Genomic DNA, 47,250 nt, shown 5'->3' with positions numbered 1-47,250 from the left:
GAGGGGGGTGAGGGGGTGTGGGGGGGGGGGGGGGGGGTGGGGCGGTGGGGGGAGGGGGGGGGGGGGGGGGGGGGGGGGGGGGGGGGGCGCCCCCCCCCCCCCCCCCCCCCGGGGCACGGTCCGGGGTCAGCCGTGTAGCAGGCGGCCGGCCAGTTCCCGGTAGTCGCGCAGGGCCAGCCGCAGCTGCTCGGTGTCCGTCTGGGCGCCGGGCCCGCGGTCCTCGGCGCCCTCCCACGCCGTGCGCAGGGTGCGGCGCCGCCGGGTCACGGCCTCGCTGAACCGCGCGGCGATCTCCTCCAGCGCCCGGTCGGCCTCCTCGACCGCGGCCCGGGGCTCGTCCACGAACCCGGCCGTCACCTGCCGCATCCGCTGCTCCCAGCGGTCCGTCTCGTCGTGGGAGAGCAGGGGGGCGCCGGCACCGGAGGAGCCGGCCGCGGCCGGGCCGCCCGCCGCGCGTGGTTCGGCCGGTCCGGCACCGCGTTCGGTGACGCCGCCGGCGGGCGCGGCGCCGCGCCCGCCGTCCGGCGTCCCGCGCCGGTCGGTCGGCGGCGCCTCACGGCCCGTGCCGGACGTGTCCGCGCCCAGGTCCTCCGTGCCGGGACGCAGGCCCTCGGAGCCGTGCGGCAGGCTGTGCGCCGCGGTGCCCGCTCCCGCGGCGGCCTCGCCGGAGACGGGAGTCCCCGCGGGGCCCGGCGGGGGCTGTGGCGGGGTGCGCGGAACGCGGTCGTCGGCCGTGGCCGTCCCGCCTCCCCGGCCCGCCCCGACCGCCTCGGGGATCCGGCCCGCGCTCTCACCCGGCCTGCCCGCGGCGGGCGCCGGATCGCCGGCCAGCCCCTCCTCGGGCGGAGCCTCGCCCATCCGGCGGCCCGGTGCCGCGTCCTCCGATGCCCATGTCTCGTCCGGTGTGGGTGAGGGGCGCCCGGTGGGGTACCGCTCTTCGCCGGAGCCTGTCCTCTGGTCCGTCATGACGCTCAGCTCTCCTTCGGTCGGCTCCTGTGGAGGGCCCATGGCGCATGGGAGCGGGCGTGGGAGCGGGTACCGGAAGCGGCCGGGGGCCCGGCCGTGCCGGAGGGTGCGCGATGCCGGCCGGTGTCCGTGCCGGGGCTGGTCAGGTCGTCGAAGAGGGCGCGGGCCCCGACGAGGGCGGTCCGCATCTCCTCGGTCCCGGCACGGGTGCCGGTCCCGGCCGCGGCGCTCGCCGCCCGGTGCACCTGCCGGTAGCCGTCGACGTGGTCGGCGTGGTGCACGGACAGCGCCGCGAACTGCTCCTCGTAGTGCCCGCCGTCGGGGTAGCCGCGGACGGCGGCCAGCTCCGCGAGCAGCCGGTCGGCCTCGGTCACCGCCTCCCGGGGCGAGTCGACGAAGCGTTCCTGGACGGCCGTCCAGCGGGCCGCGTACCGCTCCCGCCCGTCGTGGTCCAGCGGACGCTCCCGCAGGTCACCGTGGTGTTCGACGCGCTCGGTCAGCTCCCGCTCGGCGGCCTTGGTGTCCCCGTCGTGCAGGGCCACGGTCCGCTCGTACTCGGGTCCGAAGCGGCGCCTGAGGCTCGGCCCGCCGCGCCGGGCGCGGCCCAGTGCAAGGGCGGCGGCGCCGACGACCACGACCGCCGCGATCACGATCAACAGAATGATCAGGCCTGTGGACATGGTTGCCTTCCCATCGGACCGGCCCCGCTGGCCGGTTCTTCCTTCGGGTGACCCGGAAGACAGGCGACAAACGGGCGCCCCTTACGCGAAGCCCCGCGGTCGGCCGGCGAAGGGGCCGCGCACAACCGGTTGCGGGGGGTGCGTGCCGGCGCTCGAGAATGGCCGGCATGACGTGGACCATCGCCCCCGAACCGTACGACTCCCCGGCCGCCGCCGCGCTGTGGCGGGCGTACTACACGGAGGTCAGCGACCGCTGGTACCTGCTGCACGAGGGGCACCGCACCGACCCCGACGAGCTGGAGCGGGAGATCACGGCCGGGGTGGGGTCCGAACTCGTGCCGCCGGGCGGGCAGTTGGTCATAGGCCGGTACGACGGCAAGCCGGCCGGTTCGGCGGGGGTACGGCTGCTGGCGCCGGACACGGCCGAACTCACCCGGGTCTTCGTGGCGGAGGGGATGCGCGGCAAGGGCGGGGCCGCGCTCCTCGTGGCCGCCGCCGAGGAGGCCGCCCGCGCCCTCGGCGCCCGGCGGATCGTCCTCGACACCCGCTCCGACCTGGTCGAGGCCCGCGCCCTGCATGCCCGCCTCGGCGACACCGAGACGGCCCCGCACAACGACGACAGCTACGCCGAACACTGGTTCCGCAAGGAGCTGGTGGTGACGGAGCCCGTCAACCCGTCTTCATGACCGTGCCGTTGTGCGGCCGCTCGCTCTCGGCGCCGCACAGTTCGCCGGTGAGTTCCCTGACCAGGTGGGCCAGGTCGGTCGAGCGGCCCGGCTGCCACCAGTCGCCGAGCAGCTCGGCCAGGGACTCCTCACGGGCCGTGGCGAGCCGTTCGGCGACCTCGCGGCCGGAGTCGGTCAGCATCAGGTCCAGGCCCTGGCGCTCGGCGAGGTGCCGTTCCTCGACCTGGCGGGCCGCGGCCATGACCGCCTGGAGTGGCACGGGGGTGCGCTCGGCGAGGACACCCGGCTCGACGGAGCCGTACCGGCGGATGCGCAGCAGCAGCCAGCTGGCCGCGGGCAGCAGGTCGTAGCCGGCCCGTTCGGTGATCTCCCGGTAGATCTCGCGGCGGCCCTCCCGGGTGCCCAGCACGGACAGGGCGCGGCACACCTCGTCGTAGGAGGAGCGCTCCACCGGGTTGGGCGGGATGGTCTCGGAGACGTCGGGCGCGGTGACCGAGCCGCGCAGCCGGTCCTCCTTGAGGAACCAGGCCAGCAGGAAGCCGAGCAGGGCGACCGGGGCGGCGTAGAGGAAGACGTCGGTGATGGCGGTCGCGAAGGCGTGCAGGGCCGCCGGGCGCAGCGCGGACGGCAGCGCGGCGATGCCCCGCGGGTCGGACTCCAGCGCGTCGGTGCTCACGCCGGGCGGGAGGCTCACCCCGCGGAAGGCGTCGGTGAGTTTGTCGCCGAGGCGGCCGGCGAAGACCGTGCCGAAGAGGGCGACGCCGAAGGAGGCGCCGATGGACCGGAAGAAGGTCGCGCCGGAGGTGGCGACGCCCAGGTCCTCGTAGGAGACCGCGTTCTGCACGATGAGCACGAGGACCTGCATCACCAGGCCGAGTCCGAGGCCGAAGACGAAGAAGTAGACGCTCATCTCGGCGGTGGAGCTGTGCTCGTCGAGCCGGTGCAGCAGGAGCAGGCCGATGGCGGTGACGGCCGTTCCGGTCAGCGGGAACACCTTCCAGCGGCCGGTACGGCTGACGATCTGCCCGGACACCGTGGACGACAGCAGCAGTCCGACCACCATGGGCAGCATGTGCACGCCCGACAGGGTCGGGGAGATCCCGTGCACGACCTGGAGGAAGGTCGGCAGGTAGGTCATCGCGCCGAACATGGCGAAGCCGACGATGAAGCTGATGACGGCGGAGAGGGTGAAGGTGCGGATGCCGAACAGCTTGAGCGGCAGGACCGGTTCGGCGGCCCGGCGTTCCACGGCGACGAACGCCACGGCGAGCAGGACGCCCAGCACGGCGAGAGAGACGATCTGTGCCGAGCCCCAGGCCCAGGTCGTGCCGCCGAGGGAGGCGACGAGGACCAGACAGGTGGCGACCGCGGCGATCAGGAAGGTGCCGAGGTAGTCGATGACATGGGGGGAGGTGCGGCGCGGGATGTGCAGGGCGGCGGCGATCACGGCGAGGGCCACGACACCCACCGGCAGGTTGATGTAGAACACCCAGCGCCAGCTCAGATGCTCGGTGAACAGCCCGCCGAGCAGCGGCCCGAGCACGCTGGTCGCGCCGAAGACGGCGCCGAACAGTCCCTGGTAGCGGCCGCGTTCACGGGGCGGCACGATGTCGCCGACGATCGCCATGGACAGCACCATCAGCCCGCCGCCGCCCAGGCCCTGCAGTGCCCGGAAGCCGATCAGCTGGGGCATGTTCTGCGCCATGCCGCACAGGGCGGAGCCGATGAGGAAGATGACGATCGCGGTCTGGAACAGCCTCTTGCGGCCGTACTGGTCGCCGAGCTTGCCCCACAGCGGGGTCGCGGCGGTCGAGGCCAGCAGATAGGCGGTGACCACCCAGGACAGGTGCTCCAGGCCGCCGAGGTCGCTGACGATGGTGGGCAGCGCGGTCGCCACGACGGTCTGGTCGAGCGCGGCGAGCAGCAGCCCGAGCAGCAGGGCGCCGATCGGGACGAACACGCTGCCCGGAACGTGCTCGCCGCCGCTCAGGTCCTTCGCCGTGCCGTGCGTGTCCAGGGCCATGGAGACCTCCTGGGGCTCGGGTGCACCTCTTCCATCGTGATCGGTGTCACCGTTTATGGCCTCTTGAGTCCTGCGGATGTGAAGGAAGTCCGCATAGTCTCTGAAGTTCGTGAGGGGAGGGGACGAACACGTGAGTGAATCCGAGCGCCGCACCTGCCCGGAGTGCGGGGCGCCGCGGGGAGCGGACCACACCCCGTCGTGCGACTGCACCGAGCGGGCGTCGGAGGCCTTGCGCGAGGCGCGGACGGCCGAGGCGGCTGCGGCGGAGGACTTCGATCCCCTGCGGATACGGCCGTACGTGGGCGTGCCGGAACCCGGTACCCCACCGCCGACACCACCCGACGCGCAGACCCGCCCGGCACCGGCCGCCGAGGCCACCCCACCGCCCCGCACAACGACCGATCCGAGCACAGCCACACCAGGGATGCCCGGTGCCGACGGGACGGGCGGGCCGGGGGCGGGGGACGGACCGGGGGCGGCGCACGAGCCTGCGGCGGCGAACCGGCCGGAGGTGGCATACGGACCGGGGGCGGCGCACGAGCCTGCGGCGGCATACAGACCGGGTACGACGGCCGAGCCCAGTGCGGCGGACGAGCCGGGCACGGCGGACGGGCCCGGTACGGCATACGGACCGGGTACGGCATACGGGCCGACCACGACAGCCGAGCCCGGTGCGGCATACGAGCCGGGTGCGTACGGGTCCGGTGCGGCGGATTCGGCGGGTGGGGGGCCGCGTCGCCGGGTGCGGCGCACGGTCCTGGTGTCCGTCGCGGGAGCGGGCGTGGCGGTCGTGGCGGTGGCCGGCTTCGCCGGCGGGCTGTTCTCGTACCACACGCCGTCCCGGGACCGGGCGGCCGAGGAGGTCAGGCAGAGCGTCCCGGACGTGACCACACCGGCGCCGGCGTCGCCGACGCCACCGGCTGCGCCGGCACCGTCCCGGTCGCCCGAGCGGTCCCCCGCCACGTCGGCCGCCTCGAGCCCCTCGTCCTCGCCGTCCTCCTCACCGAGCCCCTCGGTGTCCGGCGGCCCTTCCGCTTCCGCTTCCTCCTCCGTCACCCCGTCGCCCGTGACGGTCTCCGCGACCCCGGGAACCACTCCCGGCCTCGCACCGGTGCTGCGGCGCGGCGACTTCGGCCCGGAGGTCGTCGAACTCCAGCAACGGCTGCACCAGTTGAACCTCTACGGCGACCAGCTCAACGGAGTGTTCACCCGCTCCGTCGAGGACGCCGTCCGCAACTACCAGCTGGCCCGGGGTGTCCAGGGCGACGAGCCGGGGGTGTACGGCCCGGCGACGCGGACGAGCCTGGAGGCGGAGACGGCGGAGCCGTAGCGGCCCCGCCGGCGCACAGCCGGATCGTCCGACCGGCCGGGGACGACCCGCACCCGGCCCACCGGCATGCGGCCGGGCCCCGGCGTCGGGCGACGTACGGTCAGGCCCGCCGTCAGCCGATGTGCAGCCGTATCGTCCCGTCGGCCGAGGCCTCGACGGTCACCCGCGTCAGGTCGCGTACGACGACGTCGGGTCCGTGGGCACCGGCGCGCGGCCCGACGCCGACGACCCGCATCCCCGCGGCGCGCCCCGCCGCGATGCCCGCGCCGGAGTCCTCGAAGACGACGCAGTCGGCCGGGTCGACGCCCAGCTCGGCGGCGCCCTTGAGGAAGCCCTCGGGGTCGGGCTTGCTCGCGCCCACCGACTCGGCGGTGACGCGGATCTCGGGCAGCGGCAGCCCGGCGGCGTTCATACGGGCGGTGGACAGGGGGACGTCGGCGGAGGTCACCAGGGCGTGCGGGAGCCCGCGCAGGGAGGCGAGGAAGGCGCTCGCGCCGGGGATCTCGACCACGCCGTCGGTGTCGGCGGTCTCCTCGGCGAGCATGCGGGCGTTGTCGGCGAGGTTCTGCTCCACGGGCCGGTCGGGCAGCAGGACGGCCATGGAGGCGTGCCCCTGCCGGCCGTGCACGACCTTCATCACCTCGTCGCCGTCCAGCCCGTGCCGGTCGGCCCAGCCGCGCCAGATGCGCTCGACCACGGCGTCCGAGTTGACGAGGGTGCCGTCCATGTCGAGCAGGAGGGCACGGGCGGTGAGGACGGTGGCCGGCATCGGCAGACTCCAAGAGGGAAGAGCAGGGACAAGGCGGCCCCGCCCGCCGGTCAGGGAAAACGAGCGGGAGCCACTTTGTTCCTCCACGGTACAAAACCCGGAGCGGATTACGCCAGTGCCCCCCGGCAGGGTTCACCGGCCGTTCAGCTCGGCCGGGCTCAGCCCGCCACGGCTTCGTACAGGCTCCACACACCGAGGCCCAGCATCAGCAGCGCCGCGATCCGCGTGATCAGCCGCAGCGGCACCCGCTTCATCAGGGCCTTTCCGCCCACGATCCCGAGCCCGGCCACGGCCCACAGCCCCAGCACCGCGCCGAGGCCGACGGAGAGCGGGTCGTCGTAGCGGGCGGCGAGGTTGGCGGTCATGATCTGGGTGAGATCGCCGAACTCGGCGACCAGGATGAGCATGAAGCCCGTACCGGCGACCTTCCAGAAGGACTGGTCGGCGGGCTTCTTGATCTCCTCCTCGCCCTCGTCCTTCTTCAGCAGCAGCATCGCGGCCCCGCCGAGGAAGAGGACACCGGTGAGGGCGTGCACGAGCTGCTGCGGCAGCAGGGTCAGCACGCTGCCCGCGGCGACGGCGAGCACGACGTGCAGCAGGAAGGCGGCGGCGACACCCGCGAAGACGTACGAGGCGCGGTAGCGGGTGCCGAGGACGAGGCCCGCGAGCGCGGTCTTGTCCGGCAGTTCGGCCAGGAAGACCACGCCGAAGACGAGTGCCGTCACGGTGATGCTGATCAATGTTCCTCAATCGGTCGGGCTGCCCCACCGAGAGTGCGGTACGTCACGCGATGACACCTCGGCACGGCAGCGCACTCGGCGCCCGTGCCGGGAACACGGGCGTGCACTGCTTGCCGAAGGTCTCGCTGGCGGGCCTCGACGGGTCCGCCTCCGGGCGCCGGCTCAGGCTGACTGAGCAGTATGTCGACGGTCCGGCGAAGAGCTACTCCCCTTCTGCGCTCCCCATCGTACGGGATGTGAAAGTTCGGCCGTGAACCTTGTCGTGTCATGAACACGTCACTAGCTTCTTACCGAGCGCTCATCCGCCGGTCACACGGCGGCGCGAGCATTCCCTCGCTCGCGCCCAACACCCCCACCCCACAAGGGAGTTCCCATGCCGAAATTCTACGCGCGTCGACGGCTGAGCATACTCGCGACCCTCACCGGCCTCATAGCCTCCGCCGCCCTGTTCAACTCCCCGAGCGCCTCCGCCGCCCTGCCCACGCCGGTCAGCGGCGCCACCGCCCGCAGCTACCTCTCCCAGCTCACCGTGGCCACCGAGAACCGCACCGGCTACGACCGCGACCTCTTCCCGCACTGGATCACCATCAGCGGTGCCTGCAACACCCGCGAGACGGTCCTGAAGCGGGACGGCACGAACGTCGTCACCGACTCCGCCTGCGCCGCCACCAGCGGCAGCTGGTACTCCCCCTACGACGGCGCCACCTGGACCGCCGCCTCCGACCTGGACATCGACCACCTGGTCCCGCTGGCCGAGGCCTGGGACTCCGGGGCGAGCAAGTGGACCACCGCCCAGCGCCAGGCCTTCGCCAACGACCTCACCCGGCCCCAGCTCATCGCCGTCACCGACAACGTCAACCAGGCCAAGGGCGACCAGGACCCGGCCACCTGGGTCCCGTCCCGCTCCGCGTACCTGTGCACGTACGTCCGCGCCTGGGTGCAGGTGAAGTACTACTACAACCTCTCGGTCGACTCCGCCGAGAAGAGCGCGCTCACGAACTACCTGGCCGCCTGCTGAGCCTTCGGGTCAGCGCCGTCGGGCTTGCGGCCGTACGCCGGCCGCGGGCCCGTCGTGGCCGGTCGCGCATGTCCCGCACTCCAGGGAGCTGCGGCGGCCGGCGCCCGCACGCACCGCGGGCTTCGTCAGGAGGCCGGCCGACGGCGCACCAGGAAGCCCGCCGCCGCGCCGGCACCGAACAGCGCGGCCACCGAGACGCCCGTGGCCAGCCAGGTCGCGCCCAGCCACTGGGCGCCGTAGTAGCCGAGGGCGACGCTGTAGGCGGCCCAGGACAGTCCCGCCAGGGCCGACCAGGGCAGGAAGTCGCGGGCGCGGCGGTGGGCGGCACCCGCGCAGAAGGAGACGACCGAGCGGCCGGCCGGAGCGAACCGGGCCAGCACGACCAGCGCGCCGCCACCCCGGGCGAGCGCCTCGCCGAGACGTTCCTGCGCGGTGGTCAGCCGCCGGGAGCGGGCTATCGCCCGGTCCAGGCGCTCCCCGCCCCGCCAGGCCAGCCGGTAGGCGACCAGGTCACCGAGGACCGAGGCGGTCGCCGCGGAGAGGATCAGGGCCAGGATGTCCGGCACGTCGTGCGGCACCCCGCCCGCCGCCGCGCCCGTGCCCGCGGCCGCTGCCGTACCGGCCGTGATGACGAGCACTCCGCTCGGCAGCACCGGCACGAACACGTCGAGGAGCACCGACAGGGCCACCACGGCATAGATCCACGGTCCGGCCGCAAGCGACCCCACGCTCTCGAACACGACGACTCCCCACTGCTCCCCCGTTGACAGCCATACAGCGTACGCCGGGGGTGTGACAGAGGGGTCTCCGGGGGCGCTTGTGACCGGCAGGCGTCCCGGGCGGCACCCTCCCCCGCGCGGCAGGGAACGGGCGCCGTCACTCGCGCACCGGTGCGGGTCAGGCGGCCACCGGGGTCCGGTCCACCGCGGACTCGGCGTCCGCCGCCGTACGCCGGCCGAAGAGCCGGTCGAGGCCGAAGGCGCCGGAGCCGGTGAAGACCAGCAGGAAGAACGCCCAGCAGAACAGGACGGGCAGCTCGCCGCCGTTCTGGATCGGCCACAACGCCGCCTGCTGGTGGACGTCGAAGTAGGCGTACGCCATCGAGCCCGAGGCGATCAGCGCGGCCCCGCGGGTGCCGAGACCGAGGAGCACCAGGCCGCCGGCGACCAGCTGGATCACGGCCGCGTACCAGCCGGGCCAGGTGCCGGCCGCGATCGTGCCGCCCTGGGTGCCCGCGGCGCCGCCGAGGACACCGAAGAGCGAAGCGGCTCCGTGCACCGCGAAGAGCAGGCCGGCGACGGCGCGGAAGAGCCCGATGACGTAGGGCTGAGCGGTGTTGAGGCGTGCGGACATGAGGGAGGTTCTCCTCTTCGGTGTCGGTCGGACCGGCTGGGGACATGGATGGCCGGCCGTGGGGGCGTCGGTACCGAACGAGGGGCCCAGGTTAGGGGCACCTAATCAGTGCTTGCAACTTCAACATCTTTCCGCGCCGACGGCTCCACCTGCGGCTCCACCTGCGGTTCCACCGCGAAACCGGCCACCCGCAGCAGGGCCCGCGCCCTCGCGTCGGCGCCCGAGAGCGCCACCGAGCCCACCCCCGAACGGGCCCCGGCGACGGTCACCCGGTACACCCCTGCGTCGACGCCCCGCACACGAACCCCCGGGCGAGAAACGCATCTTGACGGTTGATCAGGCGACAGGCGGCAGGCCGCCGCCGCGTCCAGCCCTCCGGTCCCGCAACCGTCCACGGCGTACGGCCCGCAGCCCCCGCCCACGAGCCGCCCCGCGGGCAACTCGCCGTCCGCGCACCGCACATCGCGCGTGGAAAGACGCGCCTCTATGAGAGTCGTCACACGCACGGCCGACCCCGGCACCCCCCGCCGGGACGAGCGGAGGGCGCGCCTGGCCATGCCCGGCGCGCCCCAACCCCCTTGCTCACAGCCCGAGTCACCGGGCATGCCGGACCCTATGCGGTGCCGCGCGCCGAACCGCCCCGCACCTCCAGCCCCCCGAGCAGCTCCGCCGTGGCCCGGGCCACGGCGTCCACCGCGCGATCGAAGACCTCACGGTTGTGGGCGGCGGGGGCCCGGAAGCCCGAGACCTTCCGCACGTACTGCAGCGCGGCGGCGTGGATGTCCTCGTCCGTGGCCTCGTCGGGCAGCACGGGCGGACGCAGCGTCTTGATACTCCGGCACATGCCCCCAGTCTCACGCACTCCGTCCGCCCCTGCGATGATCGCGCCGAAGGCGGCCACCGACTCCCGGGGCCGACCGTCGAAAGGAACAGCCTCATGGCGACTCAGCACACCGTGGCCGTCCTCGGCCCCGGCGGCACGGGCGGACTCCTCGCCGCCCTCCTGTCCCGCTCCGGCCACCGCGTCATCTGCCTGGCCCAGGACGGCACGGCGGACACCCTGCGCCGGACCGGGATCACGGTCCGCAGCCCGCAGTTCGGCGAGTTCACCGCCCCCGTCGAGGCGGACACCGAACTGCGCGAACCGGTGGACGCCTGCCTGATCACCGTCAAGCACACCGCGCTCGACGCCGCGCTCACCCGCATCCCGCCCGCCGCCGTGGGCGACGCCCTCCTCGTGCCGCTCCTGAACGGCGTCGAGCACCCCGCCACGCTGCGCGCCCGCTACCGCCCCGACCGTGTCGCCCCGGCCGTGATCCGCGTGGAGTCCACCCGCCGCGCGCCGGGCGTGATCGAACACGGCAGCCCGTTCACCGAGATCGACCTCGCCGGGGACGGCGTCCCCCGCGCGCGTCTCGACGCCCTCGCCGCTGTCCTCACCACCGCCGGCCCGACCGCCCGCGTGGTCGGGGACGAGCCGGCGGCCCTGTGGGCCAAGATGGCGTTCCTCGCCCCGTTCGCCCTGCTCACCACGCGCTACGGCCTGCCGCTCGGCGAGGCCCGCACCCGCCACCGGGACGAACTGCGGGCACTGGTCGACGAGACCACCACCGTCAGCCGTGCCTGCGGCGCCCCCGCGGACCCCGCCCAGGCACTCGCCCGTTACGACGCCTTCCCGCCCGGCGCCAAGTCGTCCATGCAGCGCGACGCCGAGGCGGGCCGCCCGCTCGAGCTGGACGCCATCGGCGGGGCGTTGCTGCGGGCGGCCGAGCGGCACGGCGTACCCGTACCGGTGACGGCACGGCTCGTACGGGAGCTGCGGGACGCCGGTCACTGACCCGGCCCGCTCGCGCCCGCCACCCGTTCGGCTGAACCTCCTCCGAACCCCACGAACGAACTCGCCACCCAAATTCGAACAGGCGTACCATTGCCGTGTGGCTACGACCTATGAATTCCCCAGTGACCTCCTCGCCGGCCAGGAGGAGCTGCATCAGGTCCGGGCCGAGTTGTCGGCCCTGCTCAAGCGGCTGCCCTGGTCGGTCGAGCCGAGGGACGGCTTCAGCGACGACACCGGCTGGCGCAAGACGGAGCGGCCCGCTTCCCCCGGCTGGACGGCGGACGAGCAGGCCGAGGTGGAGAAGCTGCGGCGCCGCGAGCACGAACTCGCGGTGTTCGTCAGCACGCACCGCTTCTGGGCCGAGATCGCGGCGGCGGACCGCATGGACGCTCGCTCCCGACTCAAGCACGCCCACGAAGAGTCGGCGCACGAGTAGCGACGGCACACGAACACGAGAACGGCCCCTCGGAGACTTCTCCGAGGGGCCGACCGGTGGGCGCGGACGGTTTCGAACCGCCGACATCCTGCTTGTAAGGCAGGCGCTCTACCCCTGAGCTACGCACCCTGAACACCCGGGCCGCGAGCCCAGGTCGAGTGGACAGACTACCTTGCCGGAGCGGGTACCCCGCAAACGCGCGACGACCACGTCCAGGGGCCTCGAGCGGCGCCTACGGGGGTTGCCCCCACCCCCGGTCCGGGAGGTCGCCGGATCTTCGGGGGAGGGGATCGACAACGGCAGCGGCAGCGTGCGGGCGCACGGGTTCACGGATCCGCTCAGCATCACCATCGACGGGGCGGTGGCGGTCGCGCTGCCCAGGGGTGCGTACCGGGTGTCGGCGGGGTCGGACGACGGGGCGGTGCCGGTGGCCGTGCCCCGCGACGACAGCAGTCCGCACCGGGTGTCGGCACACTCCTCCGACGGCGAAGTCACGGTGCGTACCGCGAACTGACCGGCCCGTGTGTTCGTCCTCAACGGGTGGGAGAATGACTCCACCCAGGGCGAACCACAGCACGGGAGAGGGATGTGACGGCGACACCGGGCACGCCATCGACGCGGCCGTACCCGCCGCCGTCCACCGCACGGGTCCGGCCCGGGTCCACGGCCCTGCGGGACACCCTCACCCTGATGACCCTGCCCGTGCTGGCGGCGCTCGGAGTGTCCGCCGCGTTCGCCGGCGGGGGCACCCGGCGCTGGTTCGGGGGACGGGCGGAGAGCCAGCGGGCGGAGGCGCAGTCCGCGAAGGACGCCGCGGCGGCCGCGTTCTACGAACTGGACACCGCCCAACGGGACATGCGGATCTCCATCGAGACCATCACGGCCGTGGACGACTCCCCCGCCGCCCGGCGCGCCGTATCCGACTTCGAGGCGCTCGGCCGGCGCATAGACGAGGTCAGCCGGCAGTACATCCAGGCCGTGGACGCCCATGATCTCGACCGGGACGATCTGGAGGCCGCGGCGGCCGCCCGGGCGCGTTCGGAGCTGACGGCCGCCAAGGACGAGCTGGTGCGGGTCAAGCAGGAGCTGGACCGGTTCGACAGCTCGCTCGGGCCGCTGCTCGGCAAGGCCGAGACCCAGCTCGCCCGGCTCGCGCCCGCCGTGGAGCGGGCCCGGCAGTCGCTGCTGGCCGCGAGCAACGCCCTGGACGCCGCCCGGGGGAAGGGCCTCAGGGCCGATGATCTCGCGGCGCGGCTGGCCGCCCTCTCTCCCGAGCTGACCAGGCTGAACCAGGGCGCCGGGCAGCATGGGATCGCCCCGACGCTGGAGCGGGCGGAGCGGGTGCAGCGGGAGGCCGGGGCGCTTAGGGCCGAGGCCGAGCGGCTGCCGGAGACGGCGGCCGAGATCGACCACCGGCTGGTGTCCCTGCGGACGCGGGCGCAGGCGCTGACCACCCGCGCCGGGCAGGTGGAGCCGGTGCTGAGCGAGCTGCGGCGCCGGTTCGTCGCCGCCTGCTGGCAGGATCTCCAGCAGGTGCCCGAGCAGGCGGCGCAGAACGTGGGGCAGGCCGAGCTGAAGCTGCGCGAGGCACAGGCGGCGCGGGAGGCTCAGCGGTGGCCGGACGCGACCGCCCTGCTGTCGACCGTGCGGGCCCTGCTGAACGCCACGGACGAGGCCGTCTCGGCCACCGGGGAGCGGCTGCGGCGGCTGAACGCCGTGCAGAAGGATCCGCACGCGGAGATCGAGCGCACCCGGTTCGCGATCCGGGACGCCCAGCGGCTGGCCATGACGGGCCGTACGACCCCGGATCCGCGGCACGCCGGGCCGCTGGACGAGGCGGTGGCCCGGCTGGAGCGGTTGATCGGCACGCTGGAGGGCCGGCACCCCGACTACTGGCACTTCCTGACCGAGACGGACGCGGTGCGGGCGTCGGTCGCGCGGGTGGTGGCGCAGATCCGCGAGGAGCGTGGCGGCGGGCACTGACGCCAGCGGCGCTGAGCTGTGCGTGTTGCCGGGGTGGGGCGGACGGGCGGATATTGAAGGAACGGACGGATGGCCTCCGCTAGCGCCCCGAGGGAGGCGGACATGGCCACACACGCAGTGCACACGGAGGAAGCCGAGGAACAGCCGCGGTTCCGGCTGGACGACCACCTGCCCGTCGACCACCGGCTGAACACGGTCTACCGGGTCGGCGCGGGCCTGATCGGCGCGTTCCTGGTCATCTTCGGCATCCTCGGCCTGATCGACCACATCGGCTTCTTCGACACCGGCGGCAACACGGTCACCGGGCTGAACACCAACGGCACGCTGAGTGTGCTGTCGATCTGCATCGGGCTGCTGCTGCTGGTCGGCATGGTGATCGGCGGGAACTTCGCGTCGACCCTGAACATGATTCTCGGCGTGCTGTTCCTGCTGAACGGCTTCCTGTTCCTGGGCCTGCTGGACACCACCAACAACTTCCTGGCGTTCAAGATCCAGAACGTCCTCTTCAGCTTCGTCGTGGGTCTGCTGCTGATGACCTTCGGCATGTACGGGCGGGTGGGCTCGGCCCTGCCGCACGACAACCCGTACTGGCGGGCCCGTCACCCCGACGCGGTCACGTACGAGCAGCGTGAGCACACGGCGGGCATGCCGCCGGCCAACCGGGCGCTGGGCGGCACGCGGGACGTGCACCGGCCGGACAGGGAGTGAGGGCGCGACCGGTCGTGGGCCCTGGGGACGGGGCCCGCGGCCGGTTAGTCTGTGCCCATGCCTCGCTACGAGTACCGCTGCCGGACCTGCGGCGACACCTTCGAACTGAGCCGTCCCATGGCGGAGTCCTCCGCTCCCGCCGCCTGCCCGGCGGGCCATGACGACACCGTGAAGCTGCTGTCGGCGGTGGCCGTGGGCGGCAGGGGTGCCGCCCCGGCCCCGCAGGCGGGCGGAGGCGGCGGCTGCTGCGGTGGGGGTTGCTGCGGCTGACCTCCCGGGGGGGTGTCGCCTACGGGCTTCGGCCCGTCGCCGTCACTCCCGTGTCGCCCGCAAGAACTCCCGTACGATGCGCTCCCCGGCCAGCACCCCTCGCTCCGGCAGGGCGCTGATCTGCGGGGCGGTCCAGTCGGTGTCGGCCAGTTCGCCGTGACCGGGGCGCCAGCCGCGGTCTGCGGCGAGGAGCAGGTCGGCGTCCAGGAGCGAGTCACCGGCCGCCAGCGTCAGCTCCGCGCCGGTGCGGCGGGCCACTTCGCGGACGGCGGCGCTCTTGGTGAGCGGCTGCGGGACGGCGTAGATCTTGCGGCCCTGCAGGGAGACCGTCCAGCCGCGGTTCTCGGCCCACACCGCCAGCTCCTTCACCCAGTCCTCGGGCAGCAGCTCGCGCTCTACGACGAGGTAGGCGAAGAGGTCCTCGGCCACCCGGTGCTTGCGCACCCAGACCGGATCGGCGGTCCGGAGCAGATGCTCGCGGACCTCGTCCAGGGGCGCGCACTCGTCGGCGAGCCTGGCCTGTACGCCCGCGTGCCAGCCGGCGTCGGTGACCCCGTCGACCAGCAGGTGGCCGCCGTTGGCGCAGATCGCGTACTTCGGGGGCGGGCCGGGCAGGTTGATGCGCTGGTACTGCTTGCGCGTCCGGGTCGTGGTGGGCACGAAGACGGCCCTGTCGCCGAGGTCGGTGAGCAGCTGGGCCGCGGTCTCCGTCATGTAGGAGAGCGGCTTGGCCTCGTGCACCTCCACGCACAGCAGCCGGGGTGCCCGGGCGTCGGGCATGGTCAGCGCGAGGGCCGCAGCGGAGTAGATCAGCGTACGGTCGAGGTCGCTCGCCACCATCACCGGCATCAGAGGTTCACCGCCTTGCCGTCGGCGCCGGTGGCGCCCCGTGTGTACTGGGGGTGGATCAACCCGACGCAGGTGTACGGCAGTTCGCCGACCTCCTCCACCGGTACCCCGCGCTGTCCGGCGAGCAGCCGCACGTGGTCCAGGTCGGCGCCGGCCCCTTCGCGGGCGAGGATCTTCCACGGCACGCGGCGCAGCAGTACCCGGGTGGTCTCGCCGACGCCGGGCTTGACGAGGTTCACGTCGTGGATGCCGTACTCCTCGCTGATCCGCTCGACCGCCCGCCAGCCCGCCCAGGTCGGGGTGCGGTCCTCGGCCATCAGCTCCTTGACCGCCGCGTCGACGGTGTCGGCGACCTCGGGGTAGCGGGCGCTGACGGCGTCGAGGAAGGCCACGGAGACGTCGGCGCCGGCGAGTTCGCGGTAGAACTTGGCGCCGTGGAAGTCGTCCGGGCCGACCAGGTCGGCGCGCAGGACTGTACGCGATATCAGGCCGGAGACGGTCGAGTTGAGGCAGGCGGAGGGGATGAGGAAGTCCTCGCGAGTGCCGTAGGTGCGTACGCAGGAGCCCGGGTCGGCCAGGACGGCGATCTCCGGGTCGAAGCCGGTGATGCCCTCGTCGGCCTCGAACTCCCCGATGGCCTGGGCGAGTTCGCGGGTGATGGCGCCCTTGCCGGTCCAGCCGTCGACGAAGACGACGTCGCGGGGGTCGTGGTGGGCGGCGAGCCAGCGCAGCGCGTTGGCGTCGATGCCCCGGCCGCGCACGATCGAGACGGCGTAGTGCGGGAGGTCGAGGCCGTGCCGGAACCGGGCCCAGCGGCGCATGAGGATGCCGACCGGGGTGCCGGCGCGGGCCAGGGAGACCAGCACCGGGCGCGGCGAGCGCTCGGTGATCACGGTCTCGGTGACCACGCCGACCGCCCGGGCGATCCGCGTGGCCGAGGTGCCGAGGGCCGCGTGGAACAGCTCCTGGTACTGCTCGCTGGGCTGGTACTCCACCGGCAGCGACTCGGCGTAGTGGGCGCCGCCGCTCTGGATGGCCTCCTCGCGCTCCTCGGTCGGCGCCTCCAGGGTGACGTCGGAGAGGTCCTGCAGCAGCCAGCCGACCTCCTCGGGCGGGTACGAGGAGAATGCGGGGCCGCGGAGGGGCTCGGGCAGCATGGCCTGCCTTTCGGGAGCGTGCGAGGGCTCGGGCACGTAGGACGGGACGACCGCGAGCAGGACGTGCGGGACGTGCGCCGCGAGCCGGGCCAGCAGGCCGTCGGGGGCGTGCAGCGCGGGGGTGTCGGCGGCGGAGTCCACGACGGCGACCACCGTGTCGAAGCCGGCGCCCGCGACGTTGTAGGCGTAGCGCTCACCGGGACCGTCGGCCGGGTCGTCGTGGGCGGGGAAGACCAGGCGGCTGCGTATCGCGTAGCCGGGGTCGTCGAGGGCGAGCACGGGCGAGCGGGTGGTCGTGGAGAAGCGCACTTCGGCGTCGGTGACCCGCTCCAGCTCGTGGGCGAGGCGCAGCGGGGCGTACATCAGCTCCTCGAAGCCGAGGACGAGGACGCGGCGGGCGCCGGCGGGCAGGGCCTCGGCCGTCCGGCCGGCCATCTCGGGGAGGGCGGTCTCCAGGCGGGTCCGGTGGGCGGGCGTGAAGCCGTGCCGGCCGCCGTCGGGGAGGCCGGGGGGCCAGTGCAGGTCGACGCGGGCGATGTCTGCGCTGTGCGGGAGCGGGGGCACGGCGGCGTCGGCGGACGCGTACCGCTCGACCAGCTCCTGCCCCTTCTCCAGCACCCCCTCCGGCAACCGCACCGTCCCCGACGCCGCGGCGATCACATCCACCCGCGCACCGATGCCGGCGGCGAACCGCCGCAGGCGCTCCGTGTCCTCGGGCGAGCGCATGTCGACCAGCGCGACCACCACGTACCGGCTGCGTGGATACCGTGCGTGCAGGTCACGGATGGTGTTGAGGATCGTGTTGCCGGTGGAGAACTCGTCGTCCACCAGCACCAGCGGGCCGTCGCCGGACAGCAGCGCGGGATCCTCGGGAAGCAGCAGGTGCGACGTGGCGTGGGAGTGGGACTCCTCGAAGCCGCCCGCGCGGGCGACTCCGGGGACCGGCCGACGGGTGGAGTGCAGATACGGCGCCGTGCCGAGGCCGTCGGCGACGGCGTGTCCCAGCCCTGTGGCGGTCTCCGCGTAGCCGAGGACGACAGCGGTGGCCCTCTCCGCCTCGCCGAGCAGCGTGGCGACGCGGCGGCCCAGGCGGACGCCGTGGCCGTAGACCACGGACGGTGTCTGCGGGACGTGCTTGCCGAGCACGTTCGAGACCAGCAGGTGGGCACGCTTGGGGTTGCGGCGCAGCGCGAGCCCGAGCAGGGCCGGCAGCCCGTCGTCGCCCACGAGTTCGACCCCGAGTCGCTCGGCGACCCAGCTGCCGGACCAGACCCCGTCGTTCACTGCGTTCTTCATGCGTTCCTTGGGTTGAAAAGGGTCAGCCGGGTATTCCGGCGGCGAGCAGCTCCACGAAGCCGACGTCCTCGTTGGCGACGCCGAAGACCTCGGCGCGCAGCAGGGTCCGCTCGGCCCAGGCGCGGTGCGGTTTCACCTCGTTCATCTTGTTCGTATAGGCCGACCGGAGTACACCCCCGCCGCCGCGTTCCGGCCGCAGGATGTCCTGGGCGTCGCTGAACTCCTCGTGGCTGACCACGGACAGCGCGTGCACGGGCAGGACGTGGGACGGGTGGATGCAGGTCTTGCCGAGCAGGCCGTTGGCCTGGTCGAGGGAGATCTCCCTCAGCAGTCCGTCCATGGCGTGCTCGATGAGCTTCTCGCGCAGCTCGACGGCCTGCACCTCGAGGAAGGGGCTCTGCCTCAGCTGCGGCTTGAACATGCGCTCGGGGACGCGGAAGTACTCCCACACGGGCCCGGTGACGGTGAATCCGGTGCCGTCGGCCCGGCCCAGCATGTTCACGACGTCGGCGATCACGGAGGCGACGATCTGGACGTCGTAGGCGGTCATGTCGGGGGCGCGGCGCAGACCGTAGGAGGAGCAGAAGTCGGTGACGCCGAGGCGGAGCGCGAGGACCCGGTCGCGGTACTTGTCGACCGCGCGGGAGATGCCCTCCAGGGTGTCCACGCGGCTCTCGCGGTAGAGCAGTTCCGGGGATTCGAGCACCGGCATGGCGAAGAGCCGCCGGCCGCTCGCGCTCTCGGCGGCGGTCAGGGCCTCCAGGAAGGGGATGCCGCGTTCCTCGGTGAACTTCGGCAGCACGAACCCGGACAGCAGCCGTACGCTCGTCCCCAGGCGTCGTACGAGGTCGGGGATCTGCTCGGGGGTGCGGACCCGGATGAACAGCAGGGGCGGTTCGGCATCGGGTCGGGCGTCGAGGTCGGCGAACTGCCGGACGAGGTTCTCCTCGCCCGCCACGACGTCCGCGTCGTCGATGGAGTCCTCCAGGCACAGCACCATCGAGACCACGCCGTGGTCGGCCTGCTTGACGATGTCGTCGGCGAGCCGGGGCCGGGTGGCCGGGCTGTACAGCGTGGCGCCCAGGGCCGCGGAGAGCAGCCGGGCCGGGGAGTCGGCGGTGAACGCGCACGGCTCCTGGTGGAAGAGGCGCTGCCGCACCTCGGGGGCGATGTGCCCGAAATGACGCATAGGACTCCCTCAGGGGTGCGAGCCGAGCCTGTGGATTCGGTAAAGGGTGGCCGGTAATAGTACGTAGAGACCCATGTCGGGGGTTCCCCGCGGGCATGAATTTCCGGTAACTCGCCCGTGTCGGCCCCGGCACCCCCCGCATTGTCGTGACCAGGACCGAGAGGGCAGGATGACCGCATGACGCACGCGATGCTGAAGGGGTCGAACGTCCCGCTGGAAGTCACCACGGTACGCGCCGTACTGCGCTGGACGCCCGGGCAGGGGGTTCCGGACGTGGACGCCTCGGCGCTGCTGCTGGGCTCCGACGGCCGTGTGCGCTCCGACGAGGACTTCGTCTTCTACAACCAGCCCCGGCACCCCTCCGGGAAGGTGTGGCGGCTCGGCAAGAAGCGTGTCGCCGAAGGTCTGACCGACACGATCCAGTCAGATCTCGCCGGTGTCGAGCCGGGCGTCGGCCGCATCCTGCTGGTCGCCTCGGCGGACGGCGTCTCCTTCGACCGGGTACCGGCGCTGGGGATCCTGCTGTACGACGCGGCGGTGGCCGACGGGGAGCCGCTGGCCCGCTTCGACATCAAGCCGGAGACCGGCGCGGAGACGGCGCTGATCTGCGGCGAGCTGTACCGGCGTGGGGAGGGATGGAAGTTCCGCGCGCTGGGTGAGGGCTACTCGAACGGGCTGGAGGGCCTCGCCACGGACTTCGGCATCTCGGTGGACGAGTCGGAGGCGGAGGAGGAGATGCGCGTGCCCGTGCCGGAGACGGCGTCCCAGCCGCTGCCGCCGGAGCAGCCGACGTCGGCGGTGCCGCAGCAGCCCCCCGCCTACGGCTACCCTCAGCCGGCCTCGCCCCAGGCGGACTACGGGTACCCGCAGCCGAGCAGTCAGCCCTCCTACGGATACCCCCAGCCTCAGCCGGTGCCGGTGCCGGTGGCTCTGGACCCGAATTTCCGGCTGCCGCCGCAGGGGCCGCAGTTCGTGGGGCGGTAGGCCGGGGCGTTCACCGGTCCGCCTTGGCCTTGTAGCCCCGGCCCCACTGCAGGCCCCAGCCGTACAGCCGGTCCAGTTCGCCCTGGAAGCCGTAGACGAACTTGACCTCGCGGCGGACGATCAGCTCGCCCTTGATGTTCTCGATCATGACCACCGCGCAGGAACGGGCCTGGGGGTGGCGTTCGTCGAGGCCTATCTCGATGCGCGGTCCGTTGCTCGGGTACAGCGTGACGACCGCGTGGGTGCGGTCGAAGGCCGGCGTCTGGTCGTAGATGTAGACGAAGACCAGCAGCCGCTTGAGGGCCTCTCGGTGGTCGAGGTTGACGTACATGGTCTCGCCGGACGCGGAGCCGAACCGGTCGTCGCCGCTGAGCTTGATGTACGGCGGTGCGTTGACGTCGCCGAGGTAGCCACCGAGCGGCTGGACCACGCCTTTCGTGCCGTCGGCCAGTTCGTACAGGCAGCCCAGGTCGAGGTCGACGTTGACCATGCTCTGCCCGTGTCCGAGCACTTCCGGCGGCTTCAGGGCCTTGAAGGGGTGGCGCAGCAGGCTGGTGCGCTGGGCTCCGTCGAAGTCGGAGGTCCGCATCCGCCAGTTGAGGTTGACGCGCAGATGGCCGGTGGCCGCGTCCTGCTTGGTGAGGGACACCGTCTGGTGCCGCCTGGTGAGTTCGATGGCGTTGCTCGAGGCGCTGCCCGAGTCGAAGTCGGCAGCGCGCCCGCCCAGCAGCCCGTCGAAGAATCCCATTCCCGCCCCCAGGTACTCGTTCATCACGCCGTCGGGGCGGCCGACCACGTCGGCCGCCCCGAACAGAGCGTTCCTCACCCGAAGGGGTACCACACCCCGGCACGGCCCGGATCTGTCCCGTAGGGGATCCGGGAGGGTCCCGGGTCAGACTCCCGAGGAGACCTCGGCCTTCTCGTCGCTGCCCTCGCCCGCTGCCGCGAGGGCGCGGTTGCGGCGGACGGAGGACCAGAAGGACCAGGCGATCAGGACGACACCGACGAGGCCGGTGATGACCTCGTGGATCTCGTACTGGATCGTGACCATGAGGATCACGGCGAGGGCGCCGATGGCGTAGTGGGCGCCGTGCTCCAGGTAGACGTAGTCGTCCAGCGTGCCCTGGCGGACCAGGTAGACCGTCAGCGAACGGACGTACATCGCGCCGATGCCGAGGCCCAGCGCCATCAGGACGATGTCGTTGGTGACGGCGAAGGCGCCGATCACGCCGTCGAAGGAGAAGGACGCGTCCAGGACCTCCAGGTAGAGGAACATGAAGAACGCGGCCTGGCCGGCCAGCACGACGGCCGGGCGTTGCTTGCCGCTGCGGGCGGCCTCTTCCTCCTCCTCGTGCTCGCGTTCCTCCTCTTCCTCCAGCTTGTCCTCGAAGTAGCCGGACAGACCGCCGACGATCATGTAGGTGATCAGGCCGGCGACACCGGCGATCAGGACCGTCTGCGCCTTGTCGACGTGGGCACCGCCGTGCTGGTGGGCGTGGGTGGCGAAGGTGAAGGAGGTGATGAGCAGGACGATCAGGGCGATGCAGACCGACAGCATGTCGACCTTGCCGAGCTTGGCCAGGGGCCGCTCGATCCAGCGCAGCCACTGGATGTCCCGGTCCTCGAAGATGAAGTCGAGGAAGATCATCAGCAGGAACATGCCACCGAAGGCGGCGATCGCCGGGTGGGCGTCGGTGACCAGCTCCTGGTAGTGGTCCTTGTTGTTCAGAGCGAGGTCGACGGCCTCGATGGGGCCCATCTTGGCGCTGATCGCGACGATGACGACGGGGAAGACCAGCCGCATGCCGAAGACCGCGATGAGGACGCCGACCGTGAGGAAGATCTTCTGCCAGAAGGCGTTCATCTTCTTCAGGATTCCGGCGTTGACCACCGCGTTGTCGAACGACAGCGAGATCTCGAGGATGGCCAGGATCGCCACGATGCCGAAGGCGGTCCACCCCCCGTAGAACGCCGCCGCGACCAGACCGAGCGCGGTGACCGCGAACGACCAGCCGAAGGTTTTCAGAAGCACTGGCTACCCAATCGTGTGTTGGGGGTGCCCCCAGACGAAGTCTGAGGGAGGGTCTCCCCCGCGCCGTACTCGGCTTTGCTAAATGTTGACCACGAGTCTAGAGGGGCACCCTACCGGCGGTACCCGCCAGGGCAACCCTCACGGAAAAGCCACGGCACGAACCCTTGCGGGGGGACTCGGCTAGGAGACGTTCACCCCGAAGTCGAGGGCGATGCCCCGCAGCCCCGACGCGTACCCCTGTCCGACGGCACGGAACTTCCACTCGCCCTGGTAGCGGTACAGCTCGCCGAAGATCATGGCGGTCTCGGTGGAGGCGTCCTCACTGAGGTCGTAGCGGGCCAGTTCCTGGCCGTCGGCCTGGTTGACCACGCGGATGAAGGCGTTGGAGACCTGGCCGAAGGTCTGGCCGCGCTCGTCCGCCATGTGGATCGAGACGGGGAAGATGATCTTCTCGCACTGCGGCGGCACCTTGGCGAGGTCCACCAGGATGGACTCGTCGTCGCCCTCACCCTCACCGGTGAGGTTGTCACCGGTGTGCTCCACGGATCCGTCGGGGCTCTTGAGCTGGTTGTAGAACACGAACCACTCGTCGCCCATCACCCGGTTGCCGCCGTCGCACAGCAGCGCACTGGCGTCCAGGTCGAAGGGGGCGCCGGTGGTGGACCGGGCGTCCCAGCCGAGCCCGATCAGGACGTTGGTGAGGTTCGGTGCGGCCTTGGAGAGGGAGACGTTGCCTCCCTTGGCGAGCGTGACGCCCATGATGCTGGTCCTCCCCTTGTGGTGCTTCCCTGGTTGTCCTGCACGTCCGGCGCCGCCCGTAAACGGTGCGGCGCCGGACAGTGGGGGCGTCGGAACCCTGCCGGGATCAGACGTTGACGCCGAAGTCCTGCGCGATGCCGCGCAGGCCGGAGGCGTAGCCCTGGCCGATGGCGCGGAACTTCCACTCCGCGCCGTGCCGGTACAGCTCACCGAAGACCATGGCGGTCTCGGTGGAGGCGTCCTCGCTCAGGTCGTACCGGGCGATCTCCTGTTCGCCGGCCTGGTTCACGACGCGGATGAACGCGTTGCGGACCTGTCCGAAGGACTGCTGGCGGTTCTCGGCGTCGTAGATCGACACCGGGAAGACGATCTTCTCGACGTCGGCCGGGACGCCGGCCAGGTTGACCTTGATCTGCTCGTCGTCGCCCTCGCCCTCACCGGTGATGTTGTCACCGGTGTGCTCGACCGAGCCGTCGGGGCTCTTGAGGTTGTTGAAGAAGATGAAGTGCTGGTCGCTCGCGACCTTGCCGGAGTTGTTCAGCAGCAGCGCGCTCGCGTCGAGGTCGAAGTCCGTGCCGGTCGTGGTGCGCACGTCCCAGCCCAGACCGACGATGACGGCGGTCAGGCCCGGGGCCTCCTTCGTCAGCGATACGTTGCCGCCCTTGCTGAGGCTGACTCCCACGGGTCCTCCATGTGGTGTCCAGGGGCCGGAAGCCCCGTGTGCTTCGGATATGGGATCAACGTGCCGATCCTAGTGACGGGTTCCCGCCTCCCGCAGACCCTGGAGCCGAAGAATCACAGGTGTCGACCACGGTCGGCTCACAGGGTGTCGAGCGCCTTCACATAGTCGTCCAGGTCCCGGGCGTCCGGAAGGCCGTTGACCACGGTCCACCGCACGACGCCCTCCTTGTCGACGATGAAGGTGCCACGGACGGCGCAGCCCTTGTCCTCGTCGAAGACGCCGTACGCGCGCGAGACGTTGCCGTGCGGCCAGAAGTCGCTGAGCAGCGGGTACTCCAGGCCCTCCTGCTCGGCGAAGACGCGCAGGGTGTGGATGGAGTCGTTGGAGACGGCGAGCAGCTGGGTGTCGCGGTCCGCCAGACGGGGCAGGTTGTCGCGCAGCTCGCACAGCTCGCCGGTGCACACGCCGGTGAAGGCGAAGGGATAGAAGAGCACCACCACGTTCTTCTCGCCGCGGAAGTCCGAGAGCTTCACGGTGCGGCCGTGGTTGTCCTTGAGTTCGAAGTCGGGCGCCTTGTCTCCGACCTGGATCGCCATCGTCGTGCATCCCTTCGGTGGGCTGTTCGGGTGAGAGCGCACCAAAGCGCTCGCCTCCACCCTACGCAGCGATCACCGCAGACCTCCGGACGGACCGAGCGATCTCGGCCCGTCCGGTGCTGGGGACGAGACGGCCTACCTCTTGCCGGACTTCGCGGCCTTCGGCGTCGCCAGACGCGAGCCGCTCCAGTCCTTGCCCACACTGACGCTCTTCGAGGCCGTCAGGCCGGCCGTCGTGGCGGCGTCCTGGATGTCGCTCGGCTCCACGTACCCCGAACGGCCGGTCTTCGGCGTGAGCAGCAGGATCGTGCCGCCCTCCTCGATGTACGTGGTGGCATCGACCAGCGCATCCGTCAGGTCGCCGTCGTCGTCACGGAACCACAGCACAACGGCGTCGGCCACGTCGTCGTATTCCTCGTCCATCAGGTCGCCCTCGATGGCTTCCTCGATGGCCTCGCGGAGCTCCTGATCGACGTCGTCGTCGTAGCCGATCTCCTGGACCACCTGCCCGGGCTGGAAACCCAGCCTGGCGGCAGGGTTGGTCCGCTCCTCCGCGTGGTCCGCGGTCGCGCTCACGGGTTGCCTCCTGATCATGTCTTGATGAATAACTCAGCCACGCGCGTGCGCGAAGCATTGGCCGTAGTCCACACGTGCGGGGCGGATCGCGCAAGTACCCGGCCTTCGGGACCGCCGAAACGGTGACGATCCCGGCCGTGTCGCCGCAACCCCTGGCACCGTATCCCGATTTCGCGCGACCCACATCACTCCGATGTGCCCGGTTTGCGAGGTTCGGAATCATCCGGTGTCGCGCACCTCGAACAACTTTGCCATGCGCGTCACACCGCGGGCGTATCGTTGCGTTTTGACCAGTCCTGCGCCCCGGTTACCCCGGGGTAGAGATGACGTACGCCTTCCCGAGGTACACGATGGGGAACGGTGTAGACACGAGTAGGAAACTCCAGAAAAAGCGGCCCTCTGACAGGTAAGGAACAGCGTGGCTTCCGGATCCGATCGCAACCCGATCATCATTGGCGGCCTTCCGAGTCAGGTTCCTGACTTCGATCCCGAAGAGACCCAGGAGTGGCTCGACTCCCTCGACGCCGCCGTCGACGAGCGCGGCCGGGAACGAGCCCGCTATCTCATGCTCCGCCTCATCGAGCGGGCCCGCGAGAGGCGCGTGGCCGTCCCCGAGATGCGCAGCACGGACTACGTCAACACGATCCCCACCAAGAGCGAGCCGTTCTTCCCGGGCAACGAGGAGATCGAGCGCCGGATCCTGAACGCGACCCGCTGGAACGCGGCCGTGATGGTCTCGCGCGCCCAGCGCCCCGGCATCGGTGTCGGCGGCCACATCGCCACGTTCGCCTCCTCCGCCTCGCTGTACGACGTCGGCTTCAACCACTTCTTCCGCGGCAAGGACGAGGGCGACGGTGGCGACCAGGTCTTCTTCCAGGGCCACGCCTCCCCCGGCATCTACGCGCGCGCCTATCTGCTCGACCGGCTCACCGAGAACCAGCTCGACGGCTTCCGCCAGGAGAAGTCGAAGTACCCCGAGGGCCTGTCGAGCTACCCGCACCCGCGCTCGATGCCGGACTTCTGGGAGTTCCCGACGGTCTCCATGGGCCTCGGCCCGCTCGGCGCGATCTACCAGGCGCGGATGAACCGCTACATGGAGGCGCGCGGCATCGCGGACACCTCCGCGTCCCACGTGTGGGCGTTCCTCGGCGACGGCGAGATGGACGAGCCCGAGTCACTCGGCCAGCTCACCCTGGCCGCCCGGGAGGGCCTGGACAACCTGACCTTCGTGGTCAACTGCAACCTGCAGCGGCTCGACGGCCCGGTGCGCGGCAACGGCAAGATCATCCAGGAGCTGGAGTCGGTCTTCCGGGGCGCCGGCTGGAACGTGATCAAGCTGATCTGGGACCGCACCTGGGACCCGCTGCTCGCGCAGGACCGGGACGGCATCCTCGTCAACAAGATGAACACGACGCCGGACGGGCAGTTCCAGACCTACGCCACCGAGTCCGGCGACTACATCCGCCGGCACTTCTTCGGCGACGACCACCGGCTGCGCGCCATGGTCGAGAACATGACCGACGACCAGATCCTGCACCTGGGCCGCGGCGGTCACGACCACCGCAAGATCTACGCGGCGTTCAAGGCGGCCAAGGAGCACAAGGGCCAGCCGACGGTCATCCTGGCCAAGACGGTCAAGGGCTGGACGCTGGGCCCGAACTTCGAGGGCCGCAACGCCACGCACCAGATGAAGAAGCTGACGGTCGACGACCTCAAGCGCTTCCGCGACCGCCTGCACCTGCCGATCTCCGACCAGCAGCTGGAGTCCGGCCTGCCGCCGTACTACCACCCGGGCCGGGACTCGGAGGAGATCCAGTACATGCACGACCGCCGCAAGGGGCTCGGCGGTTACGTCCCGACCCGCGTCGTGCGCTCCGAGCCGCTCGCGCTGCCGGACGACAAGGCGTACGCGACCGTGAAGAAGGGCACGGGCCAGCAGTCCATCGCGACGACCATGGCCTTCGTGCGTCTCCTCAAGGACCTCATGCGGGACAAGGAGATCGGCAAGCGATTCGTGCTGATCGCACCGGACGAGTACCGCACGTTCGGCATGGACTCCTTCTTCCCGAGTGCGAAGATCTACAACCCGCTGGGGCAGCAGTACGAGTCGGTGGACCGGGAGCTGCTCCTGGCCTACAAGGAGTCGCCGACCGGCCAGATGCTGCACGACGGCATCTCCGAGGCGGGCTGCACGGCCTCGCTGATCGCGGCCGGCTCGGCGTACGCCACACACGGCGAGCCGCTGATCCCGGTGTACGTCTTCTACTCGATGTTCGGTTTCCAGCGCACCGGTGACCAGTTCTGGCAGATGGCCGACCAGCTGGCGCGTGGTTTCGTACTGGGTGCGACCGCCGGTCGTACGACCCTGACCGGTGAGGGTCTGCAGCACGCGGACGGCCATTCGCAGCTGCTCGCCTCGACCAACCCGGCGTGCGTGGCGTACGACCCGGCGTACGCCTACGAGATCGCGCACATCGTGCAGGACGGCCTGCGCCGCATGTACGGCAGCTCGGCCGAGCACCCGCACGGCGAGGACGTCTTCTACTACCTCACCGTCTACAACGAGCCCATCCAGCACCCGGCCGAGCCCGCGGACGTGGACGTGGAGGGCATCGTCAAGGGTGTCCACCGGATCAGCGCGGGCACCGGCGGCTCCATCCCGGCGCAGGTCATGGCGTCCGGGGTCGCGGTGCCGTGGGCGCTTCAGGCGCAGAAGATCCTCGCCGAGGAGTGGAACGTCAAGGCGGACGTGTGGTCCGCGACCTCCTGGAACGAGCTGCGCCGCGAGGCCGTGGAGTGCGAGGAGCACAACCTGCTGCATCCGGAGGAGGAGCAGCGGGTGCCGTACGTGACACGGAAGCTCGGCGGATCCGAGGGTCCGTTCGTGGCCGTGTCCGACTGGATGCGATCGGTTCCGGACCAGATCGCGCGGTGGGTGCCGGGCACGTACCAGTCGCTGGGCGCGGACGGCTTCGGCTTCGCGGACACCCGCGGGGCGGCGCGCCGCTTCTTCCACATCGACGCCCAGTCGATCGTGGTCGCCGTGCTGACCGAGCTGGCGCGCGAGGGCAAGGTCGACCGGTCCGTGCTGAAGCAGGCCATCGACCGGTACCAGCTGCTGGACGTCTCGGCGGCGGACCCGGGGGTCGCGGGCGGCGACGCGTAGCCGCCGCGCTCGGCTACGGCCGGCGAAGGGCCGTGGGAATCCGCGGGCCGGCGGGTGCTGGTCGCGCGGTTCCCCGCGCCTCTTCGGGCGCTGATGGGCGGTGGAGTCCGATTCTCCACCGCCCTTACCTTTTCTTTACGATGCGGGCATGGAACGACATTCGGCGCAGACGGCCTGGGAACGGCACACCCAACGGCCCCTGCTGGCGCTGGCGGTGGCTTTCGCCGTGGCGTACGCGGTGCCGATCGTGGACGGTTCCGCGGGCTACTCGCTGACGGCCGCCTGCACGGCCGTCGAGTGGGTGGTGTGGGGGGCGTTCGCGGTGGACTACGTGGTGCGGCTCGCCCTCGCGCCCCGGCGCAGGGAGTTCGTACGGCGGCACTGGCTCGACCTGTGCGCCGTGGTGCTGCCGCTCCTGCAGCCGCTGCGGCTGCTGCGGCTGGTGTCGACGCTGCTGCTGGTGGGGCGGCGGGCGCGGATGGCTCCGCAGATCCGGCTGACCACGTACGTCGTCGGTTCCGTGGTCGGACTGCTGATGTTCGGGTCGCTGGCGGTGCTGTCCGTGGAGCGGGACTCGCCGAACGGGAACATCCGGACGCTGGGTGACGCGGTGTGGTGGTCGTTCACGACGATGACGACCGTGGGATACGGGGATCACGCGCCCACGACCGGGCTCGGGCGGATGATCGCGGTCGGGCTGATGCTGTCGGGGATCGCGCTGCTGGGTGTGGTGACCGCGAACATCGCCACGTGGTTCATCGCGCGGTTCGAGAAGGACGACGTGGAGGAGCGGCGGCAGACGGAGGCGATCGCCTCTCTGGCCGAGGAGGTCCGCCTGCTGCGGGCGGAGGTGGCTCGGCTGGCCGCGCGCGAAGAGCAACGGCGTTGAGCGGCTGCCCTGCGCCGAGGCGGGGCAGACGCCCCGAAGGGGCGCGGGGAACCGCGCGACCGGTCCCCACGCGCCCTCGGTCGCCGGACGGGCCCGGGTCGCGACCGCGGGGCACCGTCGGCCGGAGCAGCGCAGCGGCCACGCTACAGAACGCCGTGGCTCCACGTGGCCGCGCCCACCAGGGCGACGATGGCCAGCAACGTGTCGATCGCGCCCAGGATCAGGGCCACCAGGGCCGGGACGTTGTGGTCGTTCGACCACCTGCGGCCCATGGACTGCCAGCCGCAGAACATCGCGACCGGGCCGAGGACGATGCCCAGCGCGAAGAAGCCGGCCACCGCGCAGACGGTTCCGATGATCCCGAGCGTCGCACGGTCCGGCCCGGTCCGTTGCCCCATGCGGCCACGTGACCGGGGGTACCCGCGCGTTCCGTGCCCGAAGCCTGCCATCATCAACTCCCTGAGGTCTTGGGACAGTTCGGCTTCGGTGTGCGGGTACCCCGGTTGCGCCGGGGCAGACCTGCGCGCGCCGCCCCCCTCCGGCGGCGCGCACCACGGCCCGGCCGTCCTCCCATGTCCTGCGGAGGACTTGACCCACTGTGACCTGCGGCGCGCGCCGAGGGCGAGGAATCTTTAGCGGAGTCACCCTGATAGGCGAACTCCGCCCGGAAGAGGCGGGAGAACGCGGGTCAGATGTGGCCCACGCCCGCGCCCGCCTCCGCGTTCGCGCCCCGCTTGGTGAACAGCGCGACCAGGACGGCGACCGCCGCCACGCCCGCCGCGACCAGCGAGGCGAGGCTCATGCCGGAGATGAAGGTGTCGTGGGCCACCTGGGTGATCTTCGCGACGATCGGCTCCGGCGTGCCCTTCGCCACCGGGGCCACACCGACCTGGACCGCCTCGGAGGCCTGGTCCAGCTGCGTCGGGGGCAGCTTCGGCAGCCCGGCGCCGGCCCAGTTGCCGGGCAGGTCGCTGTCGACCTTGGAGGCCATCACGGCACCCAGCACCGCCGTACCGAGGCTGCCGCCGATCTGCATGGCCGCCTGCTGGAGACCGCCCGCCACACCGGACAGCTCCATGGGGGCGTTGCCCACGATGACCTCGGTGGCGCCGACCATGACCGGCGCGAGGCCGAGGCCGAGCAGGGCGAACCAGATGGACATCACGCCGCTGCCGGTGCCGGCGTCGAGGGTCGACATGCCGTACATGGCGATCGCGGTCGCGGCCATACCGCCGGCCAGCGGGATGCGCGGGCCGAGCTTGGTGATCGCGGCGCCCGCGAGCGGGGAGCCGACGATCATCATGCCGGTGAGCGGCAGCAGGTGCAGACCCGCGTCGATGGGGCTCATGCCGTGGACGTTCTGGAGGTAGAACGTCACGAAGAACAGGCCGCCCATGAAGGCGATGGCCATCAGGACCATCAGGACGACACCCGCGGACAGCGGGACCGAGCGGAACAGGCCCAGCGGCACCAGCGGTTCCGCGACCTTCGTCTCCCAGACGGAGAAGAGGACGAAGAGCACCACCGAGGCGACGATGAACGTCCAGGTCATGCCGTCGCCCCAGCCCCAGGTCGGGGCCTTGATGAGCGCCCACACCAGGCAGAACATCGCGCCCGAGAGCAGGGCGATGCCGGGCACGTCGAAGGAGCGCGGGGCGTTCTCGGCGCGGTGGTCCAGCAGGATCAGCACGCCGAGGACGAGTGCGAGCACACCGACCGGCACGTTGATGAAGAACACCGACTGCCAGTTGACGTGCTCGACGAGGACGCCGCCGAGGATCGGGCCGCCCGCGGTGGACGCGCCGATCACCATGCCCCAGATGCCGATCGCCATGTTGAGCTTCTCGGCCGGGAAGGTGGCGCGCAGCAGGCCGAGCGCGGCCGGCATCAGCAGCGCGCCGAACAGGCCCTGGAAGACACGGAAGGTGACGACCGCGGCGATGCTGTTCGACAGGCCGATGGCGCCCGAGGCCGCGGCGAAGCCGGTGACACCGACGAGGAAGGTCTGGCGGTGGCCGAAGCGGTCACCGAGCTTGCCCGCGGTGATCAGGGCGACCGCGAGGGCGAGGAAGTAGGCGTTGGTGATCCACTGCACGTCCGAGAAGCTCGCGTGCAGGTCCTTCGCGATCGCAGGGTTGGCGATCGCCACGATGGTGCCGTCGAGGGCCACCATCATGACCCCTACGGCGACGGTGAGCAGAGTGAGCCACGGATGGCCGCGCAGCCCCGCGGCCGGGGCCGGCTCCGACGGGGCTGCCGGTGCCTTGCCCCCCGGCCCCGTGGCGTCGATGGCGGTCTGACTAGTCATACCTTCGAGGCTAGTGACAGCCACTGACAATTGACAAACCAATTCACAAGTCGGTAACTGACAAGACGCCGGAGCATAGGCTGAGCCGGCGGAACGTTCACGGGAGAGAGACCATGGAGACGCTGCGCGAGCGCAAGAAGCGGCGTACCCGGGAAGCACTGCTGCGGGCCGCTCTCGAACTGTTCACCACCCAGGGGTACGAGCACACGACCATCGACGAGATCGCCGAGGCCGTCGACGTCTCCCAGCGCACCTTCTTCCGCTACTTCGCCGGCAAGGAGGACGCCGCCTTCGCGGTCCAGGAGACGACGGAGGCACGCTTCGTGGCGGCCGTGCGCGCCCGCCCGCCGCACGAGGCGCCGATGGAGGCCCTGCGGCAGGCGATGCTGCAGGGCTGGGACGCCATCCGGGAGACCGTCGAGTCGGCCGTCCCGGTCGAGCTGTACCTGCGCATGTACCGGACCATCGAGTCGACGCCCGCGCTGCTCGCCGCCCACCTGCGCCGCTCGGCCGCCACGGAGGAGACGATCGCGCGCCTGCTGGCCGAGCGGGAGGGTGTCGACGTGGACGCCGACCCGCGGCCGCGGCTGGCCGTGGCCGTGTTCGGCGGGGTGATAAGGGTCACCGAACGGCAGTGGAGCGCGAGCGGGGACGTCAGCCTGGAGGCGATGCGCACGCTCACGTCGTCGTACCTCGATCAGGTGGGTTCCGCGCTGACCGGGAACTGGGGTGGCACCTGAGGTCGTTGGCAGGACGACCCCAAGATCGACCGAGTGTGCGTCCGGTGGATCGTCGGCACGGCGTTCGACGTTCACCGAAACGTGATCCCTGTCACTCGGTTACCGCGAGACCCTCCCGTTCTCCTAGTGTGTCCTCCCAGTGACTTCCTTCGACACCTCCCCGCAACTCAACGTCTGGCGCGCACTGCTGGCGCTGGCCGTGGTGTTCGTGATGCTCGCGACCACCGGCTGGACCGCCCTGCGCAGTCACCGGGAGTCGACAGCTCTGCAGGCCTCGCTCACCAAGTGGGAGCACGGCCGCCTCCATGGAGTCCCCCTGCCGGACCCCGAGTCCGACCCGGCACGGCTCACCCGTTTCTTCGCCTCGCTCACCCAGCAGGACCGCGACCGTCTCGCCCACCGTTACCCGCTCGCGGTCGGCAACATGAACGGCGCCCCCGCCCCCCTGCGCTACCAGGCCAACCGCCGCGCGCTGCAGCAGGCGCGCAAGGTCGAGAAGAAACGCATGCACGACAGCAGGCTCAGCGTGGCCGGGCAGCAGGACGCCGGCCGCCGCATGAGCCGCTACGAGTCCCTGCTGGATCCCGCCCGGCACATCCTGGCCTTCGACCCACAGGGCTCGGGCCGGGTCGCCGAGGTCTTCGGGGATCTCGACCGGGCGGAGCGGATCTCGGTGGTCGTCCCCGGCGTCGACACCGATCTGCTCACCTTCCAGAGGACGAATCGCAAGTACAGCGCCCCGGTCGGCATGGCGAAGGCGCTGTACGCGGCCGAGCGCGCGGCGAGCCCCACGACCCGTACGGCCGTGATCGCCTGGGCCGACTACACCTCCCCCGACGGACTCGGCGTGGACGCGGCCACCGGACTGCGCGCCCAGGAGGGGGCCGTACGGCTGAACGGCCTGCTGCGGGCCCTGCCCGACCGCGCCCGGGTGGCGATGGTCTGCCACAGCTACGGTTCCGTGGTCTGCGGGGTGGCCGCGAACGGCATGCCGCGCCGGGTGACCGACATAGCGGTGGCCGCGAGCCCCGGCATGCGGGTCACCAAGGCGTCCCATCTGGGCACCACGGCCCGGGTGTGGGCCATGCGGGACGCCACCGACTGGGTGCAGGACGTTCCGTACCTGGAACTCGGCGGGCTCGGGCACGGGGCCGATCCGGTGTCCTCGGGATTCGGCGCGCGCGTGCTGTCCGCGCGGGACGCGCAAGGACACGCCGGCTACTTCCAGCCGGGCACGGACAGTCTGCGCAACCTCGCCGACGTCGGGGTGGGCGCCTACGACGCGGTGACGTGCGCACGCGAGAACGATGCGTGCCGGGCCGGTCTGCCCGGCACCATGACGGCCGGACGCGCGTAGAAACAGCAGGAAGTGCGGTCTGCGCGGGTGGCGACGGAGGAGCACGTGCCGCATACGATGAGCCGCATGGGTGACGTACTGGCGGGTTTTCATGCCGTCTGGGAGTTCGAGTCCGACTCCGTGCTCATCCGTTACGAACGGGGGATTCGAACACCGAAGCTCTTCCAGGCGCTCGGGGAACGGCGGATCCCGCTGTCCGCGGTCGAGGACGCGACGCTCACGCCGGGCAAGCGCGGCACCGTCGCCCTGCGCCTCGTGCCGCGCGCCGGCGCCGACCCGCTGATGGAGGCGGCGGCCGGGCAGCTCAAGGAGGGCTCCGACCCCTACCGGCTGGTCCTGCCCGCCGAGCGGGAGACCCTCGCCGAGTACTACGCCGACGAGCTGAAGGGGCTGCTGACGCAGTCCGGCCCCTGCGAACGGCACCTGGTCGCGGCACCCGGGGCGCCTCTGCACTTCAAGGCGTACGACGGGAAGGCGTCCTTCGACGGGACGTCCGTGCAGTTCCGCTGGTCGTGGACCGGGGCGTCCTCGGCGAAGTGGAAGGCGGGCGACCAGAGCTTCCCGGTCGCCGGCCTCAGCGGTGTGGAGTGGCGCTCGCCGGAGATCTTCGAGGGGCATCTGCGGCTGCTTCCGCGGGAGCCCGCCTCCGGCCGGGCGACGCAGCCCGACCAGGACCCGGCATCGGTGGTCTTCGGGCTCGGGTACGGGCCGGTGCACGAGTCGCTGCCGTTCGCGGCGGCGGTGCTGGCGGCCGTGCGGAACCGGGGCCCCGTGGCGGCGGTACCCGCCCCGTCCCGGCGCGACCCCGCCGACATCGCCGAACGGATCCGGCACCTCGGCGAGCTGCACCAGGCCGGGCTGGTCACCGACGAGGAGTTCTCCTCCAAGAAGGCGGAGCTGCTCGCCCAGCTCTAGCGGGCCTGCCGGCACAGCCCCGCGCCCCTCAGGACGCCGGCGCCTCCGCCGAGTAGAAGCTGATCTTCCGGTCGAGGACGGCGAGGGTGTCGTGGAGTTCCGCGATCCGGGCCAGCACGTCCCTGCGGGTCGACTCCAGCAGGTCCCGCCGCTCCGTGTACGTGGTCTCGCCCTCCCTCACCAGCTCCGCGTACCGGACCATGTCCGCCACCGGCATGCCGGTCAGCCGCAGCTTGGTCACGAAGTCCAGCCAGTCCAGGTCGCGGTTGCGGTAGCGGCGCTGCCCGGTGTGCGAGCGGTCGACGTGCGGCATCAGGCCGATCCGCTCGTACCAGCGCAGGGTGTGCGCGGTCAGGCCGGTGAACGCGACGACCTCGCTGATCGTGTAGCGGTCCTGACCGTCGGGGCGTGGGTGGCGCCGGGGCGGGGCTGAGCAGGTGTCGGCGGGGGTCGTGGTGGTCGCGGTGTCCGCTGGCGTGGTCTGCATCACCGTCATGGCTCCACGCTATGGCCTTCGAGTGCACTCCAAGCAAGCGGGCCCGGTCAGGAAACGGCGCGACGTAGCCCGGGGCCGGTGGTTAACGTGCGGCCCATGAGTCTTGTGCGCCGGGCCCTGCCCGAGGACGCCCCCGAAGTGCTGCGGCTGCGTCAGGTCATGATCGATTCGGTGTTCGCGCCGGGAGGTGGCCCGGCCGACTGGCACGCCGAGTCCCTGCCCACCCTCCGGGACCGGCTCGCCGAACAGGACGGGGACTTCGTGGCCTTCGTCGTCGACCGTCCCGACCGGACGGGGGCGCTGGCGGCGCTGGCGGCCGGGTCGCTTGAGTACCGCATCGGCAGGACCGGCAATCCGCACGGGCGCGTCGGTCACGTCTTCAGTGTCGCGACCGACCCCGACGCCCGGCGGCGCGGCCACGCGCGCGCGTGCATGGAGGAACTGCTGGAGTGGTTCCGCGCGCGAGGCGCCCGGCAGGTCGACCTCAACGCGTCCGCCGCGGCCGAGCCGCTGTACGCCTCGCTGGGTTTCGTGCGCAAGCCCGACCCCTCGATGCGGTTGGAGCTGTGAGCCGCATAGGCTCGCCGGCATGTCGTTGCAGAGCCTGACGCTGATCGAGAACTGGCCCGTCCCCACCGCCGCGGCGGGCGTCGTACGAGCCGACGGGACCGTCCTCGGGACGCACGGCCCCGTCGGGCACCGCTTCCCGCTCGCCTCGGTCACCAAGCCGCTGGCGGCCTACGCGGCGCTCGTCGCCTACGAGGAGGGCGCCGTCGAGCTGGACGAGCCGGCCGGTCCGCCCGGGTCGACGGTGCGCCACCTGCTCGCGCACACCTCCGGGCTGGCCTTCGACGAGCACCGGGTGACGGCACCGCCCGGGGAGCGCCGGCTGTACTCCAACGCCGGTTTCGAGCAGCTCGGGGACCACATCGCCAAGGCGACGGAGATCCCGTTCGCGGAGTATCTGCGGCAGGCCGTCCTGGAGCCGCTGGGGATGACGGCCACGTCGCTGGACGGCTCACCGGCCAAGGACGGTGTCTCGACGGTGGCGGACCTGCTGCGGTTCGCGGCCGAGGTGCAGGCGCCGCGGCTGCTGGACCCGCGCACGGTGGCGCAGGCGATGACCGTGCAGTACCCGGGCACCAAGGGGGTGCTGCCGGGGTACGGACACCAGAACCCGAACGACTGGGGGCTCGGTTTCGAGATCCGCGACGCCAAGTCGCCGCACTGGACGGGCGGTTCGTCGTCGCCGCGGACCTTCGGGCACTTCGGGCAGTCCGGCACGTTCCTGTGGGTCGACCCCGACGCCGGGCTGGCCACCGTGGCGCTGACGGACCGGGCGTTCGGGCCCTGGGCGGTCGAGGCGTGGCCGGTTCTCACGGACGCGGTGCTTGTGGAGTCACGCGGCGAGAGCTGAACGCGGTCCGATACCCTCCCCCGTGCACCACGAGATCACACGCACAGGCATCGGGGGAGAGTGATGGGCGGGCTTCAAGCGGACGGCCAGTTCCGGCCGTTGGAGAGTGGCGACCCACAGGCGGTGGCGGGCTATCGGCTCGCGGCACGCCTCGGATCGGGTGGCATGGGCACGGTGTACCTGTCGTACACCCCCGGAGGGCATCCGATCGCCCTCAAGACGATCCGGCCGGAACTGAGCGAGGACCCCGAGTTCCGCCGCAGGTTCCGGCAGGAGGTACAGGCCGCGCAGCGCGTGCAGGGCTTCTACACCGCGCCGGTCATCGACTACGACACCGAGGGCGAACGGCCCTGGCTGGCCACCGCCTACGTGCCCGGCCCCTCGCTGGCGGCGGCCGTCGCCGAGCACGGCCGGCTGCCGGTGCCCACGCTCCTGCTGCTGGTCGCGGGCGTGGCGGAGGCCCTGTCGGTCATCCACGGCGCGGGCATCGTGCACCGTGACCTGAAGCCGTCCAACGTGCTGCTGGCCGGCGACGGCCCGCGGGTCATCGACTTCGGCATCGCGCGGGCCACCGATGCCACGGCCCTCACCGGCACCGGCGTCTCCGTCGGCACCCCCGCCTTCATGTCGCCGGAACAGGCCGCCGGCAAGGAGATCACGCCCGCGTCGGACGTGTTCGCGCTCGGCCAGGTCGCCGCGTTCGCGGCCCGCGGCACCGGCGCCTACGGCGACGGGCCCTCGCACGCCGTGCTGTACCGGATCGTGCACGAGGAACCCGACCTCACCGGCCTGCCGGACACGCTCGGGTTCGTCGCCCGCTGCCTGGCGAAGGAACCGGCGGACCGTCCGTCCCCCGCGGAGATCATCGCACTGTGCCAGGAGGCGTCCCCGGGCGGTCTGCGCCAGTCCGGCGAGTGGCTGCCGGAGGCGATCGGCACCCAGATCACCCGGCGGGTCTCGGCGTCCGCCGCGCTGGCGGCCCAGCCCGCCCCGCCGACCCAGGCACCGCCGGCCACCGCACCCGTGACCCACCCCACCGGGGCGGTACCGCCGCCTCCGCCGACCGCACCGGTGACCCAGCCCGCCACCGCGATACCGGTACCGCCGGCCACCCCGCCCGCGGGCGCGCCCACCGCGGCGGTACCGGCACCGCCGCCGACCGCGCCGGTGACCCAGGTCGACCAGCCGGCACCGCACGCGATGCCGACGGTGGCCGCACCGCACACCGCGCCGACGGCGGCCGCACCGCACACGCCGCCACCGCACACCCCGGCGCCGCCGCGGTCGTACGGGCCGCCGGCCGCCGCCTCCCCGGCCGCTCCCTGGCCCGGGGCCCAGCCGCAGCCCCAGCCGCAGTCCCCGTCCCGGCCGCGACGGGGGAACCGGATCGGCGTGATCGCCGCGGTCGTCGTGGCGGCAGTGCTGGTCGGCGGGGGCGGCGCCTTCTACCTCAGCAAGGCGGGCGGCGACTCGAAGGACAAGGCCACCGGCGGCTCCGCGAAGGGCTCGGCCGCGCACTCCGGCTCGAACACCGGCTCGGACACCGGATCCGGCTCCGGCTCCGGCTCGGACACCGGTTCCGGCAGCCCTTCGGCCCGGCCCGACCCCAAGCCGATCTCCTTCAAGGGCATCGACATCCCGATGAACTACTACGTGCGGTTCGCGGACTCGCCGCCCAAGCCGCTGTACGACGAGACCGGCGCCCGGTACGTCGACGACGCCGACCTCTTCTACGAGACCAACGGCTTCGGCGACGAGAAGATGCTCGGCAGCAGCGGCCAGAAGCTCGTCCTGCTGAACAACGCGCAGCAGGGCTCGCTCGACACCTGCCGCTCCGAGACCCGGTACGCGCAGGAGGCCAAGCTCTCCCAGCTGTCCCAGGGTTCCCAGCTGTGCGTGCACACCACGTCCGGCCACGTCGCCCTGGTCACCTTCCAGGGCACCGCGCCCAAGTCCGACCTCGGCGACTACATGACGGTGGACATCACGGTGTGGCGGAACGCCGAGGAGCCCGCCGCGAAGGAGTGAGCGGTACGGCGCCGCTCAGCCGGTCATCTCCCACAGCAGCAGCTCGGCCGGCGTGACCCCTTCCACCTCCAGGCCCGCCTCCCCGGTGATCCGCGCCGAGTCACCGGGGCCCAGGGCCTCGCCGGCCATCCGTACGTCCCCGCGCACCACGTGCGCGTACACGTAGGCGGCGTCGGGCACGGCCGTACGCTCCCCCGGCGCCAGGCGGCGCACGTGCAGCAGGGCACCGGCCGCGGGGACGGTGTACGGCGCGGAGTCGGCGATGCCGGGAACCAGCTCGTAGGACGGGGTGCCGCCCGGGGTCAGCGGGGCCAGCCAGGTCTGCACGAAGGTCAGCGGGGTGTCGCCGTCGTTGCGTTCGGCGTGCCGGACGCCGGCGGCCGCGCTGAGGTGCTGGACGTCTCCGGGAGCGACGGTCGTCGCGTGACCGGTGGAGTCCCGGTGGGTCAGCTCGCCCTCGACCACCCAGGTCACGATCTCGGTGTGGCTGTGCGGGTGTTCGTCGAAGCCGGCGCCGGGCGCGAGCCGCTCCTCGTTGCAGGCGATCAGCGCGCCGAAGCGCACGTTGCCGGGGTCGTAGTGCGGGCCGAAGGAGAAGGCGTGGCGGGAGTCGATGCCGGTCTCCGGGTCCCCTCCGCGGTAGCGCTCGTCGGCGCGCCGTACGTCCATCACGACCCCCACGGTAGCCGCCGGACGGCGCCCGCCGACCGGGCCACGGGAGAGTGAACGCCGGCAAGCACGACCCGGCGGCGCACGGCCTAGTCCGGATAAGGCAGTCTTGTCCCCGTGCCCGAACCCGAATCCCACCGCAGCGTCCCCACACCGCACGACGTCCACTCGCACACCGCGACCCTGAGGCGGCTGGAGAAGTCCTCCGGCAGCCTTGCCGCGCAGGCCATCGCGCGCATGGACGAGACCCTGCCGTGGTACCGGGCCATGCCCCCGGAGAACCGTTCCTGGATCGGGCTCGTGGCCCAGGCGGGCATCGCGGCCTTCACCGAGTGGTTCCGGCACCCGGACGCCCCGCAGGCGATCTCCACGGACGTCTTCGGGACCGCGCCGCGGGAGCTGACCCGGGCCATCACGCTGCGGCAGACCGTGGAGATGGTGCGCACCACCATCGAGGTCATGGAGAGCGCCATCGACGAGGTGGCCGCGCCCGGCGACGAGAGCGTGCTGCGCGAGGCGCTGCTCGTGTACGCCCGCGAGATCGCCTTCGCCACCGCCCAGGTGTACGCCCAGGCCGCCGAGGCACGCGGTGCCTGGGACGCGCGTCTGGAGTCGCTGGTGGTGAACGCGGTGCTCAGCGGGGAGGCCGACGAGGGGGCCGTCAGCCGGGCCGCCGCGCTCGGCTGGAACTCGCCCGAGCATGTGTGCGTGGTGCTGGGGACCGCGCCCGACGGGGACAGCGAGCTGACCGTCGAGGCCATCCGGCGGGCCTCCCGGCACGCCAAGCTCCAGGTGCTCACCGGGGTCCTCGGGGCCCGGCTCGTGGTCATCGCCGGCGGCAGCGCCAACCCGCTGGCCGTGGCCAAGTCGCTGATCGGGCCGTTCGCCGCCGGGCCGGTCGTGGCGGGGCCCGTCGTCCCCGATCTGCTGGCCGCCACTCGGTCCGCGCAGGCCGCCGCCGCGGGGCTGAAGGCGTGTTCCGCCTGGCAGGACGCACCGCGGCCGGTGCTGGCGGACGATCTGCTGCCGGAGCGGGCGATCGCGGGCGATCCGAGCGCCCGCGAGCAGCTGGTGGAGGAGATCTACAGACCGCTGGAGGAAGCGGGCTCGGCGCTGCTGGAAACACTGAGTGTCTACCTGGAGCAGGCGAGCAGTCTGGAAGGCGCGGCCCGGATGCTCTTCGTTCACCCGAACACCGTGCGCTACCGGCTCCGACGTGTGACTGATGTCACCGGTTGGTCGCCCTCCGATGTACGATCCGCGTTCACACTGCGGATCGCGCTCATCCTGGGGCGTCTGGCCGATGGTGAAGCCCAGGCATAGGGTTTTGTGGGGGGTCCACAAAACCCCTTCGTGTTCTTCGTCCCTGTCCCCACGGGCGGCTCCGGCCGTCCCCAAGAGAGAGTGTGAGAGTGCTCGTACTCGTCGCTCCCGGCCAGGGCGCCCAGACGCCCGGCTTCCTGACCCCCTGGCTCGACCTTCCCGGTGCCGCGGACCGCGTCGCCGCGTGGTCGGACGCCATCGGACTGGACCTCGTCCACTACGGCACCCAGGCCGACGCCGACGCCATCCGGGACACCGCGGTGGCCCAGCCGCTGCTGGTCGCCGCCGGAATCCTGTCCGCCGCGGCACTCGGTGACATCTCCGAGATCGGCCCGGGCGCGGTCGCCGGCCACAGTGTGGGCGAGATCACTGCAGCCGCCTTCGCCGGTGTCCTGGACGACACCGCCGCGCTGAGCCTGGTCCGCAAGCGGGGTCTGGCCATGGCCGACGCCGCCGCGATCACCGAGACCGGTATGTCGGCGCTGCTGGGCGGCGACCCCGAGACGTCGGTCGCGCACCTGGAGAGGCTGGGCCTGACCCCGGCGAACATCAACGGCGCGGGCCAGATCGTCGCCGCCGGCACGCTGGAGCAGCTGGCCGCGCTGAACGAGGACAAGCCCGAGGGTGTCCGCAAGGTCGTCGCGCTGAAGGTCGCCGGCGCCTTCCACACCCACCACATGGCCCCCGCCGTCGAGAAGCTGGCCAAGGCCGCCGTGGAGCTGAGGCCCGCCGACCCGAAGGTCCCGTACGTCTCCAACCGGGACGGCCGGACCGTCGCCACCGGCGCCGAGGTGCTGGAGCGGCTGGTCGGTCAGGTCGCCAACCCCGTGCGCTGGGACCGGTGCATGGAGACCTTCAAGGAGCTGGGTGTCACCGCGCTCGTCGAGGTGTGCCCGGGCGGCACCCTGACCGGCCTGGCCAAGCGGGCGCTGCCCGGCGTGCGGACGCTGGCCCTCAAGACCCCCGACGATCTCGACGCGGCCCGCGCGCTCATCTCCGAGCACGCAGGTGCCTAAGGAGCCGTACATGGCGAAGATCAGGCCCAGCAAGGGCGCCCCGTACGCGCGCATCCTCGGTGTCGGCGGCTACCGGCCGACCCGGGTGGTGCCCAACGAGGTGATCCTCGAGAAGATCGACTCGTCCGACGAGTGGATCCGCTCGCGCTCCGGCATCGAGACCCGGCACTGGGCAGGCCCCGAGGAGACGGTCGCCGCGATGGCCGTCGAGGCCTCCGGCAAGGCGATCGCCGACGCGGGCATCGACGCCGAGCAGATCGGTGCCGTGGTCGTCTCGACCGTCTCGCACTTCAGCCAGACCCCGGCCGTCGCGACCGAGATCGCGGACAAGCTGGGCACGAACAAGGCCGCCGCCTTCGACATCTCGGCCGGCTGCGCGGGCTTCGGTTACGGCCTCACCCTCGCCAAGGGCATGGTGGTGGAAGGTTCCGCCGACTACGTGCTCGTCATCGGCGTGGAGCGGCTCAGCGACCTGACCGACCTGGAGGACCGGGCGACGGCCTTCCTGTTCGGCGACGGCGCCGGCGCGGTCGTGGTCGGCCCCGCCCAGGAGCCCGCGATCGGCCCGACCGTGTGGGGTTCCGAGGGCGACAAGTCCGCGACGATCAAGCAGACCGTCCCGTGGGACCGGTTCCGCATCGGCGACCTCGCCGAGCTGCCCCTCGACAGCGAGGGGAACGTCAAGTTCCCTGCGATCACGCAGGAGGGCCAGGCGGTGTTCCGCTGGGCCGTGTTCGAGATGGCGAAGGTCGCCCAGCAGGCGCTGGACGCGGCCGGGATCACCGCGGACGACCTGGACGTCTTCATCCCGCACCAGGCCAACGTGCGGATCATCGACTCGATGGTGAAGACGCTCAAGCTGCCGGAGCACGTCACGGTCGCCCGTGACATCCGCACCACCGGCAACACCTCGGCCGCCTCGATTCCGCTCGCTATGGAGCGGCTTCTGGCGACCGGGGAGGCGAAGAGTGGCGACACCGCGCTCGTCATCGGATTCGGGGCGGGTCTCGTCTACGCCGCCACGGTCGTTACCCTCCCCTAGGCACTCCGTGCCGGATCATGCGATCCGGTGCGGGAGCAGCACCACCTGCCGCTTGCGCGGCGGGCGCCGTAATACCGTCTGGAATATCGAAGAAGGAGCGCCTGACATGGCCGCCACTCAGGAAGAGATCGTCGCCGGTCTCGCCGAGATCGTGAACGAGATCGCCGGGATCCCCACCGAGGACGTCCAGCTGGACAAGTCCTTCACCGACGACCTGGACGTCGACTCGCTGTCCATGGTCGAGGTCGTCGTCGCCGCCGAGGAGCGCTTCGACGTGAAGATCCCGGACGAGGATGTCAAGAACCTCAAGACCGTTGGTGACGCCACCAACTACATCCTCAAGCACCAGGCCTGAGCCACCCCTTAGGTCACAGGCTGCAAGGCCCCGCCACCCGGCGGTGGCGCCGTTGAATCCCGCATCCGTTGGAGAAAGAATTCCCGTGAGCCCGACCAATCGCACTGTGGTCGTCACCGGTATCGGCGCAACCACACCGCTGGGTGGCGACGCAGCATCGTTCTGGGAGGCCCTCGTCGCCGGCAAGTCCGGCGTCAGCGTCCTCGAGCAGGAGTGGGCGGCCGAGCTGCCGGTCCGCATCGCGGCGCAGATCGCCGTCGAGCCGGGCGAGATCATCCCCCGGCCGCAGGCCCGCAAGCTGGACCGGTCGGCGCAGTTCGCGCTGATCGCCGCTCAGGAGGCCTGGAAGGACGCCGGTTTCACCGCCAAGGCCGGTGAGGACTCGTCGGTGAACCCCGACCGTCTCGGTGCGGTGATCGCCTCCGGCATCGGCGGTGTGACGACGCTCCTGGACCAGTACGACGTGCTCAAGGAGAAGGGCGTACGCCGTGTCTCCCCGCACACCGTGCCGATGCTGATGCCCAACTCCCCCGCGGCCAACGTGGGGATCGAGCTGGGTGCCCGCGCCGGTGTGCACACCCCGGTCTCGGCCTGCGCCTCGGGCGCGGAGGCCATCGGGTACGCGATCGAGATGATCCGCACCGGGCGTGCGGACGTGGTCGTGGCCGGTGGTACCGAGGCCGCCATCCACCCGCTTCCCATCGCCGCGTTCGGCAACATGATGGCGATGTCCAAGAACAACGACGACCCGCAGGGCGCCTCCCGTCCCTACGACGCCGGCCGTGACGGCTTCGTGCTCGGTGAGGGCGCCGGTGTCATCGTGCTGGAGTCCGCGGAGCACGCGAAGGCCCGCGGCGCGCGGATCTACGTCGAGGCGGTCGGCCAGGGCATCTCCGCGGACAGCCACCACATCACGCAGCCGGAGCCGTCCGGCAACGGCATCGCGCACGCGCTGCAGAACCTGCTGGACAACACGGATCTGAAGCCGGCCGAGATCGTGCACGTGAACGCGCACGCCACGTCGACGCCGCAGGGTGACGTGGCCGAGATCAAGGCGCTGCGGAAGGTGTTCGGCGATGACGTCGATCACATGGCGATCTCCGCGACGAAGTCGATGACCGGTCACCTGCTGGGTGGTGCCGGCGGTATCGAGACCGTGGCGTCGATCCTGGCGCTGGTGAACCGCACGGCTCCGCCGACGATCAACGTGAGCGAGCTGGACCCCGAGGTCAACGCGGATGTCGTCGTCGGTGAGCCGCGGGCGCTTCCCGAGGGCCGGGTCGCCGTGCTGAACGACTCGTTCGGGTTCGGCGGTCACAACGTGGTCCTGGCGTTCCGGACCATCTGAGAACGTAAGTGAAGGGCCCCCACCAGCAGGTGGGGGCCCTTCCTCATGTCCGGCCTCGTCCGGCCTCATGTCCGGTCGTTCAGACCACCTGGTGCAGCCAGCGCACCGGGGCTCCCTCTCCCGCGTACCTGAAGGGCTCCAGTTCGTCGTCCCACGGCTTGCCGAGGAGCTTGGCCAGCTCCGCCTCCAGGTCGGTCTCGCCGCGCTGGCTGCGCTGGAGGGCCGCGCGAAGGCGGTCCTCGGGGATGAGGATGTCGCCGTGGATGCCGGTGACGGCGTGGAAGATGCCGAGGTCGGGAGTGCAGCTGTAGCGCTCGCCCTCGGCGGTCGGGCAGGGCTCGGCGGTGACCTCGAAGCGCAGCAGATGCCAGCCGCGCAGCGCCGAGGCGAGTTTGGAGGCCGTGCCGGCCTCGCCCTGCCAGGAGAACTCCGAGCGCCAGGTACCGGGGGCCGCGGGCTGCCGGATCCAGTCGAGGCTGACGCGCGTGCCGAGCACCCCGGCGACGGCCCACTCGACATGCGGGCACAGCGCGCGCGGCGCGGAGTGCACGTACAGAACTCCACGTGTCGTCACCGGAACCTCCGGGCAGAGCGGGACATCTTGCGGACTGGCTGGGCGGCAGTGGCACGACGGCCGCGTTGATGGCGAGGCTACCCTGCGGCGGCGCAAGGAGTGTGACGTACCGTCGGTCCCGGTGCCAGGAAACCGCCGCCATTCACCCAGGGGGACGCTTGTACGGGGGTGGTCCGTTCCGGCCGGCCCGGTCGGGAACCCTCGAACGTTGTCATGGGAGGAAGCACCGAGGACGTACCGGGGCCACGACGAGGGGATCACCAGGGGATGCGGAAGCGAAGCAGCCGTACACGGACGGCCCTTGCCGTCGTGGCGGCCGCCGTGCTGGGCCTCGCCGGATGCGACGGCGGCGGGGGTTCGCCGGCGCCGGAGGCCACCAGGGCGCGGGCCGCGAAGCCCGCGCCGGTGTGGAACCGCAGCCCGGACTCGATCGCCGCGGTCGGCGACTCCATCACGCGCGGCTTCGACGCGTGCACGGTGCTGGCGGACTGTCCCGAGGTGTCGTGGGCGACGGGCAGTGACGCCGGGGTGGACAGCCTGGCGGTGCGGCTGCTCGGAGCGAGAGGGGCGGCGGAGCGCAGCTGGAACTACGCGGTGACCGGGGCCCGGATGGCGGACCTGCCGGACCAGATGGCCCAGGCGGCCGCCCGCGACCCGGAGTTGGTGACGGTGATGGTCGGGGCGAACGACGCCTGCCGGGCGTCGGCGTCGGCGATGACGTCGGTGGCCGACTTCCGCGCGGACTTCGAGGAGGCCCTGGGCACCCTGCGTGCGACGCTGCCCAAGGCGCAGGTGTACGTGGCGAGCGTGCCGAACCTCAAGCGGCTGTGGTCCGAGGGCCGGACCAACCCGCTGGGCAGGCAGGTGTGGAAGCTGGGCATCTGCCCGTCGATGCTGGCCGACGCGGACGACCTGACCAGCGCGGCCACCCTGCGCCGGGACCAGGTGCAACGGCGGGTGGTGGAGTACAACGAGGTGCTGAAGGAGGTCTGCGCCAAGGACCGCCGCTGCCGCTTCGACGGCAACGCGGTCTACGACTACGACTTCGGCACCGGCCAGCTCAGCCACTGGGACTGGTTCCACCCGAGCAAGGACGGCCAGGCACGGCTCGCGTCGATCGCCTACCGGACGATCACCGCGCCCCGTCCGGTGACCTAGGGCACCGGTCACCTAGGGTTTTCCACATGAGCGAACTTTTCAGCACACTTTCCGACGGCACCGACGTCCATCGCTGGACGCTGGAGCGCGCCGGGACACGGGTGGAGATCCTGACGTACGGCGGGATCGTGCGTTCGGTCGAGGTACCGGACCGTGAGGGGCACAGGGCGGACGTGGTGCTGGGGTTCGCCGGCCTGGAGGGCTATCTCGCGCACCCGGAGCCGTACCTGGGCGCCCTGGTCGGCCGGTACGCCAACCGGATCGCGGGCGCCCGCTTCCCGCTGGACGGCCGGGAGTACCCGCTGGAGCCGAACGACGGGCCCAACTCCCTGCACGGCGGCCGGCGCGGCTTCGACAAGCGGGTGTGGGACGCGGAGCCGGTCGAGCACGGGGTCCGGCTGAGCCGGGTGAGCGCACACGGCGAGGAGGGCTTCCCGGGCCGGCTGGAGGTGTCGGTGACGTACACACTGGACGCGTCCGGCGCACTGCGGATCGCGTACGAGGCGGTGACGGACGCGCCGACGGTGATCAACCTCACCAACCACAGCTACTTCAACCTGGCCGGCCGCGACAGAGGCGACGCCGGCGGGCACGAACTGCGGCTCGCCGCGTCCCGGTTCACCCCGGTCGACGCGGACCTGATCCCCACCGGGGCACTGGAGCACGTGTCCGGCTCCCGCTTCGACTTCCGCGAGGCCCGCGAGGTCGGCTCGGGCTACGACCACAACTTCGTCCTGGACAAGGGGGTCACCGAGCAGCCCGAGGAGGTGGCCGAGCTGCACGAGCCGGCGTCCGGGCGGACCCTGACCGTGGCGACGACCGAGCCGGGCCTGCAGCTCTACACGGCCGACCACCTCGCGGCCCCGTTCACGCCCGGTGCCGGCATCGCGCTGGAGACCCAGCACTTCCCCGACTCCCCCCACCAGCCGCAGTTCCCCCGTACGGAACTGCGGCCGGGCGAGGTGTACCGCTCGGAGACGGTGTACGGCTTCGGCGTCCGCGGCCGCTGACGGCGCGGTCCCGTCCCTACAGGTCGTCGGAGAGCACGGGGTCCAGGACCTTCCGGCGGCGTCCCCAGCGCTTGGTCTCCACCTGGATGTCGACCGGCGCCGGCGACTCCTCGTCCGCGGGTGCGAGCGCCAGGGCCTCCGTCTTCGGAGCCAGTTCCGCGGCCATGGAGGCCAGGGGGAACAGGGGGGCGTCCACGACGAGGGGCACCAGCCGTCCGCTCTGCCCCTTGGCGTCGCTCCTGACCTCGCTCTTGGCGTCGCTCTGGCCCTTGCCCTTGCGCACCCGCCACAGGCCCCGCGACTGCAGGGCGGTGCCGAGGTTGTTCAGGACCCGGCCCTCGTTCTCGCCCAGTTCGGCGAAACGGGTGGCGGCCTTCTGGTGGGCGTCGATCGCCTCGTCGAACCGCCGCACCTGCTGCAGCGCCATGCCCAGGTTGTTCAGGGCCCGGCCCTCGCCCTCGTTGTCGCCGAGTTCCGTGAAACGGGCGGCGGCCTTCTGGTGGGCGTCGATCGCCTCGTT

At 71.8% G+C, this 47,250-nt stretch carries 48 protein-coding genes and 1 tRNA gene; 25 read left to right on the top strand and 24 right to left on the bottom strand.

Features of this window, described 5'->3' with window-relative positions:
• Nucleotides 1-126: 126 nt before the first annotated feature.
• Nucleotides 127-966 (bottom strand): hypothetical protein, encoded by an 840-nt coding sequence (locus ACZ5CW_RS18700; protein WP_468602561.1) that lies wholly within the window; start codon nucleotides 964-966, stop codon nucleotides 127-129.
• Nucleotides 967-971: 5 nt separating this feature from the next.
• A complete protein-coding gene (locus tag ACZ5CW_RS18695) occupies nucleotides 972-1,646 on the bottom strand; it encodes a hypothetical protein (RefSeq protein WP_468602559.1) in 675 nt (224 codons plus the stop codon).
• Nucleotides 1,647-1,804: 158 nt separating this feature from the next.
• Between ACZ5CW_RS18695 and ACZ5CW_RS18690 the strand changes: the two genes are divergently transcribed.
• A complete protein-coding gene (locus ACZ5CW_RS18690; protein ID WP_468602557.1) occupies nucleotides 1,805-2,332 on the top strand; it encodes a GNAT family N-acetyltransferase in 528 nt (175 codons plus the stop codon).
• Here ACZ5CW_RS18690 and ACZ5CW_RS18685 read toward each other — a convergent pair.
• On the bottom strand, nucleotides 2,316-4,355 hold the full coding sequence (locus ACZ5CW_RS18685) for an MDR family MFS transporter (protein WP_468602555.1): 2,040 nt from the start codon (nucleotides 4,353-4,355) through the stop codon (nucleotides 2,316-2,318). The two genes, ACZ5CW_RS18690 and ACZ5CW_RS18685, sit on opposite strands and share 17 nt — an antisense overlap.
• 742 nt (nucleotides 4,356-5,097) lie before the next feature.
• On the opposite strand from ACZ5CW_RS18685, the gene ACZ5CW_RS18680 reads away from it, so the two are divergent.
• Nucleotides 5,098-5,685 (top strand): peptidoglycan-binding domain-containing protein, encoded by a 588-nt coding sequence (locus ACZ5CW_RS18680; protein ID WP_468602553.1) that lies wholly within the window; start codon nucleotides 5,098-5,100, stop codon nucleotides 5,683-5,685.
• Nucleotides 5,686-5,797: 112 nt separating this feature from the next.
• Here ACZ5CW_RS18680 and ACZ5CW_RS18675 read toward each other — a convergent pair whose 3' ends face one another.
• Nucleotides 5,798-6,454, bottom strand: a complete 657-nt coding sequence (locus tag ACZ5CW_RS18675) for an HAD-IA family hydrolase (protein ID WP_468602551.1) — start codon at nucleotides 6,452-6,454, stop codon at nucleotides 5,798-5,800.
• 158 nt (nucleotides 6,455-6,612) lie between these two features.
• Nucleotides 6,613-7,194 carry a TMEM165/GDT1 family protein gene (locus tag ACZ5CW_RS18670; protein WP_468602549.1) on the bottom strand — a complete coding sequence of 194 codons (582 nt, stop codon included), beginning with the start codon at nucleotides 7,192-7,194 and terminating at the stop codon, nucleotides 6,613-6,615.
• A 373-nt stretch (nucleotides 7,195-7,567) separates the two neighbouring features.
• Here ACZ5CW_RS18670 and ACZ5CW_RS18665 point away from each other — a divergent pair, with 373 nt between their 5' ends.
• Complete coding sequence (locus ACZ5CW_RS18665; protein WP_468602547.1) at nucleotides 7,568-8,212, top strand: HNH endonuclease family protein; 645 nt, start codon at nucleotides 7,568-7,570, stop codon at nucleotides 8,210-8,212.
• A 125-nt stretch (nucleotides 8,213-8,337) separates the two neighbouring features.
• On the opposite strand, the gene ACZ5CW_RS18660 is transcribed toward ACZ5CW_RS18665, so the two are convergent.
• The 3 genes from ACZ5CW_RS18660 to ACZ5CW_RS18650 all read right to left on the bottom strand — a co-directional run bounded on the left by ACZ5CW_RS18660 (nucleotide 8,338) and on the right by ACZ5CW_RS18650 (nucleotide 10,409).
• Nucleotides 8,338-8,952 (bottom strand): DedA family protein, encoded by a 615-nt coding sequence (locus ACZ5CW_RS18660; RefSeq protein ID WP_468602545.1) that lies wholly within the window; start codon nucleotides 8,950-8,952, stop codon nucleotides 8,338-8,340.
• 157 nt (nucleotides 8,953-9,109) lie between these two features.
• Complete coding sequence (locus ACZ5CW_RS18655; RefSeq protein WP_468602543.1) at nucleotides 9,110-9,565, bottom strand: DoxX family protein; 456 nt, start codon at nucleotides 9,563-9,565, stop codon at nucleotides 9,110-9,112.
• A gap of 613 nt (nucleotides 9,566-10,178) precedes the next feature.
• On the bottom strand, nucleotides 10,179-10,409 hold the full coding sequence (locus ACZ5CW_RS18650; protein ID WP_468602541.1) for a DUF2277 domain-containing protein: 231 nt from the start codon (nucleotides 10,407-10,409) through the stop codon (nucleotides 10,179-10,181).
• A gap of 93 nt (nucleotides 10,410-10,502) precedes the next feature.
• Here ACZ5CW_RS18650 and ACZ5CW_RS18645 point away from each other — a divergent pair, with 93 nt between their 5' ends.
• Nucleotides 10,503-11,402: a ketopantoate reductase family protein gene (locus tag ACZ5CW_RS18645; protein ID WP_468602539.1), complete on the top strand. Its 900-nt coding sequence runs from the start codon at nucleotides 10,503-10,505 to the stop codon at nucleotides 11,400-11,402.
• Nucleotides 11,403-11,499: 97 nt separating this feature from the next.
• The gene (locus ACZ5CW_RS18640) at nucleotides 11,500-11,838 is read left to right on the top strand and encodes a hypothetical protein (protein WP_468602537.1); all 339 of its coding nucleotides are present in this window, start codon (nucleotides 11,500-11,502) and stop codon (nucleotides 11,836-11,838) included.
• 57 nt (nucleotides 11,839-11,895) lie between these two features.
• Here ACZ5CW_RS18640 and ACZ5CW_RS18635 read toward each other — a convergent pair.
• Nucleotides 11,896-11,967 (bottom strand) — tRNA-Val (locus ACZ5CW_RS18635).
• Between the two features lie 112 nt (nucleotides 11,968-12,079).
• On the opposite strand from ACZ5CW_RS18635, the gene ACZ5CW_RS18630 reads away from it, so the two are divergent.
• The 4 genes from ACZ5CW_RS18630 to ACZ5CW_RS18615 all read left to right on the top strand — a co-directional run bounded on the left by ACZ5CW_RS18630 (nucleotide 12,080) and on the right by ACZ5CW_RS18615 (nucleotide 14,799).
• A complete protein-coding gene (locus tag ACZ5CW_RS18630; RefSeq protein WP_468602535.1) occupies nucleotides 12,080-12,352 on the top strand; it encodes a hypothetical protein in 273 nt (90 codons plus the stop codon).
• Between the two features lie 74 nt (nucleotides 12,353-12,426).
• A complete protein-coding gene (locus tag ACZ5CW_RS18625) occupies nucleotides 12,427-13,821 on the top strand; it encodes a hypothetical protein (RefSeq protein ID WP_468602533.1) in 1,395 nt (464 codons plus the stop codon).
• Nucleotides 13,822-13,923: 102 nt separating this feature from the next.
• The gene (locus tag ACZ5CW_RS18620; RefSeq protein WP_468602531.1) at nucleotides 13,924-14,529 is read left to right on the top strand and encodes a DUF4383 domain-containing protein; all 606 of its coding nucleotides are present in this window, start codon (nucleotides 13,924-13,926) and stop codon (nucleotides 14,527-14,529) included.
• A gap of 57 nt (nucleotides 14,530-14,586) precedes the next feature.
• Nucleotides 14,587-14,799, top strand: a complete 213-nt coding sequence (locus ACZ5CW_RS18615) for an FmdB family zinc ribbon protein (protein WP_468602529.1) — start codon at nucleotides 14,587-14,589, stop codon at nucleotides 14,797-14,799.
• Nucleotides 14,800-14,841: 42 nt separating this feature from the next.
• Here ACZ5CW_RS18615 and ACZ5CW_RS18610 read toward each other — a convergent pair whose 3' ends face one another.
• Genes ACZ5CW_RS18610 through ACZ5CW_RS18600 form a run of 3 tightly spaced genes read right to left on the bottom strand, consistent with a single transcriptional unit; the run spans nucleotide 14,842 to nucleotide 19,290 of the window.
• Nucleotides 14,842-15,648, bottom strand: coding sequence for an HAD family hydrolase (locus ACZ5CW_RS18610; RefSeq protein WP_468602527.1), 807 nt, complete (start codon nucleotides 15,646-15,648; stop codon nucleotides 14,842-14,844).
• The gene (locus tag ACZ5CW_RS18605; RefSeq protein WP_468602525.1) at nucleotides 15,648-18,101 is read right to left on the bottom strand and encodes a phosphoribosyltransferase; all 2,454 of its coding nucleotides are present in this window, start codon (nucleotides 18,099-18,101) and stop codon (nucleotides 15,648-15,650) included. The genes ACZ5CW_RS18610 and ACZ5CW_RS18605 overlap by 1 nt, the downstream gene beginning before the upstream one ends.
• 22 nt (nucleotides 18,102-18,123) lie before the next feature.
• Nucleotides 18,124-19,290 (bottom strand): HpcH/HpaI aldolase/citrate lyase family protein, encoded by a 1,167-nt coding sequence (locus ACZ5CW_RS18600; protein ID WP_468602523.1) that lies wholly within the window; start codon nucleotides 19,288-19,290, stop codon nucleotides 18,124-18,126.
• A 177-nt stretch (nucleotides 19,291-19,467) separates the two neighbouring features.
• Between ACZ5CW_RS18600 and ACZ5CW_RS18595 the strand changes: the two genes are divergently transcribed.
• Nucleotides 19,468-20,274 carry a TerD family protein gene (locus ACZ5CW_RS18595; RefSeq protein ID WP_468602521.1) on the top strand — a complete coding sequence of 269 codons (807 nt, stop codon included), beginning with the start codon at nucleotides 19,468-19,470 and terminating at the stop codon, nucleotides 20,272-20,274.
• A 10-nt stretch (nucleotides 20,275-20,284) separates the two neighbouring features.
• Here the strand turns inward: ACZ5CW_RS18595 and ACZ5CW_RS18590 are convergent, their stop codons facing one another.
• The 6 genes from ACZ5CW_RS18590 to ACZ5CW_RS18565 form a co-directional block, all read right to left on the bottom strand.
• Nucleotides 20,285-21,022, bottom strand: coding sequence for a TerD family protein (locus ACZ5CW_RS18590; RefSeq protein ID WP_468602579.1), 738 nt, complete (start codon nucleotides 21,020-21,022; stop codon nucleotides 20,285-20,287).
• Between the two features lie 144 nt (nucleotides 21,023-21,166).
• Complete coding sequence (locus ACZ5CW_RS18585) at nucleotides 21,167-22,306, bottom strand: DUF475 domain-containing protein (protein ID WP_468602518.1); 1,140 nt, start codon at nucleotides 22,304-22,306, stop codon at nucleotides 21,167-21,169.
• A 180-nt stretch (nucleotides 22,307-22,486) separates the two neighbouring features.
• Complete coding sequence (locus ACZ5CW_RS18580) at nucleotides 22,487-23,065, bottom strand: TerD family protein (RefSeq protein WP_468602516.1); 579 nt, start codon at nucleotides 23,063-23,065, stop codon at nucleotides 22,487-22,489.
• Between the two features lie 106 nt (nucleotides 23,066-23,171).
• Nucleotides 23,172-23,747: a calcium homeostasis/redox stress adaptation protein gene (locus tag ACZ5CW_RS18575; protein WP_468602514.1), complete on the bottom strand. Its 576-nt coding sequence runs from the start codon at nucleotides 23,745-23,747 to the stop codon at nucleotides 23,172-23,174.
• A 137-nt stretch (nucleotides 23,748-23,884) separates the two neighbouring features.
• Nucleotides 23,885-24,343 (bottom strand): peroxiredoxin, encoded by a 459-nt coding sequence (locus ACZ5CW_RS18570; RefSeq protein WP_468602512.1) that lies wholly within the window; start codon nucleotides 24,341-24,343, stop codon nucleotides 23,885-23,887.
• 135 nt (nucleotides 24,344-24,478) lie between these two features.
• Nucleotides 24,479-24,919, bottom strand: coding sequence for a DUF3052 domain-containing protein (locus tag ACZ5CW_RS18565; RefSeq protein WP_468602510.1), 441 nt, complete (start codon nucleotides 24,917-24,919; stop codon nucleotides 24,479-24,481).
• Between the two features lie 418 nt (nucleotides 24,920-25,337).
• Between ACZ5CW_RS18565 and aceE the strand changes: the two genes are divergently transcribed.
• Together aceE and ACZ5CW_RS18555 are read left to right on the top strand one after the other, a co-directional pair.
• Nucleotides 25,338-28,085 carry a pyruvate dehydrogenase (acetyl-transferring), homodimeric type gene (gene aceE / locus ACZ5CW_RS18560; RefSeq protein WP_468602508.1) on the top strand — a complete coding sequence of 916 codons (2,748 nt, stop codon included), beginning with the start codon at nucleotides 25,338-25,340 and terminating at the stop codon, nucleotides 28,083-28,085.
• 148 nt (nucleotides 28,086-28,233) lie between these two features.
• Nucleotides 28,234-28,974 carry a potassium channel family protein gene (locus ACZ5CW_RS18555; protein WP_468602506.1) on the top strand — a complete coding sequence of 247 codons (741 nt, stop codon included), beginning with the start codon at nucleotides 28,234-28,236 and terminating at the stop codon, nucleotides 28,972-28,974.
• 143 nt (nucleotides 28,975-29,117) lie between these two features.
• Here ACZ5CW_RS18555 and ACZ5CW_RS18550 read toward each other — a convergent pair whose 3' ends face one another.
• Together ACZ5CW_RS18550 and ACZ5CW_RS18545 are read right to left on the bottom strand one after the other, a co-directional pair.
• Nucleotides 29,118-29,423, bottom strand: coding sequence for a small hydrophobic protein (locus ACZ5CW_RS18550; protein ID WP_468602504.1), 306 nt, complete (start codon nucleotides 29,421-29,423; stop codon nucleotides 29,118-29,120).
• Nucleotides 29,424-29,662: 239 nt separating this feature from the next.
• Entirely contained in the window at nucleotides 29,663-31,282 is a 1,620-nt protein-coding gene (locus ACZ5CW_RS18545) for an MFS transporter (protein ID WP_468602502.1), read from the bottom strand.
• A gap of 113 nt (nucleotides 31,283-31,395) precedes the next feature.
• Here ACZ5CW_RS18545 and ACZ5CW_RS18540 point away from each other — a divergent pair, with 113 nt between their 5' ends.
• From ACZ5CW_RS18540 to ACZ5CW_RS18530, 3 genes are all read left to right on the top strand, one after another.
• Complete coding sequence (locus tag ACZ5CW_RS18540) at nucleotides 31,396-32,022, top strand: TetR family transcriptional regulator (RefSeq protein WP_468602500.1); 627 nt, start codon at nucleotides 31,396-31,398, stop codon at nucleotides 32,020-32,022.
• Between the two features lie 139 nt (nucleotides 32,023-32,161).
• Nucleotides 32,162-33,379: an alpha/beta hydrolase gene (locus ACZ5CW_RS18535; protein ID WP_468602498.1), complete on the top strand. Its 1,218-nt coding sequence runs from the start codon at nucleotides 32,162-32,164 to the stop codon at nucleotides 33,377-33,379.
• 66 nt (nucleotides 33,380-33,445) lie between these two features.
• On the top strand, nucleotides 33,446-34,294 hold the full coding sequence (locus ACZ5CW_RS18530) for a DUF4429 domain-containing protein (RefSeq protein WP_468602496.1): 849 nt from the start codon (nucleotides 33,446-33,448) through the stop codon (nucleotides 34,292-34,294).
• A 28-nt stretch (nucleotides 34,295-34,322) separates the two neighbouring features.
• On the opposite strand, the gene ACZ5CW_RS18525 is transcribed toward ACZ5CW_RS18530, so the two are convergent.
• Nucleotides 34,323-34,790 carry a MerR family transcriptional regulator gene (locus ACZ5CW_RS18525; protein ID WP_468602494.1) on the bottom strand — a complete coding sequence of 156 codons (468 nt, stop codon included), beginning with the start codon at nucleotides 34,788-34,790 and terminating at the stop codon, nucleotides 34,323-34,325.
• Between the two features lie 96 nt (nucleotides 34,791-34,886).
• Between ACZ5CW_RS18525 and ACZ5CW_RS18520 the strand changes: the two genes are divergently transcribed.
• From ACZ5CW_RS18520 to ACZ5CW_RS18510, 3 genes are all read left to right on the top strand, one after another.
• A complete protein-coding gene (locus ACZ5CW_RS18520; protein ID WP_468602492.1) occupies nucleotides 34,887-35,360 on the top strand; it encodes a GNAT family N-acetyltransferase in 474 nt (157 codons plus the stop codon).
• 19 nt (nucleotides 35,361-35,379) lie between these two features.
• Complete coding sequence (locus ACZ5CW_RS18515; protein ID WP_468602490.1) at nucleotides 35,380-36,207, top strand: serine hydrolase domain-containing protein; 828 nt, start codon at nucleotides 35,380-35,382, stop codon at nucleotides 36,205-36,207.
• A 63-nt stretch (nucleotides 36,208-36,270) separates the two neighbouring features.
• Nucleotides 36,271-38,235: a serine/threonine-protein kinase gene (locus ACZ5CW_RS18510; protein ID WP_468602488.1), complete on the top strand. Its 1,965-nt coding sequence runs from the start codon at nucleotides 36,271-36,273 to the stop codon at nucleotides 38,233-38,235.
• 15 nt (nucleotides 38,236-38,250) lie between these two features.
• Here ACZ5CW_RS18510 and ACZ5CW_RS18505 read toward each other — a convergent pair whose 3' ends face one another.
• On the bottom strand, nucleotides 38,251-38,904 hold the full coding sequence (locus ACZ5CW_RS18505; protein ID WP_468602577.1) for a pirin family protein: 654 nt from the start codon (nucleotides 38,902-38,904) through the stop codon (nucleotides 38,251-38,253).
• A 117-nt stretch (nucleotides 38,905-39,021) separates the two neighbouring features.
• On the opposite strand from ACZ5CW_RS18505, the gene ACZ5CW_RS18500 reads away from it, so the two are divergent.
• From ACZ5CW_RS18500 to fabF, 5 genes are all read left to right on the top strand, one after another.
• On the top strand, nucleotides 39,022-40,227 hold the full coding sequence (locus ACZ5CW_RS18500) for a PucR family transcriptional regulator (protein ID WP_468602486.1): 1,206 nt from the start codon (nucleotides 39,022-39,024) through the stop codon (nucleotides 40,225-40,227).
• An 89-nt stretch (nucleotides 40,228-40,316) separates the two neighbouring features.
• Nucleotides 40,317-41,243 carry an ACP S-malonyltransferase gene (locus tag ACZ5CW_RS18495; RefSeq protein ID WP_468602484.1) on the top strand — a complete coding sequence of 309 codons (927 nt, stop codon included), beginning with the start codon at nucleotides 40,317-40,319 and terminating at the stop codon, nucleotides 41,241-41,243.
• Between the two features lie 10 nt (nucleotides 41,244-41,253).
• Entirely contained in the window at nucleotides 41,254-42,285 is a 1,032-nt protein-coding gene (locus tag ACZ5CW_RS18490; RefSeq protein WP_468602482.1) for a beta-ketoacyl-ACP synthase 3, read from the top strand.
• A 106-nt stretch (nucleotides 42,286-42,391) separates the two neighbouring features.
• Nucleotides 42,392-42,640, top strand: a complete 249-nt coding sequence (locus tag ACZ5CW_RS18485; protein WP_133921367.1) for an acyl carrier protein — start codon at nucleotides 42,392-42,394, stop codon at nucleotides 42,638-42,640.
• A gap of 85 nt (nucleotides 42,641-42,725) precedes the next feature.
• On the top strand, nucleotides 42,726-43,988 hold the full coding sequence (gene fabF / locus ACZ5CW_RS18480) for a beta-ketoacyl-ACP synthase II (RefSeq protein ID WP_468602479.1): 1,263 nt from the start codon (nucleotides 42,726-42,728) through the stop codon (nucleotides 43,986-43,988).
• A gap of 79 nt (nucleotides 43,989-44,067) precedes the next feature.
• Here the strand turns inward: fabF and ACZ5CW_RS18475 are convergent, their stop codons facing one another.
• Complete coding sequence (locus ACZ5CW_RS18475) at nucleotides 44,068-44,562, bottom strand: DUF3145 domain-containing protein (protein WP_468602477.1); 495 nt, start codon at nucleotides 44,560-44,562, stop codon at nucleotides 44,068-44,070.
• 267 nt (nucleotides 44,563-44,829) lie between these two features.
• On the opposite strand from ACZ5CW_RS18475, the gene ACZ5CW_RS18470 reads away from it, so the two are divergent.
• Nucleotides 44,830-45,720 (top strand): SGNH/GDSL hydrolase family protein, encoded by an 891-nt coding sequence (locus ACZ5CW_RS18470; protein ID WP_468602475.1) that lies wholly within the window; start codon nucleotides 44,830-44,832, stop codon nucleotides 45,718-45,720.
• 26 nt (nucleotides 45,721-45,746) lie between these two features.
• Complete coding sequence (locus tag ACZ5CW_RS18465; protein ID WP_468602473.1) at nucleotides 45,747-46,730, top strand: aldose epimerase family protein; 984 nt, start codon at nucleotides 45,747-45,749, stop codon at nucleotides 46,728-46,730.
• A 16-nt stretch (nucleotides 46,731-46,746) separates the two neighbouring features.
• On the opposite strand, the gene ACZ5CW_RS18460 is transcribed toward ACZ5CW_RS18465, so the two are convergent.
• On the bottom strand, nucleotides 46,747-47,250 hold a 504-nt coding region (locus ACZ5CW_RS18460), incomplete at its 5' end, for a tetratricopeptide repeat protein (RefSeq protein ID WP_468602471.1).

Source organism: Streptomyces sp. NPDC031379, assembly GCF_055569615.1.
The sequence above is the reverse complement of the archived record's forward strand: the minus strand, read 5'-3'. Positions and strand labels throughout refer to the sequence as shown.

Excerpts from the sequence above, each read along its gene's own strand:
- ACZ5CW_RS18600 (WP_468602523.1), bottom strand. The coding sequence starts at position 19,290 with ATGCGTCATTTCGGGCACATCGCCCCCGAGGTGCGGCAGCGCCTCTTC.
- ACZ5CW_RS18615 (WP_468602529.1), top strand. The coding sequence starts at position 14,587 with ATGCCTCGCTACGAGTACCGCTGCCGGACCTGCGGCGACACCTTCGAA.
- ACZ5CW_RS18655 (WP_468602543.1), bottom strand. The coding sequence starts at position 9,565 with ATGTCCGCACGCCTCAACACCGCTCAGCCCTACGTCATCGGGCTCTTC.
- ACZ5CW_RS18580 (WP_468602516.1), bottom strand. The coding sequence starts at position 23,065 with ATGGGCGTCACGCTCGCCAAGGGAGGCAACGTCTCCCTCTCCAAGGCC.
- ACZ5CW_RS18545 (WP_468602502.1), bottom strand. The coding sequence starts at position 31,282 with ATGACTAGTCAGACCGCCATCGACGCCACGGGGCCGGGGGGCAAGGCA.
- ACZ5CW_RS18465 (WP_468602473.1), top strand. The coding sequence starts at position 45,747 with ATGAGCGAACTTTTCAGCACACTTTCCGACGGCACCGACGTCCATCGC.
- ACZ5CW_RS18620 (WP_468602531.1), top strand. The coding sequence starts at position 13,924 with ATGGCCACACACGCAGTGCACACGGAGGAAGCCGAGGAACAGCCGCGG.
- ACZ5CW_RS18540 (WP_468602500.1), top strand. The coding sequence starts at position 31,396 with ATGGAGACGCTGCGCGAGCGCAAGAAGCGGCGTACCCGGGAAGCACTG.
- ACZ5CW_RS18695 (WP_468602559.1), bottom strand. The coding sequence starts at position 1,646 with ATGTCCACAGGCCTGATCATTCTGTTGATCGTGATCGCGGCGGTCGTG.
- ACZ5CW_RS18555 (WP_468602506.1), top strand. The coding sequence starts at position 28,234 with ATGGAACGACATTCGGCGCAGACGGCCTGGGAACGGCACACCCAACGG.
- ACZ5CW_RS18690 (WP_468602557.1), top strand. The coding sequence starts at position 1,805 with ATGGCCGGCATGACGTGGACCATCGCCCCCGAACCGTACGACTCCCCG.
- ACZ5CW_RS18525 (WP_468602494.1), bottom strand. The coding sequence starts at position 34,790 with ATGACGGTGATGCAGACCACGCCAGCGGACACCGCGACCACCACGACC.
- ACZ5CW_RS18515 (WP_468602490.1), top strand. The coding sequence starts at position 35,380 with ATGTCGTTGCAGAGCCTGACGCTGATCGAGAACTGGCCCGTCCCCACC.
- ACZ5CW_RS18645 (WP_468602539.1), top strand. The coding sequence starts at position 10,503 with ATGGCGACTCAGCACACCGTGGCCGTCCTCGGCCCCGGCGGCACGGGC.
- ACZ5CW_RS18550 (WP_468602504.1), bottom strand. The coding sequence starts at position 29,423 with ATGGCAGGCTTCGGGCACGGAACGCGCGGGTACCCCCGGTCACGTGGC.
- ACZ5CW_RS18650 (WP_468602541.1), bottom strand. The coding sequence starts at position 10,409 with ATGTGCCGGAGTATCAAGACGCTGCGTCCGCCCGTGCTGCCCGACGAG.
- ACZ5CW_RS18520 (WP_468602492.1), top strand. The coding sequence starts at position 34,887 with ATGAGTCTTGTGCGCCGGGCCCTGCCCGAGGACGCCCCCGAAGTGCTG.
- ACZ5CW_RS18510 (WP_468602488.1), top strand. The coding sequence starts at position 36,271 with ATGGGCGGGCTTCAAGCGGACGGCCAGTTCCGGCCGTTGGAGAGTGGC.
- ACZ5CW_RS18675 (WP_468602551.1), bottom strand. The coding sequence starts at position 6,454 with ATGCCGGCCACCGTCCTCACCGCCCGTGCCCTCCTGCTCGACATGGAC.
- ACZ5CW_RS18505 (WP_468602577.1), bottom strand. The coding sequence starts at position 38,904 with ATGGACGTACGGCGCGCCGACGAGCGCTACCGCGGAGGGGACCCGGAG.
- ACZ5CW_RS18490 (WP_468602482.1), top strand. The coding sequence starts at position 41,254 with ATGGCGAAGATCAGGCCCAGCAAGGGCGCCCCGTACGCGCGCATCCTC.
- ACZ5CW_RS18570 (WP_468602512.1), bottom strand. The coding sequence starts at position 24,343 with ATGGCGATCCAGGTCGGAGACAAGGCGCCCGACTTCGAACTCAAGGAC.
- ACZ5CW_RS18590 (WP_468602579.1), bottom strand. The coding sequence starts at position 21,022 with ATGGGATTCTTCGACGGGCTGCTGGGCGGGCGCGCTGCCGACTTCGAC.
- ACZ5CW_RS18685 (WP_468602555.1), bottom strand. The coding sequence starts at position 4,355 with ATGGCCCTGGACACGCACGGCACGGCGAAGGACCTGAGCGGCGGCGAG.
- ACZ5CW_RS18665 (WP_468602547.1), top strand. The coding sequence starts at position 7,568 with ATGCCGAAATTCTACGCGCGTCGACGGCTGAGCATACTCGCGACCCTC.
- ACZ5CW_RS18485 (WP_133921367.1), top strand. The coding sequence starts at position 42,392 with ATGGCCGCCACTCAGGAAGAGATCGTCGCCGGTCTCGCCGAGATCGTG.
- ACZ5CW_RS18700 (WP_468602561.1), bottom strand. The coding sequence starts at position 966 with ATGACGGACCAGAGGACAGGCTCCGGCGAAGAGCGGTACCCCACCGGG.
- ACZ5CW_RS18470 (WP_468602475.1), top strand. The coding sequence starts at position 44,830 with ATGCGGAAGCGAAGCAGCCGTACACGGACGGCCCTTGCCGTCGTGGCG.
- ACZ5CW_RS18595 (WP_468602521.1), top strand. The coding sequence starts at position 19,468 with ATGACGCACGCGATGCTGAAGGGGTCGAACGTCCCGCTGGAAGTCACC.
- ACZ5CW_RS18530 (WP_468602496.1), top strand. The coding sequence starts at position 33,446 with ATGGGTGACGTACTGGCGGGTTTTCATGCCGTCTGGGAGTTCGAGTCC.
- ACZ5CW_RS18610 (WP_468602527.1), bottom strand. The coding sequence starts at position 15,648 with ATGCCGGTGATGGTGGCGAGCGACCTCGACCGTACGCTGATCTACTCC.
- ACZ5CW_RS18605 (WP_468602525.1), bottom strand. The coding sequence starts at position 18,101 with ATGAAGAACGCAGTGAACGACGGGGTCTGGTCCGGCAGCTGGGTCGCC.